Annotated in this window: 52 protein-coding genes, 1 tRNA gene, 4 pseudogenes and 1 riboswitch (1 of these 58 cut by a window edge); of the genes and pseudogenes, 24 read left to right on the top strand and 33 right to left on the bottom strand. The window is 64.5% G+C overall.

Translation table 11 applies throughout. The annotated features are described in order from the left end of the window. The 5 genes and pseudogenes from E3O11_RS16280 to E3O11_RS18360 form a co-directional block, all read left to right on the top strand. A pseudogene (locus tag E3O11_RS16280) lies at positions 1-265 on the top strand (class I SAM-dependent DNA methyltransferase); it begins 379 nt to the left of the window's first position. A gap of 181 nt (positions 266-446) precedes the next feature. Further along, a complete protein-coding gene (locus E3O11_RS16275; RefSeq protein ID WP_092451877.1) occupies positions 447-1,049 on the top strand; it encodes a hypothetical protein in 603 nt (200 codons plus the stop codon). After that, on the top strand, positions 1,046-1,561 hold the full coding sequence (locus E3O11_RS16270; protein WP_092451879.1) for an RNA polymerase sigma factor: 516 nt from the start codon (positions 1,046-1,048) through the stop codon (positions 1,559-1,561). Before E3O11_RS16275 ends, E3O11_RS16270 begins: the two co-directional genes overlap by 4 nt. Continuing rightward, positions 1,558-1,689: a hypothetical protein gene (locus E3O11_RS18510; protein WP_255409517.1), complete on the top strand. Its 132-nt coding sequence runs from the start codon at positions 1,558-1,560 to the stop codon at positions 1,687-1,689. The genes E3O11_RS16270 and E3O11_RS18510 overlap by 4 nt, the downstream gene beginning before the upstream one ends. 306 nt (positions 1,690-1,995) lie before the next feature. Further along, a complete protein-coding gene (locus E3O11_RS18360; RefSeq protein WP_241994762.1) occupies positions 1,996-2,613 on the top strand; it encodes a hypothetical protein in 618 nt (205 codons plus the stop codon). A 207-nt stretch (positions 2,614-2,820) separates the two neighbouring features. On the opposite strand, the gene E3O11_RS16260 is transcribed toward E3O11_RS18360, so the two are convergent. Next, positions 2,821-3,330, bottom strand: coding sequence for a DinB family protein (locus tag E3O11_RS16260; protein ID WP_092451881.1), 510 nt, complete (start codon positions 3,328-3,330; stop codon positions 2,821-2,823). 311 nt (positions 3,331-3,641) lie between these two features. Between E3O11_RS16260 and E3O11_RS16255 the strand changes: the two genes are divergently transcribed. Together E3O11_RS16255 and E3O11_RS16250 are read left to right on the top strand one after the other, a co-directional pair. Beyond that, positions 3,642-4,307 (top strand): hypothetical protein, encoded by a 666-nt coding sequence (locus E3O11_RS16255; RefSeq protein ID WP_134495646.1) that lies wholly within the window; start codon positions 3,642-3,644, stop codon positions 4,305-4,307. Positions 4,308-4,704: 397 nt separating this feature from the next. After that, positions 4,705-5,163, top strand: coding sequence for a hypothetical protein (locus E3O11_RS16250; protein WP_139226669.1), 459 nt, complete (start codon positions 4,705-4,707; stop codon positions 5,161-5,163). A 143-nt stretch (positions 5,164-5,306) separates the two neighbouring features. Here the strand turns inward: E3O11_RS16250 and E3O11_RS16245 are convergent, their stop codons facing one another. Further along, positions 5,307-6,425: a DUF4238 domain-containing protein gene (locus E3O11_RS16245; protein ID WP_134495642.1), complete on the bottom strand. Its 1,119-nt coding sequence runs from the start codon at positions 6,423-6,425 to the stop codon at positions 5,307-5,309. Between the two features lie 1,041 nt (positions 6,426-7,466). After that, positions 7,467-7,664: pseudogene (locus E3O11_RS16240) on the bottom strand (IS30 family transposase); the annotation flags it as partial. Between E3O11_RS16240 and E3O11_RS18355 the strand changes: the two are divergent. Both E3O11_RS18355 and E3O11_RS16230 read left to right on the top strand, forming a co-directional pair. Further along, a pseudogene (locus tag E3O11_RS18355) lies at positions 7,663-7,826 on the top strand (IS30 family transposase); the annotation flags it as partial. The pseudogenes E3O11_RS16240 and E3O11_RS18355 overlap by 2 nt on opposite strands. 358 nt (positions 7,827-8,184) lie before the next feature. After that, positions 8,185-8,640, top strand: coding sequence for a hypothetical protein (locus E3O11_RS16230; RefSeq protein WP_174775759.1), 456 nt, complete (start codon positions 8,185-8,187; stop codon positions 8,638-8,640). Between the two features lie 618 nt (positions 8,641-9,258). Here the strand turns inward: E3O11_RS16230 and E3O11_RS16225 are convergent. The 4 genes from E3O11_RS16225 to E3O11_RS16210 all read right to left on the bottom strand — a co-directional run bounded on the left by E3O11_RS16225 (position 9,259) and on the right by E3O11_RS16210 (position 11,542). Then, positions 9,259-9,516, bottom strand: coding sequence for a hypothetical protein (locus tag E3O11_RS16225; RefSeq protein ID WP_092451889.1), 258 nt, complete (start codon positions 9,514-9,516; stop codon positions 9,259-9,261). Between the two features lie 157 nt (positions 9,517-9,673). Further along, positions 9,674-9,955, bottom strand: coding sequence for a hypothetical protein (locus tag E3O11_RS16220; RefSeq protein ID WP_092451891.1), 282 nt, complete (start codon positions 9,953-9,955; stop codon positions 9,674-9,676). A 310-nt stretch (positions 9,956-10,265) separates the two neighbouring features. Then, positions 10,266-10,628, bottom strand: a complete 363-nt coding sequence (locus E3O11_RS16215) for a GntR family transcriptional regulator (RefSeq protein ID WP_241994761.1) — start codon at positions 10,626-10,628, stop codon at positions 10,266-10,268. After that, positions 10,625-11,542, bottom strand: coding sequence for a hypothetical protein (locus tag E3O11_RS16210; protein WP_092451894.1), 918 nt, complete (start codon positions 11,540-11,542; stop codon positions 10,625-10,627). Before E3O11_RS16210 ends, E3O11_RS16215 begins: the two co-directional genes overlap by 4 nt. Positions 11,543-12,145: 603 nt before the next feature. Here E3O11_RS16210 and E3O11_RS16205 point away from each other — a divergent pair. The 3 genes from E3O11_RS16205 (at position 12,146) to E3O11_RS16195 (ending at position 14,140) form a co-directional block, all read left to right on the top strand. After that, positions 12,146-12,832, top strand: coding sequence for a GIY-YIG nuclease family protein (locus E3O11_RS16205; RefSeq protein WP_198415613.1), 687 nt, complete (start codon positions 12,146-12,148; stop codon positions 12,830-12,832). A gap of 355 nt (positions 12,833-13,187) precedes the next feature. Further along, on the top strand, positions 13,188-13,682 hold the full coding sequence (locus E3O11_RS16200; RefSeq protein WP_092451896.1) for a hypothetical protein: 495 nt from the start codon (positions 13,188-13,190) through the stop codon (positions 13,680-13,682). Positions 13,683-13,888: 206 nt separating this feature from the next. Continuing rightward, positions 13,889-14,140 (top strand): DNA-binding protein, encoded by a 252-nt coding sequence (locus E3O11_RS16195; RefSeq protein WP_134495638.1) that lies wholly within the window; start codon positions 13,889-13,891, stop codon positions 14,138-14,140. 272 nt (positions 14,141-14,412) lie between these two features. On the opposite strand, the gene E3O11_RS16190 is transcribed toward E3O11_RS16195, so the two are convergent. The 5 genes from E3O11_RS16190 to E3O11_RS16170 all read right to left on the bottom strand — a co-directional run bounded on the left by E3O11_RS16190 (position 14,413) and on the right by E3O11_RS16170 (position 19,792). Then, positions 14,413-16,182 (bottom strand): dipeptide ABC transporter ATP-binding protein, encoded by a 1,770-nt coding sequence (locus E3O11_RS16190; protein ID WP_092451898.1) that lies wholly within the window; start codon positions 16,180-16,182, stop codon positions 14,413-14,415. Further along, positions 16,179-17,036 carry an ABC transporter permease gene (locus E3O11_RS16185; protein ID WP_092451900.1) on the bottom strand — a complete coding sequence of 286 codons (858 nt, stop codon included), beginning with the start codon at positions 17,034-17,036 and terminating at the stop codon, positions 16,179-16,181. The genes E3O11_RS16190 and E3O11_RS16185 overlap by 4 nt, the downstream gene beginning before the upstream one ends. After that, positions 17,033-17,980, bottom strand: coding sequence for an ABC transporter permease (locus E3O11_RS16180; protein ID WP_092451902.1), 948 nt, complete (start codon positions 17,978-17,980; stop codon positions 17,033-17,035). Before E3O11_RS16180 ends, E3O11_RS16185 begins: the two co-directional genes overlap by 4 nt. A gap of 78 nt (positions 17,981-18,058) precedes the next feature. Further along, positions 18,059-19,570 (bottom strand): ABC transporter substrate-binding protein, encoded by a 1,512-nt coding sequence (locus E3O11_RS16175; RefSeq protein WP_092451971.1) that lies wholly within the window; start codon positions 19,568-19,570, stop codon positions 18,059-18,061. Positions 19,571-19,573: 3 nt separating this feature from the next. Next, on the bottom strand, positions 19,574-19,792 hold the full coding sequence (locus E3O11_RS16170) for a thioredoxin (protein ID WP_233195426.1): 219 nt from the start codon (positions 19,790-19,792) through the stop codon (positions 19,574-19,576). A gap of 123 nt (positions 19,793-19,915) precedes the next feature. On the opposite strand from E3O11_RS16170, the gene orn reads away from it, so the two are divergent. The 4 genes from orn (at position 19,916) to E3O11_RS16150 (ending at position 22,416) form a co-directional block, all read left to right on the top strand. Continuing rightward, entirely contained in the window at positions 19,916-20,590 is a 675-nt protein-coding gene (orn, locus tag E3O11_RS16165) for an oligoribonuclease (protein WP_092451906.1), read from the top strand. Positions 20,591-20,634: 44 nt separating this feature from the next. Then, positions 20,635-20,710 (top strand) — tRNA-His (locus tag E3O11_RS16160). A 29-nt stretch (positions 20,711-20,739) separates the two neighbouring features. Next, positions 20,740-21,090 (top strand): metallopeptidase family protein, encoded by a 351-nt coding sequence (locus tag E3O11_RS16155; protein ID WP_092451908.1) that lies wholly within the window; start codon positions 20,740-20,742, stop codon positions 21,088-21,090. A 24-nt stretch (positions 21,091-21,114) separates the two neighbouring features. Further along, positions 21,115-22,416, top strand: a complete 1,302-nt coding sequence (locus E3O11_RS16150) for a D-alanyl-D-alanine carboxypeptidase family protein (protein ID WP_092451910.1) — start codon at positions 21,115-21,117, stop codon at positions 22,414-22,416. Here the strand turns inward: E3O11_RS16150 and E3O11_RS16145 are convergent, their stop codons facing one another. The 11 genes from E3O11_RS16145 to E3O11_RS16095 form a co-directional block, all read right to left on the bottom strand. After that, entirely contained in the window at positions 22,417-22,689 is a 273-nt protein-coding gene (locus E3O11_RS16145; RefSeq protein WP_092451912.1) for a hypothetical protein, read from the bottom strand. 73 nt (positions 22,690-22,762) lie between these two features. Beyond that, a complete protein-coding gene (locus E3O11_RS16140) occupies positions 22,763-23,314 on the bottom strand; it encodes an AAA family ATPase (protein WP_170851591.1) in 552 nt (183 codons plus the stop codon). 4 nt (positions 23,315-23,318) lie between these two features. Next, positions 23,319-24,101, bottom strand: coding sequence for an energy-coupling factor transporter transmembrane component T family protein (locus E3O11_RS16135; RefSeq protein ID WP_092451914.1), 783 nt, complete (start codon positions 24,099-24,101; stop codon positions 23,319-23,321). Further along, the gene (locus tag E3O11_RS16130; protein WP_170851589.1) at positions 24,098-25,594 is read right to left on the bottom strand and encodes an ABC transporter ATP-binding protein; all 1,497 of its coding nucleotides are present in this window, start codon (positions 25,592-25,594) and stop codon (positions 24,098-24,100) included. The genes E3O11_RS16135 and E3O11_RS16130 overlap by 4 nt, the downstream gene beginning before the upstream one ends. Before the next feature lie 8 nt (positions 25,595-25,602). Further along, the gene (locus E3O11_RS16125) at positions 25,603-26,241 is read right to left on the bottom strand and encodes an ECF transporter S component (RefSeq protein WP_092451916.1); all 639 of its coding nucleotides are present in this window, start codon (positions 26,239-26,241) and stop codon (positions 25,603-25,605) included. Positions 26,242-26,274: 33 nt separating this feature from the next. Further along, a riboswitch (TPP riboswitch) is annotated at positions 26,275-26,384 on the bottom strand. Positions 26,385-26,721: 337 nt separating this feature from the next. Beyond that, positions 26,722-27,048, bottom strand: a complete 327-nt coding sequence (locus E3O11_RS16120; protein ID WP_092451917.1) for a hypothetical protein — start codon at positions 27,046-27,048, stop codon at positions 26,722-26,724. 26 nt (positions 27,049-27,074) lie between these two features. Then, a complete protein-coding gene (gene dinB / locus E3O11_RS16115; RefSeq protein WP_092451919.1) occupies positions 27,075-28,289 on the bottom strand; it encodes a DNA polymerase IV in 1,215 nt (404 codons plus the stop codon). Between the two features lie 174 nt (positions 28,290-28,463). After that, a complete protein-coding gene (locus E3O11_RS16110) occupies positions 28,464-29,264 on the bottom strand; it encodes an ABC transporter permease (protein WP_092451920.1) in 801 nt (266 codons plus the stop codon). Between the two features lie 9 nt (positions 29,265-29,273). Further along, positions 29,274-30,197, bottom strand: a complete 924-nt coding sequence (locus E3O11_RS16105; protein WP_092451922.1) for an ABC transporter permease — start codon at positions 30,195-30,197, stop codon at positions 29,274-29,276. Positions 30,198-30,218: 21 nt separating this feature from the next. Next, a complete protein-coding gene (locus E3O11_RS16100; protein WP_092451924.1) occupies positions 30,219-31,412 on the bottom strand; it encodes an extracellular solute-binding protein in 1,194 nt (397 codons plus the stop codon). Between the two features lie 23 nt (positions 31,413-31,435). After that, positions 31,436-32,482, bottom strand: coding sequence for an ABC transporter ATP-binding protein (locus tag E3O11_RS16095; protein ID WP_092451926.1), 1,047 nt, complete (start codon positions 32,480-32,482; stop codon positions 31,436-31,438). A gap of 119 nt (positions 32,483-32,601) precedes the next feature. Between E3O11_RS16095 and E3O11_RS16090 the strand changes: the two genes are divergently transcribed. Then, the gene (locus tag E3O11_RS16090; RefSeq protein WP_092451928.1) at positions 32,602-33,408 is read left to right on the top strand and encodes a FadR/GntR family transcriptional regulator; all 807 of its coding nucleotides are present in this window, start codon (positions 32,602-32,604) and stop codon (positions 33,406-33,408) included. Continuing rightward, on the top strand, positions 33,405-34,229 hold the full coding sequence (locus tag E3O11_RS16085) for a PDC sensor domain-containing protein (protein ID WP_092451930.1): 825 nt from the start codon (positions 33,405-33,407) through the stop codon (positions 34,227-34,229). The genes E3O11_RS16090 and E3O11_RS16085 overlap by 4 nt, the downstream gene beginning before the upstream one ends. Here the strand turns inward: E3O11_RS16085 and E3O11_RS16080 are convergent. The 5 genes from E3O11_RS16080 to gatC are packed head-to-tail and all read right to left on the bottom strand — an operon-like array spanning position 34,190 to position 38,911. Beyond that, positions 34,190-35,293 carry a VIT1/CCC1 transporter family protein gene (locus E3O11_RS16080; RefSeq protein WP_092451932.1) on the bottom strand — a complete coding sequence of 368 codons (1,104 nt, stop codon included), beginning with the start codon at positions 35,291-35,293 and terminating at the stop codon, positions 34,190-34,192. The genes E3O11_RS16085 and E3O11_RS16080 overlap by 40 nt on opposite strands. Further along, positions 35,290-35,556 (bottom strand): hypothetical protein, encoded by a 267-nt coding sequence (locus E3O11_RS16075; protein ID WP_092451934.1) that lies wholly within the window; start codon positions 35,554-35,556, stop codon positions 35,290-35,292. Before E3O11_RS16075 ends, E3O11_RS16080 begins: the two co-directional genes overlap by 4 nt. 3 nt (positions 35,557-35,559) lie before the next feature. Then, positions 35,560-37,065: an Asp-tRNA(Asn)/Glu-tRNA(Gln) amidotransferase subunit GatB gene (gene gatB / locus E3O11_RS16070; protein WP_092451936.1), complete on the bottom strand. Its 1,506-nt coding sequence runs from the start codon at positions 37,063-37,065 to the stop codon at positions 35,560-35,562. Next, complete coding sequence (gene gatA, locus E3O11_RS16065) at positions 37,065-38,612, bottom strand: Asp-tRNA(Asn)/Glu-tRNA(Gln) amidotransferase subunit GatA (protein WP_092451938.1); 1,548 nt, start codon at positions 38,610-38,612, stop codon at positions 37,065-37,067. The genes gatB and gatA overlap by 1 nt, the downstream gene beginning before the upstream one ends. A 2-nt stretch (positions 38,613-38,614) precedes the next feature. Further along, the gene (gene gatC, locus E3O11_RS16060; RefSeq protein ID WP_092451940.1) at positions 38,615-38,911 is read right to left on the bottom strand and encodes an Asp-tRNA(Asn)/Glu-tRNA(Gln) amidotransferase subunit GatC; all 297 of its coding nucleotides are present in this window, start codon (positions 38,909-38,911) and stop codon (positions 38,615-38,617) included. Positions 38,912-39,169: 258 nt separating this feature from the next. Between gatC and E3O11_RS16055 the strand changes: the two genes are divergently transcribed. The 3 genes from E3O11_RS16055 to E3O11_RS16045 all read left to right on the top strand — a co-directional run bounded on the left by E3O11_RS16055 (position 39,170) and on the right by E3O11_RS16045 (position 42,397). Continuing rightward, entirely contained in the window at positions 39,170-40,156 is a 987-nt protein-coding gene (locus E3O11_RS16055; protein ID WP_092451952.1) for a zinc-binding dehydrogenase, read from the top strand. Between the two features lie 39 nt (positions 40,157-40,195). Next, the gene (locus E3O11_RS16050) at positions 40,196-41,017 is read left to right on the top strand and encodes an aldo/keto reductase (protein WP_092451954.1); all 822 of its coding nucleotides are present in this window, start codon (positions 40,196-40,198) and stop codon (positions 41,015-41,017) included. Positions 41,018-41,254: 237 nt separating this feature from the next. After that, positions 41,255-42,397, top strand: a complete 1,143-nt coding sequence (locus E3O11_RS16045) for a glutathione-independent formaldehyde dehydrogenase (RefSeq protein WP_092451956.1) — start codon at positions 41,255-41,257, stop codon at positions 42,395-42,397. 189 nt (positions 42,398-42,586) lie between these two features. On the opposite strand, the gene ligA is transcribed toward E3O11_RS16045, so the two are convergent. The 3 genes from ligA to E3O11_RS16030 form a co-directional block, all read right to left on the bottom strand. Next, the gene (gene ligA, locus E3O11_RS16040) at positions 42,587-44,839 is read right to left on the bottom strand and encodes an NAD-dependent DNA ligase LigA (RefSeq protein ID WP_092451958.1); all 2,253 of its coding nucleotides are present in this window, start codon (positions 44,837-44,839) and stop codon (positions 42,587-42,589) included. After that, positions 44,832-46,028 carry a tRNA 2-thiouridine(34) synthase MnmA gene (gene mnmA / locus E3O11_RS16035; RefSeq protein WP_092451960.1) on the bottom strand — a complete coding sequence of 399 codons (1,197 nt, stop codon included), beginning with the start codon at positions 46,026-46,028 and terminating at the stop codon, positions 44,832-44,834. The genes ligA and mnmA overlap by 8 nt, the downstream gene beginning before the upstream one ends. Positions 46,029-46,089: 61 nt before the next feature. Next, a complete protein-coding gene (locus tag E3O11_RS16030; RefSeq protein WP_092451961.1) occupies positions 46,090-47,268 on the bottom strand; it encodes a cysteine desulfurase family protein in 1,179 nt (392 codons plus the stop codon). Between the two features lie 70 nt (positions 47,269-47,338). Between E3O11_RS16030 and glgX the strand changes: the two genes are divergently transcribed. Beyond that, positions 47,339-49,417 carry a glycogen debranching protein GlgX gene (gene glgX / locus E3O11_RS16025; RefSeq protein WP_092451963.1) on the top strand — a complete coding sequence of 693 codons (2,079 nt, stop codon included), beginning with the start codon at positions 47,339-47,341 and terminating at the stop codon, positions 49,415-49,417. 77 nt (positions 49,418-49,494) lie between these two features. On the opposite strand, the gene glgP is transcribed toward glgX, so the two are convergent. Next, positions 49,495-52,062, bottom strand: a complete 2,568-nt coding sequence (glgP, locus tag E3O11_RS16020) for an alpha-glucan family phosphorylase (RefSeq protein WP_092451965.1) — start codon at positions 52,060-52,062, stop codon at positions 49,495-49,497. 116 nt (positions 52,063-52,178) lie between these two features. Here glgP and E3O11_RS16015 point away from each other — a divergent pair, with 116 nt between their 5' ends. After that, positions 52,179-54,275, top strand: a complete 2,097-nt coding sequence (locus E3O11_RS16015) for an alpha-1,4-glucan--maltose-1-phosphate maltosyltransferase (RefSeq protein ID WP_373866165.1) — start codon at positions 52,179-52,181, stop codon at positions 54,273-54,275. Between the two features lie 173 nt (positions 54,276-54,448). Then, positions 54,449-56,622 (top strand): annotated as a pseudogene (gene glgB, locus E3O11_RS16010) (1,4-alpha-glucan branching protein GlgB). A gap of 104 nt (positions 56,623-56,726) precedes the next feature. Here the strand turns inward: glgB and E3O11_RS17775 are convergent. Beyond that, positions 56,727-57,214 (bottom strand): HNH endonuclease signature motif containing protein (locus tag E3O11_RS17775; protein ID WP_166787611.1); only part of this gene is annotated, 488 nt, incomplete at its 5' end.

The following is a 57,214-nucleotide window of genomic DNA, read 5'->3' as shown; positions in this document are numbered from 1 at the left end:
CCGACTGCCGAAGGTCTTCGCCGAGTTCGCACGCGTGCTCGCCTCAGGTGGACACCTGCTGCTGGCCTTTCAAACCGGTGACGAGCTCCGGCGCATGACGCATGCGTACGGTCACGACATTGCTCTTGACGCTTACAGGCTGCCGCCCGATCGCATCACGGTCATGTTGGACAACGCCGGACTGGCCCCGCAGACTCAACTCCTCCGAGTGCCGGACGAATCGGAGAAAACACCCCAGGCTTTCCTCCTCGCGCGCAAGCGTTAGCGTGGCGCGCCCGTATGCCGAACCCTCACCGGGACGGACGTGATCGGCTCGCTTGCGCGCTGAGCAGTACGGAAAAATCGTGGCGGGCACCAGTCGCGGTCCAATTGAGTGTGGGCCGTCGTCGTTTCGGCGCCAGGTGGACATATTCAGTGTGTAGACATCACCGATGTAAGGAGTTCCTATGGATCCGTCCTCGAGTTTTCGCGACGATGCACTCAACGATCTGCTCGATCGCGCCGCGGCGCCGGCGCCACTCTCGGCGCTGATGACAGACGCAGCCTTGCAGGAAGCCACTCGAGCTGCGCGTTTTGAAGCCGCTCGGGATGTCAAGAGTCGTCTGGGCCGGCGGCTTGCCATTTCCGGCGTCGCGCTCGCACTGGTCCTCGGGGGTACCGGGGTCGCGGCCGCCGTCACGAACTTTGAGTGGCCTTCCTGGGCGCAACAGCCGGACGCGGCGATGCAGATCACACTTCCCAGCGGCGCGCAGTGCGAGTACCTGATCGGGAACCTGCAGAACGCAGATCCCGAGATCATGGACGCGGCCCGCGCCTTCTTTGCCTCTGCACCCGTTCCGACGACTGCGCAGGTCGACGCACGAGTCGTTGCCGTCCACGGGGAAACACTGGCACAGACTCCTGAAGGCGACCGCGACCGCCGATACTCCTCGGGGGTGGTGGGTGTGATGGCCGACGAGCTGGACGCCGACCTCCAACAGCACGGGTTCGACAGCGCTCAGCGACCTTATTTCGAGGGCGTCATCACCTGCGAGGGCACGAATCAGTGAGCGCTGTTCGTAGGGCACGCGACGAACGCCTCACCAACGCACTGGACCAGAACGCGAGAGACTTGCTGCGGTACCTCGAACGCCGCGTCGGGAGCAACGACGCGCCGGACGCCCTTTCGGACACCATGATCGCCGCGTGGAAAGGCGCGGCGAGAGTCCCGACCAATCCCGTCGAGGCACGAATGTGGATGTTCGGGATCGCACGCAATGTCGTCCTCAACCACTCACGTGGAGAACGGCGCCGTTCGCGCCTCGCCGAGCGCCTACGCGAGTCAGTGGGTGTGCTGCCTGCCAACAACGATGCCGCTGCCGGTCTCGACGTTCTGGACGCGATCCAACGCCTCGACCCGGACCTCGCGGAAGTCATTCGCGCAGTCCACTGGGACGGGTTTAGCTTGGCGGAGATTAGCCAGTATCTGGGGTTGCCGGCGTCGACGGTCCGCAGTCGGTACCATCGCGCGAAGCGGGAATTAGCCCACGTTCTGGGCAGCCAGGTCGAGCTCATTCAATGAGACTCCACAAGACGGTCGACCCCGCCGCCGTCGAACTGACCGGCACTACGTCGATCGAGATTCCAACGACCTATACCGAGCTTGATCAGGATGCGGTACTGAGGCGCGCTGCTCGGCTTACGCCCTGACCGCCAGGCACCGGCGCGCGGCGCAGAACACCGCCCGTAACGCGAACCCTCACCGGGACGAACGCTGGTGACCACTGTGGGACGATGATCGTGTCGGCGTATTGCTCAATCGCACCGCCCTAGAGCGGGTGCCCTCTTCTCGCCACGCATTAGTAAGTTGGCATAAGTTAGCTGATCGATCTCGGCTCTGCCGCGGTCCCTGCGGTTGATCAGTTGCGGGCATTGGCAGCGCAACCAAGCACAGCGCGTCAGAGGTGCTCGCTGCCGGCGAGGGGGGTTACCTGCGCGTCCCATATGCTTGCATCCATGATCGCCGCCATCGCCTTCGTCACACTGATTGGCCTGCTGGTTCTCTTCCAGCTTTCCCTGGCCTTCGGCGCGCCGTGGGGACGATTCGCGTGGGGCGGGCAGCACCCCGGCGTGCTGCCGTTCGGGTATCGGATCGCCTCCGGCGTCTCCATCCTGATCTACGGGTTCATCGCCCTGCTCGCCCTCGACCGGGCGGGTGTCGCTGACGTGTTTCCGAACGCGTTCTCGACAGTGGGGATCTGGGTAGTCTTTGGATACCTCACCCTCGGCGTGGTGATGAATGCGATCTCCCGGTCCAAACCGGAGCGGTATGCGATGACGCCGGTCGCCCTCGCGCTCTCGTTGCTCACGCTGCTGATCGCGTTGAGCGGCCCCGCTGAGGAATCGTTCGCCGGCATGGTGCTCGATGACGGAGACGGACCGGTGTTCTGCACGACGATCATGGAGTCCTACCCGCCCCAATGCGGCGCCGACTCCCCTTCTGTTACCGGGTGGGATTGGCCCGCGGTCAAGCACGAGCAGTCGCAAACCATCCGCTGGGGCGAGTACCGGTTCAGGGGCGAGCGCGAGGGCAACACCATCTCCATCAGCGGTTCGCCATCGCCGCTGCATTGACCGGGCGGAGTGAAGGAAGGAACGCACCGACTAGGTGTAGCTGTATTCGGTACGAACTCTGCGTCGGACGTGATCATCTACGCGCGCTGAAGCCCGCAAGCGGAACCTTCAACGCGATAGATCCGTGGCAACCCACCGTGGGACCAAGGGGGGGGTCGATACTGTTCTGAGAGGTACCCTCAGCGATGATTCTGACGTGTCGGTTCGCTAGTGGCCGACCGTGCCGTCGATCGCTTCGCGCAGAAAGTCGGCGTGGCCGGCGTGACGGGCGGTCTCCTCGATAAGGTGCAACATCACCCATCGGAGTGAGAAGTTGCGGCCATCGCCCAGCGCGTTGATCGACAGTTGATCCAGATTTTTCGATTTGAACACTACTTCCCGGCTCCGATCACAGGCTGCGCGGTAGCGACTGCGCAACTGCACCGGCTCAAGGAGAGCCGCAGTGCGGAACTCCCAGTCTGGGTCGCCGTCCCAGTCGACGCTGGTCCATGGCTCTCGATCGGGGAGGCCAGCAAAGCGAACCTCCATCCAGTCCTCTTCCACCAGTGCCAAATGGTAGAGCAGGCCCGCGAGGGTGAGTTCGGATGGGGAGTGCTTCTGTGCCAGTTGCTCGCGGGTCAGTCCGTCGGTCTTCGAAAGCACTGTCTCGCGCTGATGATCGAGGTACTGCGAGAGCATGCTGAACTCCGGACCATGGGGGTCGGCAGCGATTCGCATTCGCTCATCCTTCCAGAGCGCGAAGACGTTTCGCAAGGGGGACGGCGAGTGGGACACGCAAACGGTCGATCGGCGACTTTCATCCGTTTCGTTTGGGGAACCACCATGGGGCACGTCAACGAGTCAGCTACGCCAGGAGCAGCCCTCTATTCTGATAACCGACACACTATAGAGAAATATTCATAGCTACGTGGGAGTCAGTTGCTCAGGTATCCCTTGTCGCGGCGGCCTGCGGCAGGGTTCCGGGTACGAAAGTCGCGTCTGACCAGCACAGCAGTGCTGTGCTGCGATATCTGAAGAGGGAGCAATAGATGAAACGATCGCCCATCACCACCGCACTTGAAGTGATCGCCGTCACCGCATTGGTCATCTCGGTAACTACGGACGTCGTCAAGGCCAGAGAGGAATGGCGACTTCGCCTGGGCTCCGCATGGGCAGACCACTGTCATCCACGCCGATTTCGGAGGCAACTTCAGCAACGGATGGATCAAAAGACGAGCCCTGAACTTGCCGACCTGATCTACCAAGGAAATATGGATCAGGCGATCGAACTCGCAAACCAGCTCAACCCGGATGAGATCTATAACCGTATTTTTCGTGACGACGAACGGCACCTTCATGACGAGGCGCCTTGTGATGTTTTCCTTCGCCGCTGGTACCAGACTCTGGAGAGCCCCTACCTACGCGCTGAAGCGGCGGACAATTTTGTGAGCGCCTATACGACGCAACTCGCGCCCGTACCCAACGGCGAGTACATCGGTGCTTATATGCGTACCGACTCGTTGCGCGAACTCATCACAAAGATCGCCAGCGCGATCCTGGGCCCGGAATTGAAAGACCTGGAAGACACTCCTGAGCACCCGCTCGATGCCGCCTCGGCAGAAAAGTGGCGTGCCGTCGGCCGGATCCTTGCAGATATCCAGCTGCCTCCCGTCGTATCACCAGTCGCTCCTCCGGAGGAAGCAGAGACGAACTGACACAGGTGGCATCCGGTCATCCGACCGCGGGTACCACCCACCCCTGTTTTCCGCCCTTCCGCAGGGGGAACCTCTTGCGGTACGAAACAACTTCCGGTTCTCCTAGCGTGGTGGCTCCGGCGTGGGGCGGCGCGCAGGGGAAACCTGTCTCCGACAGATCGGCATCGGGCTGACCTCGACTACTCGATAGGGTGCAGAGATGGTATTGCATCCGATCAGAACCGTCCCGCACGTCATTGCGGAGTTGCCATCTCTCCAAGGCGGATCGATGACCGTGGGTGAATACCTGCCTCGTGGGCACGTTTCCTATGCGCGTGTCATGAACCCCATGCGCGACGACAACGGTCGCCCCCTTGCCTGGCGTACCTTTGCTGCGGAGCAGTCTGAGGTGGACGCAATGTCGAAGTGGGCCGACCTTCTCGACGACAAGCCGGACGTAGATGTCAGAGTCGGGACCATCGAACCCGCCGTGGCAGCAACGCTCGCCCGCCTTCTCCGCGACCACACCGCCACACCCACCGAGTGTTTCTTCCTTGTCTGGGAAGGATACGCCCACATGCGCGCGGACCTGCGAAAGGCAACAAGCATCATGCTCATGCCCGAGCGTCGCATGCATGTTCTCGCCGGCGACCTCGCCGACGGCGCGGAACCCTTCGAGGAGACGGCCGGCGGAAGAAGTGCCCAGTGGTGGATACCCGCGGATGGTGTCTGGGCCGTCGGGAACGACCTCTACGGCGCGAGCGTTTATGTCTCAGGCACCGAACAGCTGATCAGCGCTATTCTCGCCGCCGACGACATCGAGGCATACCGTGCCTCGGCATCGATGCAGATCGTCGCCGAGGAGTGGGCCTCCTAAGTCTCCTGCGATCCCCTGGCTCTAGGTAGGTTCCCGATAGGGAACCGTCATCAGGAACGCCGTCTGACACTCAGTCCGAAGTTCCGCTTGTTCCTCGTACGAACGCGACAGTCGCGGATATGGCGAGTTGAATGGTCGCTGGATCAGGGAATGGACGACATTGCCGGTGCTGGGGAGTGCAGTCCCTGCTCGCAAAGGGCAACGTCCGGGGCTGCGGCGAATGTCTCCGACCACTCCACACAGCATCCCGGTGGAGGGATTCGCTCACCTTGCGGAGTGTGATTTGCACAGCGCAGCCTCGACTGAGTGCGCCGACGGAACGTCTTGCCCTCCAACAGTCGGTGTCGCTGCTCGTCACTGGCAAAGATCATCCGCTCCCGCCCTTGCTCCACGCCATGCGTCGCCACGCCCACGAGTTTCCCGGTGGCTGTTCGGATCAGGGCTTTTTCGCCCACGAGCTCGTTGCTCAGTGCGACTGCGCGGTATGGGCTGACAGGCCAGAGTATGTACGGTGCGGACATCAGACCTTTGCGTACGTTGTTCTTGAACGGGATCAGCACGGGGGCATCGCAAGTAACGAATCGGCCTTGCGGATCGTGCCAGACTTCGATCTGCCGAGTGGTGAGGACGTCTGCGGCCTGCCACATTCCCTTGAAAAGCATTTCCGTATGCACCCCGGCGAGACGGTGAGGATTGTCGATGTCGTCGTCAATCGACTGGTGCTGTGAAGGGTTTTGAGCGACGAGCCATTTGTTGTACTGCAGCTGAACTCGACGCTGCTGCAGCGTTCGCATTCGCTGCACAGCCATAGACACTCCAAGTCCCAAAAGATCATCAAACTCCAGTTGGTCCGGATCCTCGAGGTTCGCAAGTAGGACTTGAACTCGTCGAAGCTCTGAGTCCACGACGCCGAACATCAGCTCGACGCGGTTGTGAGGTGTGCCGTCGGAGCCAACGACTCGGTAAAAATTCTCCTTGACACATACGTCGGCGAGTCCGAGTTGCTTCACCGCACCGGTAACGGTGTCATGAACCCAGATTCGCTTGCTGTCGGACGACCATTGCCGCAAGTAGGAGCGCGGTACATAGTGATGTCGGCGGCTTACCGAGTCTGGAGCCCTTTGTTGATCCAGTAGATCGTCCATGTACTCACGCGTGCGGCCAGAAAGAGATCGACCGCCCGCGGTCATCGGAATCTGTCCCCAAGGGTTCCGGACCGACTTGACCGCCCAGCCGCCGAGGTCGAGTGAGTTTACTGGCACGATCCCAGCTTAGTTAGAGCAGCCGACTACGCCCGAACCCGGACTCCGAGACTTGTCGGTTGCGCCACACATATGACCGTACGCGTCGACGAGCCGATCCTTTCGCGACGCCGCCGCGATGCGGTATTACCGGTGTTCAAAGTGCAGGACCATCCGCGGACGTGAGATCGTCTTGAGCTGAATCCGCTGAGACGGTGATGGTCGTCTACGGTCGATACTCTTTCGGCGGCGGCGATGTTGGCAGGTCGCCTAGGGCAGCTCGGTCTCCGAAAGTCATGGTGGCGATCGAGGACAGCCCGGCACCGACGCCCTTGGCGAGAAAGGTTAGGATTGCCCAAGTATTTGCCACAGCCCGGCATGGCCTTGTGAGTGAGTCATGCGGATCCCCGATCTCCAGGTCGTGTGCGTCTCGGCGTCGAGAGCCTGCAGGATCGCGCAGCTACTTCATGGCGCGTACTTGTCACTCTACGAGGGTGACCAACGTGCAACCAGTGGACACAAGCACAAGATCGTCTTAACGTCTCCCCGGTGCCACCAGCAGATCGCAGGGCGTGAATTTCTGCCGTCACCCGTGAGCTCATCCGCTGTCCCGTAAGGCGGACGCTCAGCGGGGACCGAATCGCGTGAAGCCAACCGTGTCGACGTCCAAACTGAGACGCCCGTAAGCGGAACCCTCAACGGGACGCCACGAGAACCCGTCTGTTCGCGCGCGAGCTGAGTCAACATGAAAGAAGGGTGACCGGGTTGCGAAAGCTAGGGGTCAGAAACCCCGACCGGGGAGCATTACGGCCTGACTCAATCCGAACGCGCAACGGGCCCGTATCTCGACTTGGCCGGCGGTGAGTTCGCCCACATTGTGGCCGCCGGTCTCGGCGCGGAGGGTACTGTGCTCGGTGCCGTCCACGATCGCGTCGGCGTGAACCCGGAACCAAGGATGGCCCCCAACACAAATATCCGGTGGCGCCACAACATGCTACCTACACCTTCGATCAGTGGCCCCGAAGGTCAAAAACACCGGCCCCCAGGAGAGCGAATATTCAAATATTGGCGCAGCAGCCCGTTGGTGTTCTCGTTGCTGCCCCGCTGCCACGGCGAATGCGGATCACAGAAGTAGATAGCCATAGTCGTGGCCATCGTGATCTGCCGGTGCTGGGCCAGCTCGGTTCCCTGTTCCCACGTCAGTGTCTTAACCAAGTGCGCGGGGAGGGTCTTGATGGCGGCCAACAGCCCATCGCGAGCCATGATCAGCGAGCGACCGGCGGAGGTGGCGGACCGCGCCGTGCCTGGGCATTAGGAAGGGGATCCGATCTTGGATCACACTGCCGGTCGGCGATCGCTACGTTGGTGGAGCGTCAGACACGGTTCACGATGCTGGTCCACTTCCCCGGTGGCCACGGCGCGATTACGGTTCGTGATGGGGCGTGCAGACTCCCCGTATCCCCCCTGTGCGCGCTCTTCTGTTGTTCGTCGTCGGCGCATGCCCCGGCCGGGTAGGCCGAACCGTAGACTCACACTGTACGAGCTGGCGATCGGCAGAGTCACCAAAGCACAGCCGTGACCGAAGGAGGGGGTGCTCTTGCGTCGAACTGGTCGCTTTCCTAGGGCGTGGACACTAGCCGTGGCTGCGTCTATGGCGTCTGTCTGCGTATCTCTCACTGGATGCGCATCGACGACGGGCGCGGATACGGCGAGCCTGGATTCGATCGCCGAGCTCGCGAGAGCTGTTGGTATCGCTCCTGAACTCGTGTACACGACTGAGGTGGACGGCTACGATCTCGCATCGCAGTCGGTCGGGCCGGGTGCTGCAGACGGGATGTCGGCTACCTGGTTCAACAGCAGCACGGGTGCGATGCTGACCATCCTTAGCGATTCCGGGGAACTCACGGAAGCGTCGTGTGCTGCGACACCCCTTTGGGATGCGCCCGGCGGAGCGGTGACGTGTGCCAATGAGGATGGCGTCTGGCATCGGTCGGCTGGAGGCATCCACGAGTACGTCGCGGTGCGAGACGGTGCGCTGATCTGGGTATCCGGAATGAACGACGCGTCGCCAGCGGATCTTCTGACAGCCGCGAAGAAAGTGCACGTGCCATCGGATGCGGAACTCGAACTGCTCTTCTCCGACGTTCCCAAGACTCCGGGCGAACCGGTGGAGCGCGGAGACCTACCTGAGGATGGCGACGGTGCGCCGATCGATCCGACCGGGCCGGGTGGTTAGTTCCACTCCGCCGAATGCGGCCGCTTGCCGGGCCGCTCCTCATATCTCTAGCCCTAATCCTCGTGGCCGGCGAGGCGCCGTCTGAGCTCTAAGTTCTCACCCTGCGCCTTGGCCAGCGCGAGTTGGAGCTGGCTCAGTTCCCTCCGGTAGGCCTCGCGTTCGGATTTCAGCCGGGCCGAAAGACCGCACGGCAGCGGACGTGCTGGGGCGCTCGTCCGCTCCCGGCTCGGTTACGCGGAGGAGGTGTCTGCTTCGAAGCTGTTCGATACCGGCGTCACCCCTGATGACACCCGACCAAACCAGCGCCGCCCTCGGCATCAAGCGGGACGTTCACCGTACGGTGAACCGCGACAGTCGGCATCGCTTGTCGACGCTCTTTGAAAAGTACACCGTGGGCGTTATCGTCCTGCGTCTCGAATACCAGATGACCACATGGGCGCGGAGTGTCAGATGGGAACGTCCGATGAAACTCATGCCGCGCGTCTGGAATCGATCTTCGGTCTGTTCGCACTGCGCCTCACTGCACCGATATAGCTTTAGTCGAGATCAACGCCAATAGAGCGCTTCTCGCGGCCCGATCCGATTTCGTCTCCGCACGCAGAAAATGCGGCGGACGCTTTAGGTGGCCGCCCACAGGTGGTCGGCCACTTTGGTCCAGTCCGCCGAGCTATCGGGGAGGTTATCGGCCAGCATCATTGTGATGCTACCGACGCCTTGCACTATGACGGACACGTCGCCCGAGCATCCGCTCACCGCTTCCAGCTCGTCGACAATGTCCAGGCACTGGTCGCCCTCGCGTGATAGGGCCGAGTAGTAGCTGAGACCAGCGTCAGTCCAGAGCAGTCGGGTGGTGCTGGCGTCGAGGCCCTCGGACATTGGGCGTCGCGCCTGCCGGCATGGTGTCGGCCTCAGACTGCGGCTGGTCGAACACCGCAAGGGTATTCGGCGCCGAGCACGAGGTGAGAGCAGATGCCGCGAGAACGCATCCGATGAATATCACAATCTTTCGTTGGTGCAACTTCATATTCCCGCCTCAGTTACTGATCCACAGGTGGTCGGCGACCTCGGTCCAGTTCTGTTCGCTGTTGGAAGGTCCGTCGGCAAGCCGCATTTCGGGGCCGTCCTTGAACGCCAAGCCAACGGGCAGCTCGGTCGAGCACGCGCTGGCCGCTTCCACCTCGTCCAAGATGATGAGGCAGGGATCACCGTCGGAGAGGGCAGCGAAGTAGCCAACGCTGTCATCAGTCCAGAGCAGTCGGGTGGTGTCTGCTTCGATGCTCCCGATCACCGAGAATGCGTCGCCAGGCGGCAGCATGTCGACTGAAGATTGCGGTGCGTCGAAGACGGTAAATGCGTCCGGCGCCGAGCACGAGGTGAGAGCAGATGCCGCGAGAACGCATCCGATGAATGTAGCGATTCTTCGTCGAATTAACTTCATACTCACTCACCGTAGCGCCACAGCAACCACGTGCATAAACAGCCCGTAAGGGGGACGTCCACCGCGACGGATCTGGGGCCGAACCACCGGGCGCCCGAGTTCGCCAATGCTGTGTCGCAGGGGAACCCCAAATGGGACGACTAGTGAACCTTGACGGACGCGAGTCCGAAACTGGTCGCTGTGCTTACTACGCGCTTGGGCGGGGTGGCCAGATTGCACGGAGCAGTCGTATTGCTTCCTCAAGATCGATCTGGGCGCGGATACTGGCGTCGGCCAGATTCCGGGCAGCATCCACCACGGTGCGCGGAGTGGCCGATGCGGTTGCGCTGACGCGCGTGCCGCCCCCGGTGCGGGTGTGGAGGTAGTGCTCGGATTCGAGGGATTTGTATGCCTTGGCAACTGTTCCGGGGGCAACGCCCAAGTCCTTGGCAAGTTGCCGGACGGACGGGAGTCGTTCGTCGGCTCCAAGACTGCCGGCAGCGATTAGTCCACGGATCTGATCGCGGATTTGTTCGGCGACGGGTGCCGATCCTGCCAGGGTGATCATCATGCGAGAAGGGCGCGGGCCCCGCGGCGTGCAGGTATCGCAGTCAACAGAACAACGACTAAGAGTGCGTATCCGAGAGCCGTCACAGCGACGCCTCCGAGGGAAAGTGCCGGCTCGAGAGCCGAGAAGGGGGTACCGAACACCACCCACCCACCGTTCCCGGTCGCCGTGCCGCCGCGCATGGACGCAGTTCCGGCCAGGGACGTGAGTATTCCGCCGAGATGCACCAGGAGGGCACCGGACGCGACCGCAAGAATATTACGGGTGCGCAGGCGCCGCAACTGAACATCGTTGACCTGGTCCACCCCGACCCCGGGACGAGCGATCAGCCATAGCGCGCCAACGCTCACTGCCGCGAGAACAGCTACCAGCGCCAAGGCTGGCCGAGAGTAGTACCACCCATAAATGGTAGTGGCGCCCCCGCCGACACCGGTGTCGACCACAAGGAGGCGCCAGAACCCTTGCTCGTCCGGCTCGGAAGCCAAGCCCGCAGCGACAGTGACCGTGAGGACGGCGCCGACGATGATGATGGCTCCGATGAACCACCACCCCTGGCCGAAGCTGAGGGGTGTTCGGCGAGCCAAGCTCGCGCTCCCTCGCGAGGCGTGAATGGGAAGCGGAAACGCGAGAATGATCACGGCAACGATCCCCAAAAGAAGAGGCAACGCAAAGCGCGCATCCACCAACAATCGCGCGAGGTCGTCGGGCCGCGGGAGCTGGAACGCCGACGTTCCACCGACCATCAAACGCACTACGACATCGGCGAGCAAAGCAACGCCCACCCCAACCGCAGTGAGAGACGCTACAGGAACTGATTGCAGTTGGCTCTTTCGGCCCCAAATCAGCCACCATGCCGCCCCGGCAAGCAAACCGAGAATCATCGAGCGGAACATGAGCCAGACAAGCAATAAGGACATTGCACCCTTCCATCGATCTAAGATGTACTACCTACGAAGTACATCTAATGTAACACGTCACTAGTACATCTTGATGTCGCGGTTGCTGTTTGGACGCCGGATAAAGGGACCTCCAACGGGAATAGCCCCGCCGAGACTGGGTGGCGCCGCCCGCCTGAGCAAACTTGTCGCGTTTACCCCGCCCGTAAGGAAATCCCGCTCAGGTGCGTCTTACGGGACAAGAATTCGAGGCTATTGCCGTCTTTCAACCCATGGGTTGCGAGGCACTTCGGACGAGACGGTGGATGGCCTGAAGCCGAGTCGGACGAAGCCAATACTGTCCCTGAGGGGATCCGCTATCGCAGTCGCGTTGAGGCGGCTCAACTTCGGCGCCAGGCCGCAAGGCAATAGCCTCAGATCATTAGAGATCATCTCAACCCGGAAGCGCCTGTGATCAAATTCATCGATTTTCTGCCCGTCCCCGTTCCAGCGCGCACGAAAGTCATGTATAACATCAGAGCCGGCGCAGATGGCGTTCCCGCATGGGAACTTCTGCAAAGCGAAGACCAAGAGCCCTGGTTAAACATGACTAGGTAACGCGCAGAGGGGAACTCGAACAACAATTTGGACGAGGCAGACTTCGTTCTAGCATTCGCCCAATACCCGCTCTATGGGCCCAACTTCTTCATATTCGGCGGCCTCTTCGAGACACGGCTCGTCATTCCCAAGATTAACAAGGACTCCGGTTACGTCCTCACGCCGATGCTTCAGCATTCGGAGTACATCAGGCGGTTAATTGTGAAGCTCGACATTCCGCCTGGTCAGTCCTACCTGCGTTGGTATGAAACGCTACAAACGAGCCTCATCAAACCGATCATCTATGAGCTCGCACCCGACACAAAACTAGAAGCGTTCCCCGGCTACCAGAACGTGCTCCTTCGCCACAGCGAGATGCAGCGCATCATCAAGAATGCTGAGCCATCCTGGCGAAACGCACTGTCGAACATCAAAGCGGTCTACGTGATTACGGACACCAGCGACGGACTCCTCTACGTCGGGTCAGCATCCGGAGAGGCAGACGGTTTATGGCAGAGATGGACCGCCTACGCGAATGTCAACAAGCTCACCGGCGGGAACATCAAACTCGAGGCACTCCTAAAGGAGCGCGGACCGGAACACATCGTGAATCACTTCCAATACTCCATTCTTGAAATCTTCGACAAGAAGACCCGCGACGACACGATCCTGCAGCGCGAAGCATTCTGGAAGAAGGCACTCAACAGCCGCGAAAATGGACTGAATGCCAACTAGCGCCGCCCTGCTGCGGGCTAATCGATATCGCTGTCCATTGCGACCAGACGGCACCATCGCCCCCCTCGGGGAACCCCGCCCCGGCGCAGGCGAAGTCCCAAGAATCAGTGCTCTCGACCAACGACGGCAAACGGCGAGGGTCGTCAACTTCACACGTCAGATTCCGACAGTGAAACGATCCTCACCGGCGGGTAGTCGTTCAGGCGCCGGTCGAGCTCCGCCATGATCTGGTTGGTGATCGTGCCTGAGACGACGATGACAGCTTGCTGTGGAATGAGCGGTATGTTTCCCCCAAAAGTGATTCTGTATCCCTAATAACACTGACGACCGCAAGACCGCCGCGCATGAACCAACCATGGCCTCCATCTACTACCTGACCGGCATGCTGGCCGACGACGAACTCCGGATCTCGGATTCAACAGAAACACTGCTCGGCAGCATTATCGACGGCTACGCAGACCTACAATCCGAAACCGAGCGTTCCGTAGCCCGATACGACTACCTGGTGGGAGCGGCGCACGCAGCTCAGCTCGGGCTGATAGAGGCGGCTGTACTCGCCGGCAGCTGGAGTTATGAAGATGCGCCGGCCTGGGAGCGAGATCGGCTCCTGGCTAGCAAACGCGGGCGAGCACCAGGGCGCGGGAGTGTGTGGAAATGCAGTGTGCCTCTCGTTTTAGTGCAGAAGCATCTGGGGGGCCGGTCGCGGTCGACGCGGATCGTGGTCGGCGGCAACTGCATCGTGCTGCAGGATGGTTCGGCCACCCAGACTCTCATCGCGCTGAAGCACTTGGGGATGGTGGATGCGGGGCATTTGAACGGGCCGAGCCAGGTGAGGGAGCCGTACCTGTGAAAAGCGCTCACGTACGGCCGATCGTCGGCGTAGTGGATAGCAGCGCTTGTGCCGAGGACCCAACGCGTAGCACTTAAGCAGAAGAGTTGAACAAAAACTGCCAGCCCGCCCCTCGACGGGATGACGGACTGGCAGTTTTTGGCGTGAACGAGTGTGTGAATGTCGCTCACCTCCAGCCGATTTTGGGGCCTGCGCATAGAGACCGTATGAACATCCTCGAAGAACCTCAGCCGGCCGCTCTTGGCGTCACGTATATCACGGTAGCTCCTGCACCTATCGCTTACACCATGCAAGCCGCCGCCGCAGCATGCGGCCTGTCAGTGACGACGTTGCGTGGTGCGGTCATTCATGGAAGCCTGCCCGCTCGATGGGTTGGTCGAAAGCCGATTATCCGTCATCAGGATTTGGCGGAATGGGTGGACGAGCTCAGTGCTGACGACCCAAAGTACGCAATCTGACCTCATAACCAAAGCCCCACCATGTTCACCTTCGGGTGGGTGTGGTGGGGTTTTTTGTGTGTTGGCGGTTAACCCGTCCGACGGGACGCTTAGGCCCACCTGTAGGCCCACCTAGGCCAAACTTCCTTGCTATGACTGCGATCCGCGAGTTAGAGCCACGGATTAGAAGGCCGGTGCTCTATCCACTGAGCTACGGGGGCGGGACTGTACAAGGTTACAGGTCGCGAGCGCGGTCGGTCGCCGAAGCGCTCAGGTCGACGAAGCTTGCCAGGTCAGGTGGCGCTGCGCCGGACCAGGTCGGGCATCGACGGTGTCGCGCTGATCAGCTTTCGGGTGTACGGGTGCAGGGGCCGGTCGTAGACATCGCCGGTGGGGCCGCACTCGACGATACGCCCGTCGGAGATGACAGCCACGGTATCGCACAGGTGGCGGACGACGCCGAGATCGTGCGAGACGAACACGAGCGTGAGCCGGTACTGGTCGACGAGTTCGGCGAGCAGGTTCAACACCTGGGCCCGGACCGATACGTCCAGGGCGCTGACCGCTTCGTCGGCGACCAGAACCCGCGGCCTCGTGATGAGCGCTCGTGCGATGGAAATTCGTTGTCGCTGGCCTCCGGAGAATTGGTGCGGATGCCGGTCCATCACGTCGGCGTCGAGTCCGACCGCGGCCAGCTGGGCTTGAACCCGGGCTAGAATCTCGGCCCGACCGACGTGCTGCAGGGGTTCGGCGACGATGTCGCGCACCTTCATGCGCGGATCCAGCGACCCCATCGGGTCCTGGAACACCATCTGCACCTGCCTGCGAAACTCGCGTAGTTGCCGTTCAGAGGTTCCCCCGAGCGGTTGACCGAGCACGTCGACCGTGCCGGAACTGGGCTGGTCGAGGGCGCACAGGATGCGCATCAGGGTGGACTTGCCGGACCCTGATTCGCCGACGATGCCCAGCCGTTGCCCCTCGGCCACGTCAAAGGACAGGTCGCGCAGGCCGTGCACGATCTGTTTCGGGGCGAGCAGACGGCCGCCGTTCCGCCGATACTGCCGGCTCAGGTTGCGCACCGAAATGGCGGGTTCGCCAACCACCTCGTTGAAGATAATTGGAGGGCCTCCGGGTTCAAGGCGCTGGTGGGCGGCGCGGCGCGGCGGCTGGATCACCGGCGGCGCGGCATCCGCTTCGATTCGGCTGGGTCCGGTTCGGCTGGGTGCGATTCGTGTCCGGGGCGCGGACGTGGGCGTGCGCAGGCGGCCTCGGTCGTCGACCGCGGAGAGATCGGCGGCCGCAATGAGATTCTTCGTATACGGATGCTGCGGCGCGGCCAACACCTGCCCCACCAGCCCCTCCTCGACGATCGTCCCCCGGTGCATCACGAGCACCCGCTGGCAGACCTGCGCGACCACGGCTATGTCGTGGGTGATCAGGAGCAGGGAGGACCCCCGGTCAGCCACCAAACCCCCGATGAGCCCCAGCACCTCGGCCTGCACGGTGACGTCGAGGGCCGTGGTCGGTTCATCGCAGAGCAGCAGCTGCGGGTCGTTCGCCATGGCCATGGCGAGCAAAACCCGCTGGCGCTGACCACCGGAGAGCTGATGCGGAAAGGCGAGGGCCGCCTGGGCCGGGTCGGGCAGCTTGACCTGGGCCAGCAGCAGGGCGGCACGGTCCTGGGCCTGTCGCCGACTGGGTTGGGTGCGGTGCACCGTCATGATTTCAGCGATTTGAGCTCCGACCCGCATGAGCGGATTCAGGGCGGTCATCGGCTCCTGAAAGACCATCGCCATGGTGTTGCCGCGCACCTGGTTCAGGCGGCGCTCGCCAGCCGTGAGCAGGTTGGCATCGACGCCGCCCAGGCGCACCGAACCGGTGGCCGTGAGGGTATCGGGCAGCAGCCCCATAACGGATGTCGCGGCGAGCGACTTTCCCGACCCGGATTCCCCGATCAGGCCGACCCGTTCGCCGGCGGCGATATCAAAGCTGATCCCGTGCAACAGCTCGGTGAAGGGCGAACTGACCCGCAGGTCGGTCACGCTGAGGGCGGGCGCGGTCACCGTTTCACCTGCATGCGCGGGTCGAAGCGATCGCGCAGACCGTCACCGAGCAGGTTGAAGCCCAGCACCGCGATGGCGATAGCGATCCCCGGCCAGACGATGAGCAACGGTTCGATGAACAGGTAGCCCTGGGCATCCTGCAGCATGCGGCCCCACGAGGGCGTGGGTGGGGGCGTGCCGAGACCGAGGTAGGACAGCGCGGCCTCGGCGAGCACCGCGATGCCGAACGAGACCGAGGCCTGCACGATGAGCATGCCGCTGATATTGGGCAGAACGTGCCGCACCCCGATGAACAGGCCGTTCTTGCCCGCGGCGCGCGCGGCCAGCACGTATTCGCGGCTCATGATCTGCCGGGTTCCGCTGCGGGAGATGAGGGCGAACGCGGGTGCCGTGCCGATGCCGAGCGCGACCATCGCGGTGACCGTTCCGGCGCCGTAAATGGCACCGAAAATGATCGCAAGCAACAGGGCCGGGAAAGCCAGGGAAATGTCGTTGCCGCGCATCAGGAATTGGTCCAGCCGGCCCCGATTCATGCCGGCCACGATGCCGAACGGCACGCCGAGCACGGCCGCGATTGAAACGGCGACGGTGCCCACGAGCAGGGAGATCTGAGCGCCGCGCAGGAGGGAACTGAAGACATCACGCCCGAAGCTGTCGGTGCCGAGCAGGTGTTCCGCGCCGGGCGGCAGCAGGATCAAGTCCGAGAAGACCCCTTCCGGGTCGAACGGCGTCCACCACAGAGACACGACGGCGGCCAGCACAACGAGACCGATCAGCACGAGACCGACCCGGAGCGTTGCGTCGCCACCACGAACCGCACGACGAGAAGATTTCGCGGGCCTGATGGCGGTCATGACTCGCTCCGCAGTCGCGGATCGATCACAGTGAAGGCCAGGTCGACGAGAAAGTTCAGCACCAGCACGAACACGACGAGCACTAGCACGATGCCCTGCACTGCGGGCAGGTCGCGCAGTGCGACCTTGTCGAGCAGCAGGCTGCCCAGGCCGGGAATGCTGAACACCCGCTCGATCACCACGGCACCAATCAGCAGGGTGGCGATCTGCAGGCCAAGCACGGTCATCACCGGAACGGCCGCGTTGCGAAGCCCGTGCCGAAAGAGGGCGCGCGCTGTTCCAAGGCCCTTGGCCCTTGCTGTGCGCATAAAGTCGTCGCGCATGACGTCGAGAACCGCCGATCGCACATAACGGCTGAGCACGGCGCCCTGCACACTGCCGAGGGCGATCGCCGGCAAAATCAGGTGCTCGATGAAGCCACTGAAATCGTCCGCCGGATCAACCCAGCCGCCCGCCGGAAGCCAGCGCAGCGTCACGGCGAAGACGGTGACGAGCAGAAGCCCGGCCAGAAACCCGGGCACGGCAACACCGATCTGGCTGATGCTCGAAAAAATCGCGCCGTCCGGTCCCCGCTGCCGGATCGCGGTCAAAATTCCAAACGGAATCGCGAACAACAGCGCCAGAACGACACTGGCCAGCACAAGGATCACCGTGATGCCGAGGGCATCCGCTATGTCGGGGCCGATCGGCTGACGCGACACGGCGGAGGTACCGAAATCGCCGACGAGCACGTGCCCGATCCAGTCCAGGTAACGCACAACCGCTGGGCGGTCCAGACCTATCGCTGTGGCCTGCGCCGCAACATCCGCTTCGGTGGCTTGCACGCCCAGGGCGATGCGCGCGGCGTTTCCGGGCAGAATAGCCAGCAGCAGAAAGGTCACGATCGACGCCACGATACCCGTCGTCGCGAAGATACCGATGCGACGCAGAATCACCAGAACCATTGCAGACTTTCTCGAAAGCGCGTGAAACGGATGCGCCATCCGCTCGACATCAACCGTAGGGGTGAACGGCTTCGTCCGTTACCGGGCGATGGTCGACAGGTCCAGCGCGAGGCTCGGCGTATTCTTCGGCACACCTCTCAGATCGGCGTCGGCCAGCGAGATCGCCGGTTGCAAATACAGCCAATTAGCGGATGCCTCCTCTGCCATCGTGCGCGTCGCCTCCTTCATGAGTTCCACATAAACGGCCGGGTCGGCGGCATCCGCTTGAGCGAATTTTGCCATCACCGCGGGCGAATCATAGCCAGCGTAATAGCTGGCGGCGGCGAAGACGCTGACGTCCCGTGGCTCGCTGTGCATTATGAGCGACAGGTCGTAATCGTGGTCGGCGAACACCTCGTCGAGCCACACCGCCGGAAATTCGAGTGGGGTCACCTCGGCGGTGATGCCGACATCGGCGAGCTGGGCCTTGACTACCTGCGCGCCAGCCACGGCGTAGGGCAGGTTCGGAATCTTGAACGCGACGGTCAGGTCGCTCATGCCTGCCTCGGCGAGAAGCGCGATGGCCCGGGCGGGATCGAAGGGGTAGAGGTCAGCGAGGCTGGCGTCGTACCAGGGGTCGGTCGGCGGGACCATCGAGCCGATCAGCAGACCGTAGCCGCTACTCACCGTGTCCATGACCGCCTGCCGGTCGATGGCGTACATGACGGCCTGCCGCACCCGAACATCGCTAAACGCATCGCTGGCATTGTTCATCGACAGGGTGACTTCACCGGTGCTGGCGCCCTCGAGCACCTGGTAGTCGGCGTCTGATTTGAACTGATCGACCAGTTGAAACTGCGAGATGCCCGAGATGAGGTTAATGTCACCGCTGAGCAGGGCGTTGGTCTGCGCGGTCGCATCGGTGAAGTAGCGCAGTGTGACATCGGTCAGGTACGGCGCCGCTCCCCAGTAGTCGGCGTTGGCGGCCAGGACCAGGCTGTCGCCGGTTTTGAAGGAGCTGACCGTGTAGGGCCCGGTTCCGACGGGGGCTGTCGCCAGGTCGGAAATGCCGGCTTCGGTGAACATGGTGCCGACCGGGCCGGTCATATTGAAGAGCCAGCCGTTGCTCGGTGTCGACAGAGTGATTCGAGCCTGGGTGTCAGTGACGGCCTCGATGCCGGCAATCGGATCGAGGTAGGCCGGCCCATTCGCGGTCCAGTTGTCTTTCACGCGTTCGAGGCTGAACTTGACGCTGTCGGCGGTGAACGGGGAGCCGTCCGAGAAGGTCACGCCCTCGTTCAGGACAAAATCATAGACCAGGCCGTCATCACTGACCGTCCACGACTCGGCGAGCAAGGGAATGACCGTGCCCTCGTTGTCGAGTTTTACGAGGCCCTCGTAGACGTTATAGAGAAGCGCCTGCGGAATGGCCGCACCGGCGGTCGTGGTGTAGTCGAGGTTGCCCGGCGTAGCGAGCAGACCGACGGTCAACGTCGTGTCCGGCCCACCGTCCGTGGACGCGGTTCCGGCGGAACACCCGACCAGGGCCAGCGACGCGATCAGCGTACCCGTGATGCTGGCGAGAATCGTGCGCCGGGTGGGGGCTCTCATCACTCAGAGGGCTTTGGCCGCGGCAACGAGAACCTGGGCCAGGGTCGGTACGCCGGCCGCACGAAAGACCTCGGCACCTTCGCCGTTGGTAATGATGACGGTCGGGGTGTTGCGAATGAGCAGGGCTTCGGCTTGCTCGGGTGCACCGGCAACATCAATCTCGCGCACGGTCGAACCGGGAACGAGTCGCTTCGCCTCGGCCAGCACGGCACGCGTCTGCATGCACGGCTCGCAGAATGAAGACGAATACAAAGTGAATTCCATCAGGAGCCTCGCAGATCAGCGCAAAAGAACAGTGTTTTCAAGTTTACAGGCCCTGTCGGGGGCCACCGGTAGACTCAAGGCATGACGAACAGCACGACGGATACAGCACCGACGCCCGCCCCGACCGCCTCCCCGACCTCGAAGAGCCCCGACCGCCTGGTCTGGATCGACTGCGAGATGACCGGGCTTGACCTGGACCGCGACGAGCTCGTCGAGATCGCCGTCGTCATCACCGACTACGACCTCAATGTGCTCGACCCCGGTCTTGACCTCGTCATCAAGCCCAACGACTCTGCCCTCGAAAACATGGGCGATTTCGTGCGCAATATGCACACCTCCTCGGGGCTGATCACCGAGATTCCGAACGGGATCAGCGCGGCCGAGGCCGAGTACCAGGTACTCGAGTATGTCTTGAAGTTCATTCCGGCCGAACAAAAGGCACCGCTGGCCGGCAACTCCATCGGCACGGACCGTGCCTTCCTCACCCGCTACATGCCGCGCCTCGACAACCAGCTGCACTACCGCAATGTCGACGTGTCGTCGATCAAAGAGCTAGCCCGACGCTGGTACCCACGCGTTTACTTCAACGCCCCAGCCAAGGACGGCGGCCACCGTGCCCTGGCCGACATTCTCGAGTCGATTCGCGAACTCGCGTACTACCGCCAGACGGTGTTTGTGGCCGACCCAGGGCCCTCGAGTGACGAAGCCAAGTCGCAGGCCGCGGAGGTTGTGCACTTATTCGCCTCCGAGGTGTAATAGGATTGCTGAGTTGCCCCGCGTTGTAGACGTGGGGACGCATGGTGGGTATAGCTCAGTTGGCAGAGCGCCTGGTTGTGGTCCAGGAGGTCGCGGGTTCAATCCCCGTTACTCACCCCAATGATTCACCGTTCACGATTTGGTCAGTGATGCTAGAGCTGGACGCGTCCGAATTCGAAGCCCTCGTTGTCGGCGAGCTCGATCTGCTGCCCGATGACATGGTCGATGGTCTCGACAATATTATTTTCGTGGTCGAGGACCGGCCCGAGAACGGCACCCTGGACACCCTCGGCCTCTACGACGGCGTGGCGCTGACCGAACGCGGCCAGTACGGCTTCGGGGAGATGCCCGATCGCATCGTGCTGTACCGGGAGCCGCTACTCGCTATCTGTACGACACTCGACGACCTGCACGACGAAGTTCACATCACACTCGTGCACGAAATCGCCCATTTTTATGGCATTGATGACGACAGGCTGCATGAGCTCGGCTGGAGCTGACCGCAAGCGGTCTAGCCTTGCAGAATGAGCTCCTTCCGTCCTGGCCGTCTGATCGGAATTCTGGTCGGAACCGTCGTGATTCTCGGCCTTGGTGTCTACGGCCCCGCGATGCTTCTCGGTCCGCTACCCGCCGTGACCGCCAGTACTGTCACGCCCGCCGCCGGTACCTCGCCCCTCACTCCCCCGGTACTCTCCGCCAATGGCGCCAGCGCCATCGCCGTGCTCACCGCGACGACGAGTGACGTCTCCGGCACCACGTCGACCGGTACCACGTCGACCGGTACCGTTTCGCAAGCTGCGGAGCCGATCGCCGTCGCCGGAACGGCGGAAGCACTGCCGATGGCATCCATCGCCAAGGTTGTCACCGCTCTCGTCGTTCTCGATGCCAAGCCGATCGCGGACGGGGAATCCGGCCCCGTGGTGACTTTGACTGCCGCCGACTTTCAGAGCTATCTGGACTACGACCAAGTCGGTGCCCGCTCGGTCACGGTCTTCGCCGACGAGCAGTGGACGGAGCTGGAATTATTGCAGGCACTGCTGCTGGGCTCGAGCAACAACCACGCCGACAGTGTGGCGCGCTGGGCCTTCGGCTCGCTCGACGCCTACGTTGAAGCCGCCAACGCCTGGCTCGCCGACAACGGGTTGACCGGCTCCGCCGTTGTCGACGCTACCGGCCTGGGCGATGGCAGCGCTGGGACCGCTACCGATCTGGCTCGCCTCGCGGGTCTCGCCGCGACCGACCCGATCGTGTCTTCGATCCTGGAGCGCCCGGCATCCGCTTTGGCGGACCGTCGCGGTGTCGAGAACACCACTTCGTTTCTGCCCGAGGAGGACATCACCGGTATTTCGCGCAGCTACACGGATGCCGCCGGCGTCTGTTTTCTGTTCACCGCCGAGGTCAGCGATGGCGCGTCGAGCTTCACGTTCTCGGGCGCTTTCATCGGCGAACCGACCTACGATGCACTCACCGCGGACCTCACCGCCCTAATGGAGAGCGCCCGCGCTGGAGTCGGTCCGCTGCCGGTACTGGCTGCTGGCGACGAGTACGCGACGTTCGAATCGGCCTGGGGTGACGAGGCTTCCGCCGTGGTCGGCGTCTCGCGCACCCGTTATGCCTGGCAGGCCGCCACGCCGGAGGCTGCCACGGTCACACTCAAGGATTTCGCCACCGCGCGCACCGGCGCGAACGTCGGAGAGGTGCAGCTCACCGTGGCCGGGGAGGAACTCTCGGCCGCGCTGAAACTCGACCAGGCGATCAACAATCCGGGGCTGGGGTGGCGATTGCTGCACCCGATCGTGATGATCACGGCGCTGCTCGACCAGTAGTTAAATCGGTTCCACCTCGGTGTCGATCGGATCACTCTCGCCCTTGTCGAAGAAGTAGCGCACGCGGCGTTGCCCGTTGACGTCGCGTTCGTCGACCTCGTCGTACCAGAACACCGATTCCAGACCGGCGACGGCGGCGACCATGCTGATGCGGGCCGCGTGTTTACCGCGCACGAGCGCCCGGGAATCGATCTGGCCCCCGAGCGGGCCGTCGATGAACTCGGCGATATACAGGGTGGGGGCACCGGCATCGTCACGGTCGAAGGTATTCATGGCAATCAATCTAGTCCTGTGCGCCCCGGGTTACCCGGTGGGCGCGCTGGCGCGTGTCGCCCGCTCTCGTCGCCTACCGGCCCGCCCGCAGGCGCACGGTGGCACGACGTTCGGGTGCCTCCTGCGTGAGGTAGGCCGTCCATTCGTCCTGCCACTGGTCCCAGTGCGTTCGAAACGCCTCGCCGTCGCGGTCGAGCGCTCGTTGTTTGCGCAGGTCGTCGTCGGCGGTGAGCCACACGCGCACGTCGCTGAGCGGCTCATGTGCGGCCGCGAGCGTTCCGCAGCCCTCAACGACCAGTGGTCGTTCTTTAGTCAGCGGATGCCACTCGGCTCGCTGATTCGCGCTCCAGTCGTAGCGCTGCCAGGCCGCCGGCCGCCCGGTGCGTCGGGGTTCGAGAAGGTACCGGCGCAGGTGGTCGATGGCCGCGTCGAGGCCGTCCCAGCCGGGGTAGATATCGTCCATCCGCACAAGCTGCGGGGTTTGACTGCCCGGCCACTCTGCCACGAGGGCGTCGGCGAGGGTGCTCTTGCCCGCACCACTCGGCCCATCGATGAGCACCACCGGGTTCGGCCCGGCGGCGGCGACGGCCTGGAACACCGGCGCCAGCAGGGTCGTGACGCGCACAGATTTAGGCGAAGACAAAGTTCCAGTTTCCGGTTGATACCGAGATCATGACGGCCAAAACGGCGATCATCAGCCCGATCCCGATGAGTGACCATTCCCGCAGGCCGAACGTTGAACTCCGAGCCCAGGTGCGTTGGATGGGGGCGCCGAAGCCACGCGCTTCCATGGCGGTGGCGAGTTTACTGCCCCGCCGAATGGACAACACGAGGAGCGCGAAGGTCTGGTTGCCCAGGCGGCGCAGCACCGCGCCATCCGCTACCCCGCGTGCCCGGCGGGCAAGTCCCAGGGCACGCCAGTCCTCGATGAACAGCCCGACCATCCGCAGCGCCGCAAGTCCGCCGAGCACGAACCGGGCTGGCAAGTGCACGACCTGTCCCAGCCCGTCGGCGAGATCGGTGGGATCGACGGTGATGAACAGGACGACGGCAGGCAGCCCGATCGCGAGCACCCGCAGGGTCGTGGCGAGGGCCAGATCGATTGAGCCATCGGTTACCTGGATGAGTCCGAATGACCAATATTCCTGACCGGAGGCCTGGCCATACAGCAGCGTCGTGATTCCGGTGGACGGTGCAGCCAGCCAGACCAGCGCGGTTCGCCACAAGAAGACTCGAAGAGTAAGCCCCGCCCACAGAAAGAGCAGCATTTCGCAGGCCAGGGCGACGGCGGCGGAGACCCAATCAATGGTCAGCACCAGGACTGCGGCGAGCAGGAGCGCGGCAGCGAGTTTCGCGACCGGATTGATCCGGTCGATCGCTCGCACTCCCCGCGTGGGTGTCAAGACACTCATGGCAGAACCGCGCTGAGATCGTACTTGGAGCCGCGGCCCTCGACTCGAAATTCCCGATCAGCGACGGCGGCAACGAAGTCTGCGTCGTGGGAGACCGCGACGATGGCGGTGCCCGCATCCAGGAGGTCACGCAGCAGCGCAACGATCTCCTGCCAGGTGCGAAAATCCTGACCGAACGTGGGTTCGTCCAGCACCAGAAGTCGAGGTTGGGTGGCCAGCACTGTGGCGACCGACAGACGTCGTTTCTCGCCACCGGACAGGGTGAATGGGTTGGCCTCGGCGAGGTGGTCCAGGCGAAGGCGCTCCAGCAGATCGTCGACGCGCCGGTGCAGCAGTGCGTCCGACAGACCGAGGGCTCGCGGACCGACGGCCAGTTCGGCGCGCACGGTGCCAGCGACGAACTGGTGTTCCGGGTCTTGAAAGACGGTGCCCACTCGACTCAGAAGCTGGCGCGATTTCCAGCGGATCGGGTCACTGCCCGCGCCGGCGGCGAGAGCGCCGCTGGCGACGACCCGCCCGGCGGCGGGGCGCAGGAGCCCCGCCAGGGTGAGCGCGAGGGTGGACTTGCCGGCTCCGTTGGGTCCGGTGATGAGCAGAGCGCAGGCCTCCGGCACCTCAAGGTCGATATTTTCGGCAACCACACAATCCCGAGTGCGCGCAATCGCGAGAGAATTAGTCGACAAGAGCGTTGGCTGACCGGTCTCTCGCGGAGGCCTTATGGGAAGCGTGTGTGGCACACCGGGCACCCAGACGCCGGAGGCGGTCAGTGCAACTCCCTGCGCGAGGAGAACGTCGCTCGGGGATCCGTCGGCCAGGACTCCCCCGTCGGCACCCAGAACGATCACCCGGTCGACGAGGTCCTTCCAGATCTCAACCCGATGTTCAATAACGATGAACGTCGAGTCAGTGTGTGCCAGAACGCGGGCGACGGACTCGCGCACCTCCCGCACACCGACCGGATCGAGATTTGCCGTCGGCTCGTCGAGGAGCAGCAGACCCGGCTGCATGGCCAACACTCCGGCGAGAGCAAGACGCTGTTTTTGGCCGCCCGACAAGGCGGACGTCGGGTGGCCAACGGGGACGTCGAGGCCGACCATCTCGAGGGCATCCTGTACGCGCCGCCAAATTTCCCCACGCGGCACGCCGATATTTTCGCAACCGAAGGCGACATCATCGCCGACGCGAGCGAGAATTACCTGCGAGTCGGGGTCCTGGAGGACCAGGCCGACCTGACCCTTGGCGTTGCCAGGCTCGGCGCCGTTCACGCGCAGAGTACCGCGTTGCTCGCCCTCTTCGTCGCCGCCGAGCACGCCAGCCAGCGCGTGCAGCAGCGTCGATTTTCCCGAACCGGATGCACCGAGCAGGAGAATCCGCTCGCCAGGCTCGATGCGGAGGGACAGCTCGCTCACCGCCCAGCGCCGCCGACCGGAATGGCGCCAACCCCAGTCGCGGGCGTCGACGGATGCACCTCCCCGCGTCGCGCCCACCAGCATCCGCTCGCCTAGATCGCGGTTCGACCGGCGATGCGACCCGCCGCGAAGCGGTTGAGCGCGCCCGTGCGAGCCAGGCCGCGCGCAGCGAACCAGGACAGGAGCCCGGCGATAACGACGCCCGAAATAATCGCGCTCACGATATAAATCGTCGCGAATGCGCTCGCTGAACCGGGATACCACAGCACCAGGTCGTTGATGGCCATGGCAAGTCCGGCCCCAGCGCCCGCCAACAACACGACGTACAGACGATAGTTCGTGTAGAGGAACAGAGCGAAGACAAGCTCGGCGCCAAGTCCCTGCACCAGGCCTGACACCAGAGTCAGTGGTCCCCATTGGTTGCCGATCAGCGTGGAAACGACGGCGGCTAGGAGCTCCGTGTAGAGCGCGGCCCCGGGTTTGCGAATGATGAGACCACCGAGTACGCCAGCGAACAGCCAGCCTCCGCCCAGGAGAGCCGACAGGCCCGGCAGCAGCGGCGAAAGCAGACCGCTCAGGGGGTTGCTCGCCTGATTCCAGACGAGGAAGATGACACCGCTCGCGACGCCGATGACGCTGGCGACGACGATGTCGACGACGCGCCAGCGAAAGTTGCGCTTCGTGGCTCCCGCCGGAGCGGATTGCTTGAGTGAACTCGTTGTAGCGTGCACTGTTTCGTGCCCTTTCCGTAGGTGAATACAGGGCACGGGATTGAGAAGCCTCCCTGCGCTGGCATGATCCAGATCAGGTTCGACGGTCGAAGCTTGGTCAGCTTCCTCTCAGCCCGGTGTACCGGACTCCCGTGATCATCATCAAGTATAGTGCCCCGTTTAGACTGACGACATGGGGATCACGACATGAGCATCGGCATTCTGCTCGTTTTGGCGGGCCTGTACCTGCTGCTCATGCGCCGGTTCGTTCTACGGCGGCGGCGAATTGCGCAGGGTCTGCCGGTGAGCGGCCCCTGGCACTTTCCGGCCTGGCTGCGCCCAAGAGTGCCGCGCTGGGCGCGGCGACGCTTCGCGCGTCGCCCGCGCCGTCCGCGCGCCGCGCGGCGGTTGCGCCACACCCGCCCGGGCCCACCTTAGCTCCGTGGGCCCATGATCTATCATGGGCCCGGTTTCCGGGCCCGGGCCCCGTGCAGAAAGCGACTACTTCTTTAGGGCTCGAATCACCCGGGCCAAGGCGCGGCCGGTGACTATAAGGAACGGCACACCGACGGCGAGCAGGGCGATGACGTTCGGCTCGAACCGGGCTGTACCGCCCGACTTGACGTACGCGCCGATCGGCAGCGAAACGCCGCCTCCTCCCCCGCCGGACCCGGCCCCGCCCTCACCGGCATCACCGCCGCCGAAGCCGTAGTAGGCGAGCGCGACGGGCACCAGGGTGACGCCATCGATCTGTACAGGGTCACCGTACGCCGACTTCACACCGGCGGAACGGAACGTTTCTGCGAGTTTTTCCGGGAGGCTGGTCATGCCATCAGGTTAGCGTGGCTGAGACTTCAGGGGCGAGGTGTGAAGTGCGAAGCCGGGCGCACGGTTCCCGCTCCGAATCGCTCGGTCACGGTATCCACGGCCAGCTCCGCGCCCCGCCAGTCCTCGTCCGGGTCCCAGAGTCCAACCGATCCAGACGCCGTGCCGAGCTGCTCCGCACGCACCCCGATCAGACGCACCCGAATGCCGGAGGCTGCCAGCAGGTCGAACGCCGCCACCGCTTCCTCGTAGATGCGCCGGCCCACATTGCTAGGTTCGGCGAGGGTGCGCGACCGGGTCACCGTACTGAAGTCGGTGTAGCGCAGCTTGAGGGCGACCCGCCGGGCCACGAGATCACCCCGACGCAGCCGCACGGCAACGAGGTCGCACTGCCGCAGCAATTCGCTGCGCAACCGGTCGATATCCGTCATATCGTGTTCAAAGGTCACCTCGTGACCGACGCTCTTCTCCTCCCGCTCGAGCGTCACCGCGCGCGGGTCGCGACCCCAGGACAGGTCGAACAGTTTCTGACCGGATACCTCCCCCAGCGCTTTGCGCAGTACCGTCAGCGGCGTGTGCGCGATGTCGCCGATCAATTTCAGGCCGAGTCTGCTCAGCGCCTGCTCAGTGGCGGCCCCGACGCCCCACAGCGCCGCGACGGGCAGCGGATGCAGAAACTCGACCGTATCCTCGGCGGGAACGACGAGCAGTCCGTTCGGTTTGGCCAGGCCGGAGGCAAGTTTGGCGACGAACTTGGTAGAGGCCGCGCCCACCGAGCAGACCAGCCCGGTCTCGGCGAACACCCGGGCGCGAATGAGTTCGCCGATCACGGCCGGTGAGCCAAACAGGTTGGTCGCGCCGGCCACGTCGAGGAAGGCCTCGTCGATGCCGAGCCGTTCCACCAGCGGGGTCACGTCATCGAAAATGCTCATGACCCGGCTGGAAAAGTCCCGATAGAGCCCTATGTGCGGCTCGAGCACGATTGCATTCGGGCATTGCCGCAGCGCGAGCGCCATCGGCATAGCCGAGTTCACGCCGTATTTGCGGGCGATGTAGTTGGCCGCAGTGACGACCGACCGGCCGCCGCGATGGCCGACGATCACGGGTAGGTTGACGAATTCGGGGTGCGACAGCAACTCGACCGAGACGAAAAACGCGTCGAGGTCGACGTGCAGCACGGTCGCAGAACGGTCGTCGACGTCCCGCGCCGACACCTGCCGCCCACTGCCGTCCTGTCTACCCACCGAAAAACCCTAACCCGAACCCGGCCTGCGGCTCTACCTCCCGGTGACGAGCCCTCTCCTGCATAACTCCGGCAATTCCCTGCCGGCTGAGGCCGCCGCCGTGCATTCACGCGGGCGGGCGGCATCCGTTCTCACGTTCTGCAGGAGTTATGCGCGGGGGAGGGGGCGAAACGGCTAGCGCACGACCTTCTCGGCGCCGGCGATCCGCTGCGCGAAGTAGATGGGAATGATCGAGATCAGCACGAGCACCACGGCGATGACGTTGACGACCGGGGCCTGGTTGGGCCGGAATAGGTTGTCCAGAATCCACAGCGGCAGCGTCTTCACACTCGACCCGGCCGTGAACGTCGTCACGATGATCTCGTCAAAGCTCAGCGCGAAGGCGAGCAGTCCCCCGGCAAACAGCGCCGAGCGCAATTGTGGAAAGGTGACCAGCCGAAATGTGGTCCAGATGCCGGCGCCGAGGTCTGAGGATGCGTCTTCGAGGCTGGTGCCGAGGCGGCGCAGCCGGGCGATGACGTTGTTGAACACGGTCACGATGCAGAAGGTGGCGTGGGCGATGATGAGCGTCAAAATCGACAGCTGCACGCCCAACCCGGTGCGAAAGGCGTTGTTCAGGGCGATTCCGGTAACGATTCCGGGCAGTGCGATAGGCAGGATGACCAGCAGGCTGATGGCATCTCGGCCGAAGAATTCGAAGCGTTGCAGTCCGATCGAGATGAGCGTGCCGAGCACGAGGGCGATCGCCGTCGAGGCGAGCGCCACCTGCAGGCTGGTCACGACCGCGTCCAGGGCACCCTCGCTCTGAAAGGCCTTCGCCCACCATTCCAGGGTGAAGCCCGGCGGCGGCCAAGTGAGATTCTTGCTAATGCTGAACGAGTTCACGAACACCACGAGCAGCGGCAGGTAGATCAGGGCCAGTACCACGGCGGTGATGCCCGCGAGCAGTCCGCGGGCCGGTCGACTCAGACGCATGACAGGCTCCTACAGGTTGTTGAGCGCACCCGTGCGCCGCACAGCGGCCAGGTAGGCAAAGATAATCAGAATGGGAATGAGCGCGATCGCCGCAGCGAGCGGCAGGTTGTTCGCCGCGCCCACATTGGTATAGACGAGGTTGCCGAGCATCTGGTTGGCCCCGCCGACGATATTCACGGTGATGTAGTCACCGAGCGATAGCGAGAAGCTGAAGATCGACCCGGCGATGATAGCCGGCCAGATCATCGGCAGCACCACCAGGCGCAGCGTCGACCAGGTACCCCCGCCGAGATCGGCGGATGCCTCGAGCAGCGAATCCGGTACCCGCTCCAGTCCCGCATATATCGGCAGAATCACGTACGGCAGCCAGAGGTATGACAAGGTGATGATCGTCGCCGGCAGCCCGTAACCGGGGCTGTGCCCGCCGAACGGAGACACGAGCCATTCGAAGATGCCGCCCTGCGATAGAACAGAGCGCCAAGCGTAGGCCTTCACGAGGTAACTCGCCCAGAGCGGCATCAGAATGGCGATCACGAGGATGCGCTGAGCCCGGGGGCTGGCCACCTTGGCCATGTAGAACGCGATCGGCAGGGCAATCACAATGTCGATGATCGTCACCAGCAAGGCCACCCCCACCGTGCGCAGCGTCACGGTTTGGTAGAGCGAGCCGGTCAGCACCGCCACGATGTTGTCGAGCGTCCAGGTCTGCGAGATCTGCCCGGTGAACGAGTCGACCGTCCACAGAGCGGTGATCAACAGCGCGGCTAGGGCCGCGATGTAGACCAGCCCGAGCCAGAACAGGGGTGCGCTCAGCAGCAGAGACAGCCGCAGGCGCGGATGCCGACTGAGAAAGACCGAGCCCCGCCGGGCAATGGTGCCCCGCTGCTGGGGCACCACCGCCCGGCGGGGAGGCGCGGGAGCGTCAACCGTCATGATCTACCTCGATTCGGGCCGTTAGCCCTTGATCTCCTGCCAGGCCGTGGTCCAGTCGGAGTAGTCGGTGCATTCCACGTCGGTGCGCCCATCGAGGCATTCGGCGATCGGCGTTGACCAGTACCAGATCTGCGCCGCGTACTCGGCATCGCCCGCGTGGTAGCTCTTGCAGTGATCGGGGTTGACCGTGAAGTCGCACGCACCGGCGTTGGAGGGTGCCTCACCGAAGTACTCGGTGGCCTGCGCGTTGGCCTCCGGGCTCGCGATGTAGTCGAGCCAGGCATAGGCACAGTTGGGGCTCTGGGCGTTGGCGGCGATCATCCAGGTGTCCGACCAGCCTGTCGCCCCCTCGTCGGGCAGCACGACCTCGGCCGGGGTGCCCTCGGCGAGCGAGTTGCGGATCACCTGCCAGGTGGTTCCGACGACGGTGTCGCCGGTCTCAAAGGCCTGCACCTCCTTGAGGTAGTCCGACCAGTATTCGCCGATGTTCACGCGCTGATCCTTGAATAGTTGAACGGATGCCGCCAGCTGCGTCTCGTCCAGCGCGTACGGGTTCTCAATTCCCAGTTCCGGCTGGTGCGTCATGAGGTAGACGGCGGCATCCGCTATGGAAATCGGCGAATCGTAGGCGGTCACCGCTCCCTTGTAGGCGGACGACTTGTCGAATACGACGTCCCAGGACGTCGGCGCCGGGATGACGACCTCCGTGTTGTACATCAGCAGGTTGGCGCCGTAGCCGTGCGGGATGCCGTAGGAAACGCCGTCGACACTGTTCCAGGACTGCATCTTCAGAAAGTCGAAGATGCCCTCATAGTTGGGGATGAGGTCGGTGTTGACCGGGGCCACGTCACCCGCCGCGACGAGCCGCAGCGAGGCGTCACCGGAGGCGGCGACGACGTCATAATCGCCGGTCTTCATGAGGCTGAACGCTTCGTCGGAGGTGCCGTAGGTTTTGCTGGTGACGGTGCAGCCGGTCTCGTCTTCGAAGGCGCTGACCCAGTCGATCTCCGGATCGTTGCTACCGTCCTCGACGTAGCCGGGCCAGGCCAGCAGGGAGACGCTGCCCTCCAGCTCGCCGAGTTCGGTCTGAGCCTCGGTCGGTTCGGTCGTGCCGCCGCCCTGGCTGGTACCGCAGGCGGTGAGGAGCAGGGCGGTGGACAGGATCGCGACGCCGGTGAGGGCGAGCGATGTTCGGCGTGCGGGGGTGCGTTTCATGACGTTCTCCATTCGTGAATCGGTCAGGGGCGGGAAGAGAGGGCAGGTTCGGCGAGGGTGACGATGTCGGAGTCGTTCCAGCCGACGGTGACCCGGGCGCCGCGTCCATTGGTCGCCACGCGGTGCGCATCGTTCTGCTCGAGCACAACGATGCGCGTTCCGACGTCGAGGTCGACGATGAGCTGGGTGCTGCTTCCGACGTAGATGACCTCCGCGAGAACACCGGCCGCCGTGCGATCGGCGTTCAGGGGCAGGTTCTCCGTGGTCACGCTGATCTTTTCCGGACGCACCGAGTGGGTGCCGTTCCGGCCGAGCAGCGCGCGCGAGATGTCATCGTCGAAGATATTGGACGTGCCCACGAAAGCGGCGACGAAGGGCGAGGAAGGGCGCTCGTAGATCTCGGCCGGGGTGCCGAGCTGCTCGATCCTGCCCGCGTTGAACACCGCGATGCGGTCACTGAGGGTGAGCGCTTCCTGCTGATCGTGGGTTACGAAGATGAATGTGATGCCGAGGTTGCGCTGCAGTTCCTTGAGCTCGACCTGCATCTGCTCGCGCAGCTTGAGGTCGAGGGCGCCGAGGGGTTCGTCCAGCAGCAAGACCTTGGGTTGCACGACGGTTGCCCGCGCCAGGGCGACCCGCTGGCGTTGTCCGCCGGAGAGCTGGCTCGGCTTGCGATCGGCGAATCCGCCGAGCCGCACGGTGTCTAGGGCCGCTCGGGCTTGCTCCTGCCTGGCTCGTTTGGCAACCCCGCGCACCCGGAGCCCGTAGGCCACGTTATCGAGCACACTCATGTGCGGAAACAGGGCGTAGTCCTGAAACACGGTGTTGACGTCGCGGTCGAACGGCGCCCGGTCGGTGACGTCCTGGCCGAGCAGCAAGATCGTTCCACTGGTGGGCTGTTCGAAGCCGGCGATCAGGCGCAGCACCGTGGTTTTGCCCGACCCGGACGGCCCGAGCATGGAGAAGAATTCCCCCTCGACGATGTTGAGATCGACCCCGTCGACGGCATTGACCGAGCCGAAACTTTTGGTCAGGCCGCTCAAGCGGATGGCGGGCTGCGCACCGGTCACATTTGCTCCCTGATCATTGAATATCTCCCTGCTCACTCACAGGGTAATCATATGGAGTTAGATGTCATGAAAGTGCGCCGTGATGTTACGGTCGTGTCACAACCTGAAATGAGCAGCCCATGCCGCAGTCCATCCGTGCCGGATCGGGAACCCGCGCGGCTATTTTCGCGCCGCTCGACGGTGCCGGCCGGGCCGAACTGGTGTTGCAGCGTCTCACCGACGCCATCGTGCTCGGGGTGCTGCACGACGGCGAGCGTCTGCCGAGCGAGGCCGAGCTGGCCAGGCAGCTCGGCGTCGCCACGGTCACCGCCCGGGAAGCACTCGAGATTCTGCGTCGGAATAAGCTCGTGCACACCAAGCGCGGCCGCGACGGCGGCAGTTTCGTCACGTTCGCCGGGCGCGGCGCGAACGATTTTCAGGACGAACGGCTGCTGGCCTGGTCGCGGGTTCAGGTGCGCGACTTCGGCGTGCACTATTCCGCGATCGCCGGTCTGGCCGCCGAACTCGCCGCCGACCGCGCCAGTGCAGCCGATATCGACAACCTCGAGCGCATTCTCGATCGCTCCGATGCCCTCACAGCGGATGCCGCGCGCCGCGGCCACGGTACGTTCCGTCTCGAGGTGGCCGCGCTGAGCCAGTCCGCCCGGCTTGTGCGCGAAGAACTGCGCTTGCAGGCCGAATTTGGCTCCCTGCTCTGGCTCAGCCTGAGCGAACCACTTCGGCGGGAACGCTGCCGAGCGGTACAACGGGAGACGGTCGCCGCCCTCGTCGCCGAGAACGGCGCTCGAGCCAGGCAGCTCACCGTGAACCAGATCACCGACTCCATCGAGTGGCTGATCGAGGCCAAGTCCATTCTGGAACAGGACCCCGTGTCACCGATGCAAGCCAGAACAACGACACCGGAGCCCGAGGACACCCGATTATGACGTTCGAGCCGCTCGTTCACAACGAGGCGCATGGCTTCGCCAGCGTGTCCTGGATAGCGGCCGTCTTCGACCCGGTGTTCGCACGCCTCGTGGGCTGGGCCGCGCAGGTCGAAGACTGCGCCAGCCAGCCCGAGTGCGGCCGAACCACACTCGATCCCTTGATCGAGACCCTGATGCGAACGGAATTCGCCGACGCCGATGGGATGGTTATCGGGGCCGGTTTCGTCTCCGCGCCGAGCTTCCTGGGCTGGCACCTGGCCTGGTGGCTGGGCGGGCAGAACCCGGCGGGGTCTGCGCTGCCGGCCACCGGCATCCGTCATCTGGAAACGGTTGAAGACCCCCGCGACGAGAGTTTTCGCGACTACACGGCGTTGGAATGGTGGCGCGTTCCCGCCCAGACCCGGCGCCGCCACGTGACCGGGCCCTACGTGGACTATCTGTGCACCGATGAATACACCCTCACGTTGACCCTGCCGGTCTACCGCGGCGGGACCGAGCTGATCGGTGTGGTCGGAATCGACCTGTCGGTGGATCAGCTCGAGCGCCAACTCGTGCCGCGCCTCGGCGCCAGCGGTGTGCCGGTGACGCTCATCAACGCCAGCGCACGGGTCGTCGTCTCGACCGACGCCCACCTCGCCACCGGCGCGCTGCTGCGCCTGCCGGGGCTGACCGAGCGCCTGCGCGACCCGGCGTCGTCACCGGCTCTACTGGCCGATGGGGCACACGCGTTCCGGTGGTGCGGTCAGACCGGACTCGCCGTCGTTGTCGGCCCGGCCGCGGGTCAGCCGATCGAGGCGCCGAACACCCATCCGAGCAGATAGGTCACCGCGGCTGCGCCAAGGCCGATGACGAGCTGCCGCAGGGCACGCTTCAGCGGCGGCCCGCCGGAGAGCAAACCGACGACGGCGCCGGTCGCGAGCAAGGCCACGCCGACCAGGACGGTCGCCAGGATCATGGCCGGGTAGCCGGTCAGGCCGAACAGGTAGGGCAGCACGGGCAGCAGCGCTCCGGATGCGAAGAAGCAGAAGCTCGACAGGGCCGCGCCGGTGCCCGTGCCGATGGCTTCGTGCTCGTCGGGCTCGACGGCCGCGTTGGTGACCGCGGAAATCGGACCGGTCGCCGCATACGCGGTGGCCAGCACGCCACGGGCATAGGTCTCGGCCTCATCCTCGGACATACCGCGGGCCCGGTAGACCAGGGTCAGCTCGTTGGCGGCGAGGTCGAGGTGCGAGAGCACACTCTTGGCCGGTGCCGCCGGAGTGGATGCTTCGAGCAACTCCCGCTGGGACCGCACCGAGACATATTCGCCAGCGCCCATCGAGAGCGCCCCGGCCAACAACCCGGCAATCCCGGTGAACAGAATCGTTGCAGCCGGTACGCCGGTGGCGCCGATGCCGAGCACGAGGGCCAGGTTACTGACCAGGCCGTCATTGACGCCGAACACGGCGGCGCGAAAGGTACCGGACAGGCGTTTGCGACCGCGCGCGGCGAGGCCGCGCACGACCTCTTCGTGCACGGTTTCGTCGGCCGCCATCGCGTTCGTCGCGTCGGCATCCGCATCGTAGGGCGAGCGGCTCTCGGCCCGTTGGGCGAGAGCGAGCACGAACACCGAACCGAACCGGCGGGCCAGCAGCCCCAGAAACCGGGTGCGCAGGGCACCACGACGTGGCGAGCCCACGTCGCTGCCGAGCAGTTGGCGCCAGTGATCTTCGTGTCGTCCCTCGGCTTCGGCGAGGGCGAGCAGAATCTGGCGCTCCTCACCGGCCCGACGGTTGGCGAGGTCACGATAAACCGCGGCCTCAGCCCGCTCGTCGGCCAGGTATTGCCGCCACCGACGGATGTCCCGCTGCGATGGCTCACGCCCGACCGGCCCCGGAGCGGTCACGCCTCCGGCGCCGCTTCGAGGAGGCCCTGCGGAATGCGCGCCGAATCGTGCGGGCCGGAGCCATCGAGGCCAAAGAACGGTTGCTCGAACTGAACCACCCAGAACTTTTCCCGCACCACGGTCGGTGCGTACAGCCCAGACCCCTCCGACTCCCCCGCAGCCACGATCACACCGATCGGGTCGTCGATCAGGGAGTCGGGAAAGCGGGTGCGGTCGAGGTGCACGATCACCTGCACGCCCACGCCGAAAGCCTGAGTTGTCACGTGCTACTCGATCGCCTGGGCGCGTTCGAGCACGAGCTCGCGCACGCGCGCGGCATCCGCTTGGCCACGCATGGCCTTCATGACCGCGCCAATGACCGCGCCGGCGGCCTGCACCTTGCCATCGCGAATCTTGGCGAGCACGTCGGGCTGACCGCTCAGCGCGGCGTCAATGGCCGCGATGAGCGCGCCGTCGTCGGACACTACGGCCAGGCCACGGTTCTCGACGACCTCGGCAGGGGTACCCTCGCCGGCGATGACGCCTTCGAGCACCTGGCGGGCCAGGCGGTCGGTGAGGGTGCCAGCCTCGACCAGCTGGATCAGCGCGGCAAGCTGCTCCGGCGTGACGAGCGAGTCGGCCGCGACCCCGGCCACGTTGGCGAGCCGGGCGATCTCGCCGGTCCACCACTTGCGCGCAGCCTGAGCGGATGCCCCGGCGGCGACGGTCGCCTCGACCGCGTCGAGCAGGTCGGAATTCACGACGTCCTGGAACTCGAGGTTCACAAAACCCCACGCCGCCTGCAGGCGCTTGCGGCGGGCCGCGGGCGGCTCCGGCAGGGTGAGGCGCAACTCTTCGACCCAGGCGCGCGACGGCGCCATCGGCAGCAGGTCGGGCTCCGGAAAGTAGCGGTAGTCGTCGGCGTCGCTCTTGGGCCGACCGGCGCTCGTGATGCCGGTGTCTTCGTGCCAATGCCGGGTCTCCTGCGTGATGGTGCCGCCACCAGACAGCACGGCCGCCTGACGCTGGATCTCGTAGCGCACGGCGCGTTCGACGCTTCTCAGGGAGTTGACGTTCTTGGTTTCGGTGCGGGTGCCGAGCACGTTCGACCCGCGCGGGCGCAGGGAGACGTTGGCGTCGCACCGCACGTTGCCCTCTTCCATCCGGGCGTTGGAGACGCCGAGCGCCTTGGCGATCTCGCGAATGGCCGCGACGTAGGTCTTGCCGATCTCGGGGGCGTCGTGTTCGGCACCCTCGATCATCTGGGTGACGATTTCGACCAGCGGCACGCCGCCGCGGTTGTAGTCGACCAGCGAATAGTCGGCACCCTGGATGCGTCCGGTCGCACCACCCATGTGGGTGAGCTTGCCGGCATCGTCTTCCATGTGGGCACGTTCGATCTCGACGGTGACCTGACGTCCGCTTTCGAGTTCGATCGTGATCGATCCGTCATGGCAGATTGGGTCGTCGTACTGGCTGGTCTGAAAGTTCTTCGCCGTGTCGGGGTAGAAGTAGTTCTTGCGGGCGAACCGCGAGTGTTCCGCGATTTCACAACCCAATGCCAGCCCCAAACGGATGCTGGATTCCAGCGCCTTCTTGTTCACCTGCGGCAGCCCGCCCGGCAGACCGAGGCAGGTGGGGCAGGTGTTCGTGTTGGCGCCGGAGCCGAACTCGTTGGCGCAGCCGCAGAACATTTTGGTTTTGGTGTTGAGTTCGACGTGCACCTCGAAGCCGAGCACCGGCTCGAACAATTCGAGCGCTTTGTCGAAGTCCATCAATTCTGGCTTGGCCATTAGACGGCTCCCTCTTCGCTGGCAAACATTTCGGTCGGGGTCAGTGCTGGGGCCTGGCTGAGCATGGTGTGCCCCCAGCTCGCTTCGAGAAGCTGCTCGATCGCGGCGCCGACGGTGTAGAGGCGGGCATCCGCTTTGGCGGGGGCCATGATCTGCAAGCCGACCGGCAGGCCGTCTTCCGGCGCGAGCCCGATCGGGATGCTCATTCCGGGCACGCCGGCGAGGTTCGCCGGGATGGTGGTGACGTCGTTGATGTACATGGCCATCGGGTCGGCTAGCTTTTCACCGAATTTGAACGCGGTCGTCGGGGCGCTGGGCGACATGAGCACGTCGACCTGGCTGAACGCGGCGGCGAAGTCACGCTGAATGAGCGTGCGCACCTTCTGCGCGCTGCCATAGTAGGCGTCGTAGTAGCCAGCGCTCAGGGCGTAGGTGCCGAGGATGATGCGGCGCTTGACCTCTGCCCCGAAACCGGCCTCGCGGGTGGCGCTCATCACGTGCTCGCTGGTGAGCGAGCCGCTGGCCGGGTTGACGCGGATGCCGAACCGCACCGAGTCGAAGCGGGCCAGGTTGCTCGACGCTTCGGCCGGCAGGATCAGGTAGTAGGCCGCGACGGCGTACTCGAAGTTCGGGGCGGAAATCTCGGTGATCTCGGCGCCGGCGGCGACGAGCAGCGCGAGGGTTTCGTTGAAGCGCTGGGTGACGCCGGCTTGGAAGCCGTCGCCGGAGAGTTCCTTGATAACTCCGATGCGCACGCCCTTGAGGGCGCCGTCCTTGAGACCTGCCTGGGCGGCTGCGGCCATCGACGGCCAGCTTTCGGTCAGCGAGGTGGAGTCGAGCGGGTCGTGGCCACCGATGACGTCGTGCAGCAGGGCGGCGTCGTAGACCGTGCGAGAGACGGGGCCGACCTGGTCGAGGCTCGAGGCGAGCGCGATGGCGCCGTAGCGGGAGACTCCGCCATAGGTGGGCTTGACGCCGACCGAGCCGGTGACGGCGGCTGGCTGGCGGATGGATCCGCCGGTGTCGCTGCCGAGGGCGAGCGGTGCCTGGAACGAGGCGACAGCCGCGGCCGAGCCACCGCCGGAGCCACCGGGGATACGATCGCGGTCCCACGGGTTGCGGGTAATTCCGTAGGCGGAGTGTTCGGTGGAGGAGCCCATGGCGAACTCGTCCATGTTGGTCTTGCCGAGCGGCACCAGGCCGGCCGCACGCAGTCGGGCAACGACGGTCGCGTCGTAGGGCGGAACCCAGCCCTCGAGAATTCTTGACCCCGCGGTGGTGGGCATGTCCTGGGTGGCGAGCACGTCCTTGATCGCGATCGGCACGCCGGCGAGCGGGTTCAGCGCCTCACCGGCTGCGCGGCGGGCGTCGATCTCGGCGGCGGTCGCCAGGGCGGCGTCAGCGGCGACGTGCAGAAAAGCGTGCAGGTCGGTGTCGACGGCCGTGATGTGGTCGAGGTGGGCGCGGGTCGCCTCAACCGCGCTGACCTCCTTGCGCACCAGGAGGTCGCTGAGCGCGGCGGCGGAGAGCTTGGTGAGATAGGTCATGGTTACTCCTCGTCCAGAATGGCGGGCACGCGAAATTTGTCGCCAGCGCGGTCGGGGGCGCCGGACAGGGCCTGCTCGACCGTCAGCGACGGCACGACGACGTCCTCACGGTAGACGTTGGTCAGCGGCATCGGGTGGCTCGTGGCCGGGGTGTCAGCGGTGGCCACCTCGGAGACCTTGGCAATCGAGTCGACGATCTGGCCGAGGTCACGGGTGAGACTGGTGATCTCGAGGGGGCTGAGGTCGATCCGGGCAAGGTATGCCAAATGGGCAACCTGCTCGGCCGTGATTTCAGACATGGTGCTCCGATACGCATTGGGGTGGATAATTCAATCCTATTCGCCAGCCGCCGCGCGCCCGATTCGCCGACCGCGTTAGGTGGGCACCCGCGCCCCTGGTGAAGTCCGTATCCGCTGCCCAGGACCGGCGCCGACACCGGCACCGGTAGGCGATTCGCGTTGATCGTACAAAACCAGGCATCGCCGACGAGGAGAAAAAAGTCTCCACTGAGCCGAAATTTCGGCAGGAAGTAACCGTGAAGTAGCACACTGGCAGATATGAGAGCAATTGTTGTCGAGCAGAAGCCGGGCGGATCCGTGTTGTCGATGCGGGATCTCTCAAGCCCTGCACCGGGCCCGCATCAGGTGAAGATCCGTGTGCGGAATGCTTCGGTGAACCGTGCCGACCTGGGCCAGCGCGCGGGAACCCACCAGCCGGTCAACCCGGGCAGCGGTCCGGTCGTCGTGGGGCTCGATGCCGCGGGCGACGTTGTCACGGTGGGAAGCGAAGTGAGGGGCGTTCACGTCGGGGACCGCGTCATGGCCATCGTCAGTGGAGGTTTGAGCGAGGAAGTCGTTGTCGACGCTGCGCTGGTCATACCGATTCCGCCGGCGTGGACCTACGCGGAGGGTGCTGCTGCCATCCTCGGGTTGATGACCGAGCACAACGCGCTCCGCACTGCGGGTGAGCTTGAGCCGGGCGAAACGGTGCTCGTTCATGCGGCGGCCTCAACGGTGGGGCTTCAGTGCGTACAGCTGGCAAAATATCTCGGCGCTGGACTGATCATTGCCACCGTTCGCACGGACCGGGCAACAGATCTGCTCCGTTTTTCGGGTGCCGATCACGTGGTCGAGGTTGGCGAGGCTGGTTTTGCAAATCGGGTTTTGGAACTCACGGATGGCCGCGGGGTCGACGTCATCGTCGACCATGTCGGCGGCCCCTATCTGGCGGATAATATTCGCTGCGCCGCGCTCCGGGGACGCGTAGTCGGTGTGGGGCGCCTCGGTGGTGCCCACGGTGATCTTGATCTGGAAGCACTGGCCTTCAAACGAATAAGCATCATCGGGGTCACTTTTCGTACCCGTGACGCTGCGGAGAAAGCCGCTATCGTCACCGCGCTGCTGTCCGACGTCGATCCGGCTTTCGCAGCACTGCGCCCATCGATTGATCGGATCCTGCCCTGGACCGAAGTTCAACAAGCGCAGGATCTCATGGCCGCGAACTCGCACCTGGGCAAGATTGTTTTGAGTCTTGAAAATACGTAAGCCAGAACGTCTGGAAATGCACACTAGGTAAGGAACCACATGCGCGAAACCGACTTCTTCAACGGCGTCCAGGTGCCCGTCATCGGCCAGGGAACCTGGCATCTCGGTGAGGACGCTGCGAAGCGAAAGGCCGAGGTGTCGGCCCTCTGCGCGGGGATCGATGCCGGCCTGATCGTGATCGACACGGCCGAAATGTATGGCGATGGCGCCTCGGAAGAACTGGTCGGCGAGGCCATCCGAGGCCGACGCGATGACGTCGTGCTGGTGAGCAAGGTCTATCCACACAACGCGAGCCAGAGCGGCGTGGTGGCGGCGTGCGAGCGCAGCCTGCGCCGGCTCGGAACCGATCGGCTCGATGTCTACCTCCTGCATTGGTCTGGCGGTGTTCCATTGTCCGAGACCGTTGACGGGTTCGAACACCTCCGTGCAGCGGGCAAGATCCGGAGCTGGGGGTTATCGAATTTCGACCAAGATGACCTGGAGCGAGCACCAGACGGATGCGCCACCAATCAGGTGCTCTACAACCTCGGCAGTCGGGGCATCGAGTTTGATCTCCTGCCCTGGCAACAACGCGCAGGCATGCCGCTCATGGCGTACTCGCCACTCGGTCAGGGACCGACCCTGCTCGAGCATCCGCTACTGGCCGAAATCGGAGAGCGCCACGGAGTGACTGGTGCCCAGATCGCGCTGGCCTGGGTCATTAGGCAACCGGGCGTCATCGCGATCCCCAAAGCATCCTCGCTCGAGCACGTGCAGCAGAATGTCGGCGCGGGCGCGGTGGTTCTCGACGCCGAGGATTGCCTGTCGCTGGATAGCGCATTCCCGGCGCCCCGCAGCAAACAACCGCTCGATATTCTCTGACGCCGCCCACTTATTTCTGAAGCGCGCTCCGGCCAGGCGGAGTGCGCTGAATATGGTTACCGCGCTGCCAGCCACCCCTCCGGGAGCACAGTGGCAGGTCCCGTCGGATTGTGATAAAACTGATACATGCTCATGTTCTGCACAGTCTAGGGCTGTCGGACATTCATCCATTCAATACCTCCGAAAGTGAAGGCGGACCCTCCGTCCTACACGGTCACAAATTCAGGGAGTGAAAAAATGAAAGCAGTCGTTTACAAAGGACCCAATGAGGTCGCCGTGGAAGAAGTTCCAGATGCCAAGATCGAACGCCCCACTGACGTTCTCGTGCGCATCACAGCGACAAATATTTGCGGTTCAGACCTGCACATGTATGAGGGACGTACCGATTTCGCGGTCGGACGCACGTTTGGCCACGAAAACATGGGCGAGGTCATCGAGGTCGGTAACGGCGTCGATGCGGTCAAGGTCGGCGAGCTCGTCGTACTGCCGTTCAATATTTCTTGCGGGTTTTGCAAGAACTGCGAACGCGGTTTCACGAACTACTGCATGACCACTCAACCAGACCCCGTCGGCGCCGGCGCCGCCTACGGCTTTGCTGGCATGGGTCCGTACCCCGGCGGGCAGGCCCAAATGCTGCGTGTGCCCTACGGCGACAACAACTGCCTGCGCCTGGGTGAAGATGCCGTAGAAAAGCAAAACGATTACGTGATGCTCTCGGACATCTTCCCTACCGGCTACCACGCTACCGAGATGGCCGGCGTCATGCCCGGTGACACGGTCGTGATCTACGGCGCTGGCCCGGTCGGACTCATGGCTGCCCTGTCTGCCACGATCAAGGGCGCCAGTAAAGTCTGGGTTGTGGACCGACGCCCCGACCGGCTGGCCCTGGCCGAGCAGATCGGCGCGATCGCCGTTGATGACTCGAAGACGGACCCGGTGCAATTCGTACTGGACCAGACCAAGGGTATCGGCGCTGACCGTGGATGTGAATGCGTCGGCTATCAGGCTCACGACCCCCAGGGCACCGAGGATCCTGCCATGACTCTGAACCGGCTGATTCAGTCCGTGCGCATCACCGGGGGCATCGGCGTAGTCGGTGTCTTCCTGCCGGCGGATCCCGGCGGCTTCGACGAGAACGCCAAACAGGGCAAACTTGCTATTGACTACGGCTTGCAGTGGCTCAAAGGCCAGAGTATGGGCAGCGGCCAATGCCCGGTGAAGAAATATAATCGACAACTGCGCGACCTGATTGCCGTCGGCAAAGCCAAGCCGTCGTGGATCGTTTCGCACGAGGTCCCGCTCAGTAAAGCCGTGGATGCCTACAAGAACTTCGGTGACCGCAACGACGGGTGGACCAAAGTCATCCTCAAGCCCGAATAGGGCACCGTTGAACGAACTCGCCGCAGCGTGTTCTACCCTCGGACTTGACGAATGCGGGCGTGAACTCGAGTTCGGATAGTAATCCACACCGAAAGCGCAACCAGCACACGCTCTAATTTGGGCGCGGCGTTCGGCGGGGTGGCATTTGCGAGTGCCGCCCCGCGTTCAGCGCGGCGCCGGTGCAGCAGCCTACGTGGATGCCGGCACGGTCGCCAACCCGGCCGGCCCCTCCGTGAGCAGGGTTCGAAATTCGTCGGCGTCGAGGATTCGGATGCCGAGGGTTTCGGCCTTGCCGAGTTTCGATCCCGCGCCCGGCCCGGCTGCCACGAAGTCGGTGTTCTTGGACACGCTCGATGCGCTTTTACCGCCGGCGGCGATGATAGCTTCCTGCGCGCCCTCCCGGGTGAAGCCCTCGAGGGATCCGGTGGCCACGACGGTCAGCCCCGCGAGCACTCCCCCGGCGGCCTCGGCCGCGCCCGGACCGGGATGGCCCGGGGTGGCGAACTGCACGCCGGCCGCAGCCCACTGGGTGACGATATCGACGTGCCAGTCCACCACGAACCAGGCGAGCACTGCGTCGGCGATGATGCCGCCAACCCCGTCGACCCCGGCGAGTTCTTCGCGGGTCGCCGCACGAACGGCGCCGAGTGAGCCGAAATGGTTGGCCAATGCCCGGGCGGCGACCGGGCCGACATGACGGATGTTCAGGCTCACCAGAATGCGCCACAGCGGCTTCGTCTTGGCCTTCTCGATCTCGGCCAGGAGCTTGAGCGCGCTGGAGGACGGCTGCAGGCCGGTCAGACCCTGCTTCTTCTCGGCCGGACTCGGATTGCGACAAAACGGCATACGAATTTTCGCAACCCCGTCGTCTTCCTTCGGCAAGCCCGTTTCGGCGTCGCGCACGATCACCTGGATTGGCAACAGGTCGGCCAGTCTCAGGGCGAACAAGCCGGCCTCGGTCGACAGCGGCGGGTCGACCGGCACGGTCGGCTGAGTGAGCGCAGAAGCCGCGACCTCGCCGAGCACCTCGATGTCAAGCCCCCCACGGCTGCCAATGTGTTCGACCCGGCCGCGTACCTGCGCGGGGCAGCTGCGCGCGTTCGGGCAGCGTAGGTCGATGTCGCCCTCTTTGGCCGGGGCCAGCGGGGTGCCGCATTCCGGGCAGTTCTGGGGCATGACGAATTCGCGTTCGGTGCCGTCGCGCAGTTCGACGACCGGGCCCAGCACCTCGGGAATGACGTCGCCGGCCTTGCGCAGCACAATCGTGTCGCCGATCAGGACCCCCTTGGCCTTGACGACGTCCTGGTTATGCAGTGTCGCCTGGCGTACCTCGCTGCCGGCCACGAGTACTTTCTGCATGACCGCGAAGGGGGTGGCGCGGCCGGTGCGGCCGACACTCACGACGATATCGAGCAGTTTCGTGTTGACCTGCTCGGGTGGGTACTTGTAGGCGATTGCCCAGCGCGGCGCCCGATTGGTCGCGCCAAGCTCGGCGTGCAGGGCGAGCTCATCGATCTTGATCACGATGCCATCGAGCTCGTGTACGACGCTGCCGCGGTGGGCTCCGTAATACTCGATGAACTCAGCCGCCTCGGCGACCGAGGGGACCACACGAAAGTAGCTGCTGGTCGGCAGCCCCCAACCTTGGAGCAGGCCGTAGACCTCGGACTGGGTGTGCACGGGCGGGTTCTCCCAGGCACCGATGCCGTGAACAAGCATGCGCAGCCGGCCCAGGCGCGCCTTCATGAGGCGCAGCTGGTCCACGTTTTTGCCGGAGGCTTTCTGCCGCAACGACCCGGCCGCAGCGTTGCGGGCGTTGGCGAACGTCCGCTCGCCGGCCGCGGACTGCGCCGAGTTCAGTTCGTCGAACGCGACCGTCGGAAAGAACACCTCTCCGCGCACCTCCATGAGTGACGGATGCCCGGTACCAGCCAGGCGACTAGGGATGCCGGGTACGAGGTCGATATTCTCGGTCACGTCTTCGCCGACGACCCCGTCGCCACGGGTCGCGGCAGAGACGAGCACTCCATTGGCGTACCTCAGGTTGATGGCGAGGCCGTCGATCTTGAGCTCGCACAGGTAGTGCACCGCGCGGCCGGAGTTCTCCGCGGCTTTGCGAGCCCAGACCTCGAATTCTTCGAGAGAGAAAACGTTGTCGAGGCTGAGCATGCGTTCGGCGTGTGTCACCGGGTCGAACAGGGTGACTTCAGCTCGACCGCCGACCGTTTGGGTGGGGCTGTCCTGGCTCGCCAGCTCGGGATGCAATCGCTCGAGTTCGCCGAGGTGTTGAACCAGCCGGTCGTACTCGGCGTCGGAGATGATGACGGTGTCGCGCTCGTAATAGGCGTCACGGGCGGCGAGCACGCGGGTGGTGATGTCGACAGCCTCAGCGGCTGCCGCGCTCAGCGCGGCGGGTGTGGTGGCAGCGACGGACTCAGGCATTGACCGGGACGGGGCTGGCCGAAGCGGTGGAAACAGTAGCGGTGGGAACAGAAGCGGTGGAATCAGTAGCGGTGACAGCAACCGGAACGGCGCTGACGGTGCGGTCGATGGTGCATTGGCCGACTACCCGGGTTCCGACGTACACCACGGCGGTCTGCCCGGGGGCGACGCCAGCCAGCGGCTCGTTCGGAATGATGCGCAACTCGACCGAGCCGGGGACTCCGGTCACTGCGGTGGTCGAGACGACCTGGGCTACCGCAGGTACCGGATCGGCGTGGGCGCGGATCTGCACGTGACAGGGGAACGCGACATCTGGATGTTCGGGGGCAAGCCCCGCCCAGGTGTACTTGTTGCCGGCGATCTCCTTGATGGCGAGCGCCTCCTTGGGACCGACGACGACCGCGTTGGTGATCGGGCGCACCTCGAGCACGAAGCGCGGCTTGCCGTCGGCGGCCGGGGTGCCGATCGACAGCCCTTTACGCTGGCCCACGGTGAAGGCAACGGCGCCGTCGTGCTGGCCGAGCGTGTTGCCCTCCCGGTCGAGAATGTCGCCGGTGACCGGGGCGACGCGTTCGCCGAGCCAGCCCTTGGTGTCACCGTCAGGAATGAAGCAGATGTCGTAGGAGTCGGGCTTGTTCGCCACCGAAAAGCCGCGTTCGGCCGCTTCGGCGCGCACCTCGGCCTTGGTCGGCGTGGCGCCGAGCGGAAACATGGAGTGGTTGATCTGGTCGGCGGTGAGCACACCGAGCACGTAGGACTGGTCTTTCGCCCAGGCGGCCGCGCGGTGTAGTTGCTTGTTGCCATCGGCATCCGTCAGGATACTCGCATAGTGGCCGGTGCAGACGGCGTCGAAGCCGAGGGCCATGGCCTTTTCGAGCAGGGCGGCGAACTTGATCTTCTCGTTGCAGCGCATGCACGGGTTCGGCGTGCGGCCGGCGGCGTACTCGGCGATGAAGTCGTCGACGACGTCGAGTTTGAACCGTTCCGAGAAGTCCCAGACATAGTAGGGAATGCCCATGATGTTGGCGGCACGCTGGGCATCCATCGAATCTTCCACGGTGCAGCAGCCACGGCTGCCGGTGCGCAGTGTGCCCGGCATCCGGCTCAGCGCCAGATGCACGCCAACCACCTCGTGTCCAGCTTCGACCGCACGCGCGGCTGCGACGGCGGAATCAACACCGCCACTCATTGCTGCTAAAACCTTCACCCAACGAGTGTACGCGCCAGTGCTGACCCCGCAAACGTAAGGGTCAGTGCCCGGGCACTCGATCGGCCATGCCCGCGGCGAGCGCCAGGGCGTGCGCCGCGGGCAGCGCCGCCAGCAGCGCGTCGACGTCGGCGTCGGTCGACGTGTGCCCGACCGTGATGCGCAGCGCCCCACGGGATTCGACCTCGCTGCGTCCCATCGCTCGCAGCACGTGCGAGGGCTCAGGCACGCCGGCCTGGCAGGCCGATCCGGTCGACACCGACACGCCGGCAACGTCGAGGGCGAACAGTAACGAGTCGCCCTCGCAGCCCGGAAAACTGAAATGGGCGTTACCGGGCAGCCGGTGGGTCGGGTCGCCGTTGAGCTGCGCCCCCGGCGCGACCAGGGCCACACCAGCGATGACGCGGTCGCGCAGCGCCATCAGGCGAGCGTTTTCATCGCCGTGCGCGATGAGAGCCGATGCCGCCACCGCGAACGAGACCGCCGCCGCGACATCCTGGGTGCCGCTGCGCACCTTGCGCTGCTGGCCGCCACCATGGATGAGAGGTTCGACGGTCGTGGCACGACCGAGCACGAGCGCCCCGATGCCGACCGGGCCGCGGACCTTGTGCGCCGAGACGCTCAGCGCCGACACGCCCGCGGCCGCGAGGATGCGAAAATCGACAGGTATGTAGCCGTAGGCAGCGACCGCATCGACGTGCACCGGAATTCCGTGGGCTGAGGCGAGCGCCGCCACCTCCGCGACAGGTTCAATGGTGCCGACCTCGTTGTTGGCCATGATCACGCTGACCAGGGCGATATCGAGCGGGTCACGCGCAATGGCGGCCTCGAGCGCGCCGAGGTCGATGCGGCCCCGGTCGTCGAGCGGAATCCACTCGACGATGGCGTCTTCGTGCTGAGCCAGCCACTCGACCGTGTCGAGCGTGGCGTGGTGTTCTCCGCCGGGCACCAGAATGCGCCGGCGTGGTGCGCGCGCCCAGTACAAACCCTTGATGCCGAGGTTGATCGCCTCGGTGCCGCTGCCGGTGAAAACGACCTCGATCGGGTCACAGGCGAGGCTCGTGGCCACGATTTCACGCGACTCTTCGAGCATCCGTTTCGCATTTTGACCCTGGCTGTGCACGGACGCGGGGTTACCGACGACGCTCATCGCTTCGGCGTAGGCGGCAATAGCGGCGGGAAGCATGGGCGTGGTCGCCGCATGATCCAAATAGACAACCATGCCTGCCATTTTACAGTCGAGCGGATGCCGGTGGTCGTCACCCTCCCCCACACTGATTACTCTTGAATCCATGAGTTCCGCCGATCCCCTGCGCAACCTCGGTGTGCGACTAACCAGCGCCGGCGGCGAACTCCGCGTCTGGGCCGAACATGCCGACGCCATGGACCTGTGCCTGTTCGACGAGGTCGACCCGAACTGGATCATCAAAAGCGTACCGATGACGCAGGACGCGCATGGTGTGTGGTCCGGTAAATCGCGCACGCTGTCACCGGGGCGCCGGTACGGCATCCGTGTGTCAGGTCCGGCCAGCCCACAGAATTCTTTCCACCCCGAGAAGACTCTGATCGAACCGTATTCACGTGGTCTGGTTCGGGTCGGCGCCGGACTGTGGCAGTCCTCGGTGATCGACGACGATTTCGATTGGAACGGCGCCGAGAAACCGGGCACGGCCCTCGATCACACCGTGGTCTACGAGGCGCACGTTCGCGGCCTCAGCCGGATGAACCCGCTGGTTCCGGCCGCACTGCGGGGCACCTACGCCGGTCTCGCCCACGAATCCACTATCGCTTACCTGACGGACCTCGGCGTGACCGCGGTTGAACTCTTGCCGGTGCAGGCGTTCGTGTCCGAGCAGCGCCTGATCAAACAGGGCTTGATCAACTATTGGGGGTACAACACCCTCAATTTCTTTTCCCCGCACGCCGACTACGCCACTCAGGCTGCCCAGTCCGCCGGGCCGGCAGCGGTGCTCCGCGAGTTCAAGGGCATGGTCAAGCTGCTGCACGAGGCGGGGCTCGAGGTCATCCTTGACGTCGTCTACAACCACACCGCCGAGGAGGGTCGGAACGGCCCGGTCACGAGTCTGCGCGGCATCGACAATGCAGGCTATTACCGGCAGGACGAGTCCGGTGCCTACATCGACGTGACCGGCTGTGGCAATACTGTCAACTTCAGCCACGACGTGCCGAAACGGCTCGTACTCGATTCGCTGCGCTACTGGGCCAACGATGTGCAGATCGACGGGTTCCGCTTCGATCTGGCGACGACACTCGGCCGCGACGGCGGCGTCGTCTACGACCCGGAGCATCCGCTGCTCACCCAGATTCGCGACGACCCGGATCTGGCTGGCGTGAAGCTCATCGCGGAGCCGTGGGATGTCGGCCAGGGCGGCTGGCAGACCGGCAATTTTCCACCCGGCTGGACCGAGTGGAACGACCGCTACCGCGACCGCATGCGCGACTTCTGGCTTTCGGATATAAAGAGCCTGCGCCAAAGCGGCTCAGCCGGCAGCGGGATCGGACGGTTCGCGACCCGGGTCGCCGGTTCCTCGAACACGTTCTCCGAGAAACGCGGCCCACTCGCCTCGCTCAATTTCATCACCGCACACGACGGGTTCACGCTCGCCGACCTGACCGCGTACAACAGCAAGCACAACCTCGGCAACGGCGAGTCGAACCGTGACGGAACCGACAACAACAGCTCCTACAACCACGGCGTCGAGGGCCCGACCCGCGACGTGGCGATTCTGGCCACAAGGCGCAAGGCCATGCGTAATCTGCTCGGCACGCTGCTGTTATCGGCCGGAATTCCGATGCTCACGGCCGGCGACGAATTCGGTCGCAGCCAGCGCGGCAACAATAACGCCTACTGCCAGGACAGCGAGCTGACCTGGCTCAACTGGGACTTCGACGATTGGCAGCAGGACCTGCACCGAGTCACCCGGCGGCTGCTGCAGCTGCGCCGGGAGAACCCGGCATTACGGCCGGTACACTTCGGCCGGTTCGGCGAGACCACCCCGAGTGCCAGCCAACTGGACTGGTACAACATCGCCGGTGACGCGCTGCAGGGTGACGCCTGGAATTCCCCCACCGAACGCACCCTGCAGTACATGGCGGCGTCCACACCGGAGCACGAAGCCTTCAACCGCATCCTGCTCGTGGTGAACGCGCGCGAGCAGGATGAGACCGTCACCCTGCCCAAACACGAGGGAGTGGATGCCTACACGCTGCTCTGGGATTCCAGTCACGACGACCTGCGCGATTCGGTCATCGAGCATGCGCCGGGCGCTCGCCTGTTCGTGCCGGGGGCCTCGATGCAGCTGATGCGGGCGCACGGAGCATTCGTTCCGCGCAGCACCGCGCGTCCCTGACCGACCAGCATGAGCCGGCCAACGTGAACCGGCCAGCGTGAGCCGGCCAACGTGAACCGGTGGGCCGGCCGCAACCGCTAGTTCGCGACGGCGACCAGACCCATCTCGGCCGGGCTAATCAGCAGCGCGTTCTTGGGCACGACCCGAATGGTGTAGCCGAAGGCTCCGGCCCGGTCGAGTTCGACCGTTCCGGTGAACAGGGTCGCTCCGCCGGCCGGTGCTTTCTTCAGCGAAGCCGGAGCGAGCGCCTGAATCGCGACATCGCGCAGTTCGTCGGTACCGAGGCTCTTGCCGTAGACGACTTCGACGATCACATCGTCGGCGGACAGCCCGTTCAGCTGCACGTGCGCCCGCAGGTGAAGGTCGTCGCCCACTTCGGGCACCGAGGAGACCCCGCCGGATTCGACGTGGGTCACGGCAACCTGGGGCCAGGCGGAGACGATCTTGCCCTTCCAGGCAGCCAGTTCGCGGGCGGCCCGGTAGTTGTTGGCCGACATCAGCGCCTCAAAATGACCGGCCGGACGGTACAGTCGCTCCACGTACTCGCTCACCATCCGATCCGCCGACAGCTGCGGTGACAGCGTCGAAAGCGTGTGCCGAATGTTGGAGACCCAGCGTTCGGGCACGTCGTCGGCGTTACGCTCGTAGAACATCGGCGCGACCTGGTGCTCGATCAGCTCGTAGAGCGCTTCGGCCTCGAGCCGGTCACGTTCAGCGGAATCACCGGCGGAATCGGCCGAGGGAATCGCCCAGCCGTTCTTGCCGTCGTAATATTCCGGCCACCAACCGTCAAGGATCGACAGGTTGAGCGCGCCGTTCAGCGCAGCCTTCATGCCGCTCGTGCCGCAGGCTTCGAGCGGGCGGAGCGGATTGTTGAGCCAGACATCCGTTCCCGGATACATCAACTGGGCCATCGCAATGTTGTAGTCCGGCAGAAATGCGATGCGGCTGCGCAGCGCCGGGTCGGCGGCGAACTGCACGATCTTCTGGATCAGCCGTTTGCCTTCCTCATCGGCGGGGTGCGATTTGCCGGCAATCACGATCTGAATCGGATGCTCCGGGTGCAGTAGCAGGGCACGCAACCGCGCGGGGTCGTGCATCATCAGGGTCAGGCGCTTGTAGGTGGGCACGCGGCGGGCGAATCCGATGGTCAGCACGTTCGGGTCGAAGACCCGGCCGATCCAGGCCGGAGCGATGCCCCCCGGGTTCTGGTCGCGCCAGGCGTTCAGCAAGCGGCGGCGGGCATCCTCGACGAACTGTAGGCGCATCTGACCGCGCACCGACCAGAGATCCTGGTCCGAGACCTCACCGGAGGCCCAGTTGGCCGTTGACGTGTCACTGGTGCCGAGTTTATTCAGCGCGAGGCTCTTGAGCGCCGGGTCGGTCCAGCTCGGGGCGTGCACGCCGTTCGTGATCGACGTGATCGGGACATCCGCTGAATCAAAACCGGGCCAGAGGCCGTTGAACATGCGGCGGCTGACCTCCCCGTGCAGGGTCGACACGCCGTTGGCGTGCTGGCCCAAGCGCAGGCCCATAATGGCCATGTTGAACACGTCGGAGGAACCGCCGGCGTAGCTTTCGGCCCCGAGAGCGAGCAGGTCCTCCACGTCGACGCCGGGCAGCAGGTCGGTGCCGAAATAGCGGCGAACCAGGGAGCGTTCAAACCGATCGATGCCGGCGGCGACCGGGGTGTGGGTGGTGAAGACGGTTCCGGCGCGGGCCACCTGCAGGGCTTCCTGAAAGCTCAAGCCCTCGCCGATCAGGCTCGAAATGCGCTCCAGACCGAGAAACCCGGCGTGGCCCTCATTGGTGTGGAACACTTCGGGTTCGGGCAAACCGTGCAGCGAGCTCCACAGTTTGACGGCGCGTGCGCCGCCGATGCCGAGCAGCAGCTCCTGCAACAGGCGGTGTTCGCCGCCGCCGCCGTAGAGCCGGTCGGTGACCAGGCGCAGGTCGTCGGCGTTTTCGGGAATGTCGGCGTCGAGCAGCAGCAGGCGCACCCGACCGACCTTGGCCTGCCAGACCCGGGCATGCAGGGTTCGGTCATCCGGCAGGGCGAGCGAGACCTGCACTGCAGAGCCGTCGGCTCGGCGCAACACGGAGAGCGGCAGCCCGTCGGGGTCGAGCAGCGGGTAGCTTTCCATCTGCCAGCCGTCCGGCGAGATGGACTGGCTGAAGTAGCCGGCGCGGTAGAACAAGCCAACGCCGACGAGTGGCAGGCCGAGGTCGGAGGCGCTCTTGAGGTGGTCGCCGGCCAGAATGCCCAGGCCGCCGGAGTACTGCGGCAGCGCGGCGGCGATACCGAATTCCGGTGAGAAATACGCTATCGCGGCGGGCTTCTCGCCGTCGAGGCTCTGATACCAGCGCGGCTGCTCCAGATAGTCGCGCAGGGCGTCTCGGGCGGAGTTGACCTCGGCCACATAATCGTGGTCCTGGGCGAGATCGTCGAGACGGTGCGGGTCGACGGCGCCGAGCAGGGCGACCGGGTCGGTGCCGATCTCGCGCCAGAGCTCGGGGGCGATGCGCTCGAACAGCTGGCGGGTGGGCTCGTGCCACGACCAGCGAAGATTGCCGGCAAGCTCCTCCAGCGCCGCGAGGGGCGCGGGGAGGACGGCACGGACGGTAAATTTGCGGATCGCCTTCACGAGGTCAACCTTAGGGGTGCCAGATGGCGAACACGTAACGCCGAATGTTCGCGTCCCGCGGGCGAGGGTGGCGCGAGGCGAGCATGATTGCCACGCTTTCACGCTACGGTCATTCTGTGGCCAAGACAGCAGCAAAAAAGACGACCGTGCCGACAGCATCGAGCAGCGCCACGGCCGGTGCGTCTCCACAAGAGGCTAGCGGTGCCTCCGGCGCAGCCATTGGCCGTATCCCCGTTCTCGATCTCTCGCCTCAGCTGACCGACAACCAATGGCCGGCCCGCGCCTTCGCCGGCGAGGTCGTCCCATTTGGGGCGACCGCTTTTCGTGAGGGCCACGACCTGATCGGCGTCGACCTGCAGCTCACGGCGCCCGACGGCAGCGAAACCCGGCATCCCATGCTGCTGCAGGGCGAGGGGACCGACCGCTACGGCGTGCAGGTGCTCCTCGGCGTCGCCGGCCACTGGAGGTATCGGGTGCGTGCTTATGCCGACGAGTTCGCCACCTGGGAACACAACGCGCAGATCAAGGTTCCGGCCGGCATCGACGTGGAACTCATGTTCAGCATCGGCGGCGCGCTGCTGCAGCAGGCCGCCATCGACCAGAATCGCCCGCTCGCGGCCCGCCGCCTGCTTCAGGCCGCAGCGACCGCCCTCGCCGACACCAGCAAGCCGGCCGCCGCACGACTACTCGCGGTCGCGGATGCCGCGCTGCGGCAAGCCATCGCCGCTCACCCCCTCGCCGGGCTGGCTTCGCTCTCGGCCGAACGCACCATCATCGTCGAACGTGCCAGGGCTGGGGTGGGCTCGTGGTACGAGTTCTTCCCGCGCTCGGAGGGCGCCGTTCGGCAAAAAGATGGCAGCTGGAAGAGCGGAACGTTCCCCACCGCCGCGAAACGCCTGCCCGCCGTCGCGGCGATGGGGTTCAACGTGCTGTATCTGCCGCCGATCCACCCGATCGGGCAGGCCTTCCGCAAGGGTCCAAACAACTCACTCACAGTCGCCCCCGGTGATCCTGGCTCGCCGTGGGCGATCGGCTCGGCCGACGGCGGCCACGATGCCATCCACCCCGACCTCGGCACCGTCGCCGATTTCAAGTCCTTTCTGAAAAAAGCGGCGGACCTCGGCATTGAGATCGCCCTCGACTTTGCCCTGCAGGCCTCCCCCGACCACCCCTGGGTGCAGCAGCACCCGGAGTGGTTCACGACCCTGCCCGACGGCTCCATCGCCTACGCCGAGAACCCGCCGAAAAAATACCAGGACATCTACCCGATCAATTTCGACAACGATCCGGCCGGCATCCGGCTCGAGGCGTTGCGCCTGCTCCGCTACTGGATCAGCCTCGACGTGCGCATCTTTCGGGTCGATAACCCCCACACCAAGCCGCTGGACTTCTGGGAGTGGCTGATCGCCGAAGTCAATCAGACCGACCCCGACGTGGTGTTCCTGGCCGAGGCGTTCACCCGCCCGGCGCTCATGCAGGCGCTCGGCAAGGTCGGCTTCCAGCAGTCGTACACCTACTTCACCTGGCGCAACACGAAGACTGAGCTCGAGGAATTCTTCGACGGCCTCGCCAACGACACGGCCGATTTTCTGCGCCCCAACCTGTTTGTGAACACGCCGGATATTCTCACCGAGTATCTGCAGTTCGGCGGCCCGGCCGCGTTCAAGATTCGCGCGGCCCTCGCCGCTACGGCAGCGCCTAGCTGGGGCGTCTACGCGGGTTTCGACCTGTTCGAAAACGTCGCCCGGCCCGGCGCCGAAGAGAGCATCGACAACGAGAAGTACGAGTATCGGCCGCGCGACTGGAGCAAGGCCGAGGAACTCGGCAAGTCCCTCGCGCCCTACCTCACCCTGCTCAACCGCATTCGGGCCGAGCATCCGGCGCTGGCGCAACTGCGCAACCTCGACATCCACGCCAGTGACGACGACTCGATTCTGGTCTACAGCAAGTACCTCGACGCCGCGTTCACCGGCACCGGCCAAGCGGATGCTCTCATCATCGTCGCCAACGTCGACCCGCACTCCGTGCGCGAAACGATCGTGCACCTCGACGTCACCAGGTTCGGCATTGTCCGCGGTGACAACTTCGACGTGCACGATCTAGTCTCCGGAGCCACCTGGACCTGGGCGGCCGACAACTTCGTGCGACTCGACGCCTTCACAGAGCCGGTGCATATTCTGCACGTCACACCGCACACTTCGGCCCCAGCATGAGCGGTCACAAAGAAAAAGACAAGAAACACCAGAAACACCAGAAGCACGAGTCCACGGATACGAAGGGTCAGGCAAAGAAAATCGACGGCAAGAAGGCACAGTCCCCGAAATCCGGACCCAGCACAGTCCAGGAGAACTCGGCCCCGATCGAACCCGCGACCATACCCGAGCACGTGCTCGAGGCCGTCGCCGCCGGCCGGTACTACAACCCGCACGAAATCCTCGGCCAGCACCTCGCCCACCAGACCGGCGTGTCCGACCCGCGCGTCTCCATCCGGGCGCTGCGTCCACTCGCCACCGAGGTGTTCGCGATTCTCGCCAACGGGTCGCACGTTGAGCTGGCCCACCTCGCGCACGGCATCTGGCAGGGCGAAAGCACCGTCGGGCTCAGCGACTATACGATCGAAGCCCGTTATGAGTCGGCGCCACCGTGGATCTGCGACGACCCCTACCGCTTCATTCCGACCCTCGGCGAACTCGACCTGCACCTGATCGGCGAGGGCCGCCACGAACGCCTATGGGACGTGCTGGGAGCACACCACCGTCAGCACCAGGGCGTCACGGCCAGTTCGACCGGTACCTCGTTTGCCGTCTGGGCGCCGCACGCGCAGGCCGCGCGGGTCATCGGTGACTTCAACGGGTGGAGCGGCTCTACCCACGCCATGCGCAACATGGGCAGCACCGGCGTGTGGGAACTGTTCATTCCGGGCCTGGCGCTCGGCACCAACTACAAGTTCCAGCTGCTCACGCAGTCCGGCGCCTGGATCGATAAGGCCGACCCGATGGCCCGCCTCGCCGAAGTTCCACCGCAGACGGCGTCGGTCGTTACCGCGTCGAACTACGAATGGGCGGATACCGAATGGCTCGCCAACCGTAGCGCCACCGATCCGCACAACCAGGCCATGAGCATCTACGAGATGCACGTGGGCTCCTGGCGACCCGGGCTCGGTTACCGGGAACTCGCCGACGAGCTGGTCGGGTACCTGAACGAACTCAGCTTCACGCACGTGGAATTCATGCCCCTGGCTGAGCATCCGTTTGGCGGATCGTGGGGCTATCAGGTCAGCGGCTATTACGCGCCGACCAGCCGGTTCGGCTCGCCAGACGACCTGCGCTACCTGATCGATCGGCTGCACCAGGCCGGCATCGGCGTGATCATGGACTGGGTGCCCGGCCACTTTCCCAAAGACGACTTCGCCCTCGCCCGCTTCGACGGTCAGGCCCTGTATGAGCACCCGGACCCGCGCCGCGGTGAACAGCTGGACTGGGGAACGTACATCTTCGACTTCGGTCAGATGCAGGTGCGCAACTTCCTCGTCGCCAATGCCCTGTACTGGCTCGAGGAATTCCATATTGATGCCCTGCGGGTCGACGCGGTCGCCTCGATGCTCTACCTCGACTATTCGCGCGAAGACGGCCAGTGGGAGCCGAACCAGTATGGCGGCAACGAGAACCTCGAGGCGATCAGCCTGCTGCAGGAGATCACCGCGACCGCTTACAAACGCAACCCCGGCACCATCATGATCGCTGAGGAATCCACCAACTGGGGCGGGGTCACGGCGCCGACCAGCGGCGGCGGGCTCGGCTTCGGGTTCAAGTGGAACATGGGCTGGATGCACGACTCGCTCGAGTATATGCAGGTCGACCCGATGTACCGCTCGTACCACCACAACGACATCACGTTCTCGTTCATCTACGCGTTCAGCGAGAATTTTCTGCTGCCGATCAGCCATGACGAGGTCGTGCACGGCAAGGGCGCCCTGGTGTCGAAGATGCCCGGCGACTCCTGGCAGCAGCTTGCCAACGTGCGCGCCTACCTCTCATTCATGTGGGCGCACCCGGGCAAGCAGCTGTTGTTCATGGGCAGCGAGTTCGGACAACGTTCGGAGTGGAGCGAGGAGCGCGGCCTGGACTGGTGGATGCTCGACCAGCCGGCGCACCGCGGCCTGTTCAACCTGGTCGGTCAGCTCAACCGGGTCTACCGCGACAACGCGAGTCTGTGGAGCCGCGACAACGACCCGGGTGGTTTTGAGCTGCTCGACGGCGGTGCCGCGAGCCAAAACATCGTGTCGTTCCTGCGCTGGGACAACCACGGCGTTCCGGTCGCGTGCTTCTTCAACTTCGCCGGGCAGCCGCACACGGACTACCGGGTGGGGCTGCCATTCGCCGGAGCGTGGGAGGAGATTCTCAACACGGATGCCGGAGACTTCGGTGGTTCCGGGGTGGGTAACCAGGGCAGCGTCGAGGCCTACAACGANCCTACAACGAGCCCTGGGCCGGTCGCCCCGCCTCCGCAACCCTGACCCTGCCACCCCTGGCCGGTCTTTGGCTGCGCCTCCGCCGCTAACTCCCCGACCTTCCATTGCGGGGGGGGGGGGCTGCGCCCAACGACAGCAATCTGACGACGCAGCATTCATTGAGAATCGGTGGTGTTCACCCTGTCCGTCGACCCTAGAACGGTGGGGGCTCGGTGGGGTCGGTGTCCCGCGGGGTGTTCCAGCTGCCGTTCCAGTCGCTATTCCACGGATCGCTGATCGGTTCGGCTGGCGGCAGCGGTGCGGGCGGGGCGGGCGGGGCTGGCGGTGGTGCTTGTTGTCGCGGTGGGTTGATGCGGGTGGCGGGGTCGGTGGCGTAGTGTTTGCCGGCGGGGCTGGTCCAGTGGACGGTGCCGTCGGGGTCGGCGGTGGCTTTCCAATCGGAGAAGTGCTTCAGGTTGTGGTGGGCGGGCGAGAGGAAGTGGAGGTTGGTGGCGGTGGTGGGGCCGCCGAATTGTTTATCTATGGTGTGGTCGAGGTCAGAGTGGCCGGCGGAGCGGTTGCAGCCGGGGAACCGGCAGGTTCCATCGCGTAGGCGCAGGTATTTCTTCAGCGCCGCCGGCACGCGGAACGGGGTGGAGCTGACGTCGAGGACGATGCCGGTGTGCGGGTGAGTGAGGACGC

This window comes from Cryobacterium levicorallinum, assembly GCF_004402405.1.
GTDB lineage: Bacteria > Actinomycetota > Actinomycetes > Actinomycetales > Microbacteriaceae > Cryobacterium > Cryobacterium levicorallinum.
The sequence above is the reverse complement of the archived record's forward strand: the minus strand, read 5'-3'. Positions and strand labels throughout refer to the sequence as shown.

Excerpts from the sequence above, each read along its gene's own strand:
- E3O11_RS16250 (WP_139226669.1), top strand. The coding sequence starts at position 4,705 with ATGTCGAAGTGGGCCGACCTTCTCGACGACAAGCCGGACGTAGATGTC.
- E3O11_RS16225 (WP_092451889.1), bottom strand. The coding sequence starts at position 9,516 with ATGTCCGAGGGCCTCGACGCCAGCACCACCCGACTGCTCTGGACTGAC.
- E3O11_RS16200 (WP_092451896.1), top strand. The coding sequence starts at position 13,188 with ATGGCCTCCATCTACTACCTGACCGGCATGCTGGCCGACGACGAACTC.
- E3O11_RS16150 (WP_092451910.1), top strand. The coding sequence starts at position 21,115 with ATGAGCTCCTTCCGTCCTGGCCGTCTGATCGGAATTCTGGTCGGAACC.
- E3O11_RS16155 (WP_092451908.1), top strand. The coding sequence starts at position 20,740 with ATGCTAGAGCTGGACGCGTCCGAATTCGAAGCCCTCGTTGTCGGCGAG.
- E3O11_RS16130 (WP_170851589.1), bottom strand. The coding sequence starts at position 25,594 with ATGCTGGTGGGCGCGACGCGGGGAGGTGCATCCGTCGACGCCCGCGAC.
- E3O11_RS16120 (WP_092451917.1), bottom strand. The coding sequence starts at position 27,048 with ATGACCAGCCTCCCGGAAAAACTCGCAGAAACGTTCCGTTCCGCCGGT.
- E3O11_RS16085 (WP_092451930.1), top strand. The coding sequence starts at position 33,405 with ATGACGTTCGAGCCGCTCGTTCACAACGAGGCGCATGGCTTCGCCAGC.
- E3O11_RS16170 (WP_233195426.1), bottom strand. The coding sequence starts at position 19,792 with ATGCAGACGCGTGCCGTGCTGGCCGAGGCGAAGCGACTCGTTCCCGGT.
- E3O11_RS16195 (WP_134495638.1), top strand. The coding sequence starts at position 13,889 with ATGAACATCCTCGAAGAACCTCAGCCGGCCGCTCTTGGCGTCACGTAT.
- E3O11_RS16215 (WP_241994761.1), bottom strand. The coding sequence starts at position 10,628 with ATGATGATCACCCTGGCAGGATCGGCACCCGTCGCCGAACAAATCCGC.
- gatA (WP_092451938.1), bottom strand. The coding sequence starts at position 38,612 with ATGACCTATCTCACCAAGCTCTCCGCCGCCGCGCTCAGCGACCTCCTG.
- mnmA (WP_092451960.1), bottom strand. The coding sequence starts at position 46,028 with ATGAGTGGCGGTGTTGATTCCGCCGTCGCAGCCGCGCGTGCGGTCGAA.
- ligA (WP_092451958.1), bottom strand. The coding sequence starts at position 44,839 with ATGCCTGAGTCCGTCGCTGCCACCACACCCGCCGCGCTGAGCGCGGCA.
- E3O11_RS16090 (WP_092451928.1), top strand. The coding sequence starts at position 32,602 with ATGCCGCAGTCCATCCGTGCCGGATCGGGAACCCGCGCGGCTATTTTC.
- E3O11_RS16175 (WP_092451971.1), bottom strand. The coding sequence starts at position 19,570 with ATGAGAGCCCCCACCCGGCGCACGATTCTCGCCAGCATCACGGGTACG.
- E3O11_RS16210 (WP_092451894.1), bottom strand. The coding sequence starts at position 11,542 with ATGTCCTTATTGCTTGTCTGGCTCATGTTCCGCTCGATGATTCTCGGT.
- E3O11_RS16055 (WP_092451952.1), top strand. The coding sequence starts at position 39,170 with ATGAGAGCAATTGTTGTCGAGCAGAAGCCGGGCGGATCCGTGTTGTCG.
- E3O11_RS16045 (WP_092451956.1), top strand. The coding sequence starts at position 41,255 with ATGAAAGCAGTCGTTTACAAAGGACCCAATGAGGTCGCCGTGGAAGAA.
- E3O11_RS16220 (WP_092451891.1), bottom strand. The coding sequence starts at position 9,955 with ATGCTGCCGCCTGGCGACGCATTCTCGGTGATCGGGAGCATCGAAGCA.
- E3O11_RS16110 (WP_092451920.1), bottom strand. The coding sequence starts at position 29,264 with ATGCGTCTGAGTCGACCGGCCCGCGGACTGCTCGCGGGCATCACCGCC.
- E3O11_RS16180 (WP_092451902.1), bottom strand. The coding sequence starts at position 17,980 with ATGGTTCTGGTGATTCTGCGTCGCATCGGTATCTTCGCGACGACGGGT.
- E3O11_RS16185 (WP_092451900.1), bottom strand. The coding sequence starts at position 17,036 with ATGACCGCCATCAGGCCCGCGAAATCTTCTCGTCGTGCGGTTCGTGGT.
- E3O11_RS16145 (WP_092451912.1), bottom strand. The coding sequence starts at position 22,689 with ATGAATACCTTCGACCGTGACGATGCCGGTGCCCCCACCCTGTATATC.
- glgX (WP_092451963.1), top strand. The coding sequence starts at position 47,339 with ATGAGTTCCGCCGATCCCCTGCGCAACCTCGGTGTGCGACTAACCAGC.
- E3O11_RS16260 (WP_092451881.1), bottom strand. The coding sequence starts at position 3,330 with ATGCGAATCGCTGCCGACCCCCATGGTCCGGAGTTCAGCATGCTCTCG.
- E3O11_RS16105 (WP_092451922.1), bottom strand. The coding sequence starts at position 30,197 with ATGACGGTTGACGCTCCCGCGCCTCCCCGCCGGGCGGTGGTGCCCCAG.
- E3O11_RS16275 (WP_092451877.1), top strand. The coding sequence starts at position 447 with ATGGATCCGTCCTCGAGTTTTCGCGACGATGCACTCAACGATCTGCTC.
- E3O11_RS16030 (WP_092451961.1), bottom strand. The coding sequence starts at position 47,268 with ATGGTTGTCTATTTGGATCATGCGGCGACCACGCCCATGCTTCCCGCC.
- E3O11_RS16135 (WP_092451914.1), bottom strand. The coding sequence starts at position 24,101 with ATGAGTGTCTTGACACCCACGCGGGGAGTGCGAGCGATCGACCGGATC.
- gatC (WP_092451940.1), bottom strand. The coding sequence starts at position 38,911 with ATGTCTGAAATCACGGCCGAGCAGGTTGCCCATTTGGCATACCTTGCC.
- E3O11_RS18360 (WP_241994762.1), top strand. The coding sequence starts at position 1,996 with ATGATCGCCGCCATCGCCTTCGTCACACTGATTGGCCTGCTGGTTCTC.
- orn (WP_092451906.1), top strand. The coding sequence starts at position 19,916 with ATGACGAACAGCACGACGGATACAGCACCGACGCCCGCCCCGACCGCC.
- E3O11_RS16100 (WP_092451924.1), bottom strand. The coding sequence starts at position 31,412 with ATGAAACGCACCCCCGCACGCCGAACATCGCTCGCCCTCACCGGCGTC.
- E3O11_RS18510 (WP_255409517.1), top strand. The coding sequence starts at position 1,558 with ATGAGACTCCACAAGACGGTCGACCCCGCCGCCGTCGAACTGACCGGC.
- E3O11_RS16255 (WP_134495646.1), top strand. The coding sequence starts at position 3,642 with ATGAAACGATCGCCCATCACCACCGCACTTGAAGTGATCGCCGTCACC.
- E3O11_RS16050 (WP_092451954.1), top strand. The coding sequence starts at position 40,196 with ATGCGCGAAACCGACTTCTTCAACGGCGTCCAGGTGCCCGTCATCGGC.
- gatB (WP_092451936.1), bottom strand. The coding sequence starts at position 37,065 with ATGGCCAAGCCAGAATTGATGGACTTCGACAAAGCGCTCGAATTGTTC.